The organism is Streptomyces sp. NPDC033270, from assembly GCF_055576575.1.
The window spans coordinates 26381-81566 of sequence record NZ_JBVIRA010000008.1; the positions used below are offsets into that span (position 1 = coordinate 26381).

The following is a 55186-nucleotide window of genomic DNA, read 5'->3' on the forward strand; positions in this document are numbered from 1 at the left end:
TGCGCCTTTGGTGGGGTCCGTAGGTTCCCGGCCCCCCCCGGGGGGGGGGGCCCTGTCCCCCCCCCCCCCCCCCCCCCCCCCCCACCTCTCTCACCGCGCCCGTGGCGCGCGGTTCACAGCACGGCGCTCAGGAACTCCCGGGTGCGTTCGTGCTCCGGCTCGGTGAAGATCTTCTCCGGGGAACCGGACTCGATGACCCGGCCGGCGTCGAACATCAGGACGTCGTCGGAGATGTCCCGGGCGAAGTTCATCTCGTGGGTGACGCACAGCATCGTGATGTCCGTGGTGTGCGCGATGTCCCGCAGCACGTCCAGCACCCCGGCCACCAGCTCCGGGTCGAGCGCCGAGGTCACCTCGTCCAGCAGCAGCACCTGCGGGCGCATCGCCAGCGCGCGGGCGATGGCGACCCGCTGCTGCTGGCCGCCGGAGAGCTGGGTGGGGTACTTGTCGAGGTGCTCGGTCAGCCCCACCAGGTCCAGCAGCTCGCGGGCCCGCTCCTCGGCGGCGTCCTTGCTCATGCCCAGGACGTGCACCGGCGCCTCGGTGATGTTGCGCAGCACCTTCATGTTGGGGAAGAGGTTGAACTGCTGGAACACCATGCCGATGTTCTTGCGGACCTCCCGGGTGTGCTTCTCCCCGGCCGGTACGAGCTTGCCGCCCTTCTCCTCGTGCGTCAGGTACGCGCCGCCGACCTTGATGGTGCCCTCGTCCGGCTTCAGCAGCGTCATCAGCAGCCGCAGAATCGTGGTCTTGCCGGATCCGGACGGGCCGATGAGGGTGACGTGCTTGCCCGAGGAGACGGTGAAGTCCAGCGCGTCCAGGACGGTGTTGGCCCCGAAGCGCTTGGTGACGTGGTCGAAACGGATCAGCTCGGTGCTCTCGCCCGCGGGGGCGGCCGCTTCCTTGGAGAGGTCCTTGGGGGGATTGCTGTCAGCGGACAAGACGACGCTCCAGGGCTCGCAGAAGCAGGGAGGTGGGGTAGGAGATGACGACGAAGAGGATGCCGACGACGGTGATCGGCTCCAGGTAGTCGAAGGTGGTGGCGCTGATGCTGTTCGCCTGGAAGAGCATGTCGGCGACGGTGATGCCGGCCAGCAGCGGCGTGTCCTTGAACATCGCGATGACGTAGTTGCCGAGCGCGGGCACCACCCGGCGGAACGCCTGCGGCAGGATCACCGCGATCCAGGTGCGCCGGCGCGGCAGGCTCAGCGCCGTGGCGGCCTCCCATTGGCCGGGCGGCACGCCGTCGATGCCGGCGCGGTAGACCTCCGCGGTGTACGTCGAGTAGTGCAGGCCCAGACCGATCACGCCCGTGGTCAGCGGCGCGAAGGTCAGACCCCAGCTCGGCAGCACGAAGAACAGGAAGAACAGCTGCACCAGCAGCGGGGTGTTGCGGACGAATTCGACGACGGCGCTGACCGGCCAGGTCACCCAGCGGCTCGGCGAGCGCAGGGCCAGCGCCCACACCAGCCCGAGCGCGAAGGCCACCAGCGAGCCGTAGATCGTCGCCTGGACGGTGATCCACAGCCCCTTGAGGAGGTCGGGCATGATGTCGCCGATGTAGCTCCACGACCAGTTGTTCACGGCTTGCCTCCGGTGGCCAGTGCCTCGGGTCCCTGCTTCTCGACGGGCAGCTTGCGGGAGAACCAGCCCTCGCCCTTGGGCACCGCCCGGCCGACCGAGGCCTTGGCGCGGCGCTCCAGCACCCGCATGACCCGGGTCACCAGGAACGCGACCACGAAGTACAGCACGAGGATGATTCCGTAGACCTGGGCGCTCTGGCCCGTCGACAGCCGGGCCAGCTTGGCCTGGAAGGTGAGCTCGCCGATGGACAGCAGCGACGCCAGCGCGGTGCCCTTGAGCAGCTCGATCAGCAGGTTGTTGAACGGCGGCATCATCTCGGGAACGGCCTGCGGCAGCAGCACCTTGCGCAGCCGCTGCCAGGGCGAGAAGCTCAGCGCGATGGCCGCCTCCCGCTGGGCGGCCGGCACCGCCTGGAGGGCGCCGCGCACGATCTCGGAGCCGTACGCGCCGTACGACAGGCCCAGGGCCAGCGTGCCCGCCCAGATGCCGACGAGCTGCCAGCCCAGCAGCGGCAGCGCGAAGAACAGCCAGAACATCAGTACCAGTGCCGAGGTGCCGCGGAAGAACTCCACGTACACACCGGACAGGAAGCGGACGATCCACAAGCGCGAGGTGCGCGCCAGGCCGATGCCGAAGGCGACAGCGGCGGCCAGGGCGGCGCTGTAGACCATCAGCTGGACGGTGATCCACAGCCCCTCGAAGAACAGTCCCCACAGCGCAGAGGTCACTTGTTACAGAGCTCCTTCGCGGTGAGGTCGGTCATGAACTCCTCGGTGAAGCCGTACGGCTTGGCGATCCGCAGCAGCTCGCCGCTCTTCTTCATCTTGTGCAGCTCGCGGTTGAAGGCGTCCCGCAGCTTGGTCTCGCCGATCCGGAAGCCGTAGCCGCCACCGTCGCGCTGGGGCTTGCCGTCGACCTTCGGGGTGAACGGCTCGGTCATCTCCACCTTGGGGTGCTGACCGGTCTTCAGGGCCTCGATCATGGTCAGGGCGGTACCGGCGAAGGCGTCGATCCGGCCCGCCTCCAGCGCCTCCATGCCGGCGATCTGGTCGCCGTAGGTCTGGATCGCGCCCTGCTTGACGCCGTTGCCGACCGCGTAGTCGATCTCCGCGTAGCCGATACCGGTGCCCATGCGCAGGCCCTGCTCGGCGAGGTCCGGATAGTCCTTGATCTTCTTCGGGTTCCCCTTGGGGACGAGGAAGGCGTCCTTGGACTCGTAGTCCGGGTCGGAGAAGAGCACCGCCTGGCAGCGCGCCTTGTTGATGAACATGCCCGCGACGATCACGTCGTACTGGAAGGAGTGCAGGCCCGGCACGAGCGCGCCGAACTCGACCGGCACCGGCTCGAAGTTCTTGATTCCCAGCCGCTGGAAGATCGTCTTGGCCACCGCCGGCGCCTCGCCGGTGAGCTCGCCCTTGCTGTTGATCGAGGCGTACGGCGGTTCGCTGGCGATGCCCATGCGGACGGTGCCCTTGTCGCGCAGGTCGTCGAGCAGATGGCCGCCGCCCGTCGCGCCGGTGACGTCGACCCGGGAGCAGCCGGCGGTCGCCCCGACGGCACCCGCTGCGCCGAGCGCCGCTACCCCCGCGAGCAGCGACCGGCGGCGGATGCCGCGTGTCAATTGGCCGGTGGTTTCTGTGGTGTTCCATGGTGGTGGAGCCATGGGCGCGCGGCTACCCGAACGCCTGGCGAGTATGCCGATCGTTTCCGGCCCTTGATACAAGCGGTTGGGAGTTGTGCCGTACTGTTCCATGCCGTTCCGTACGCCGGTATTGCCCCCTACGATCCGAAGCATGACCGATCGCTTCATCGAAGTCTCGCTGGACAAGCGCGGCGTGCGCTGCACGGCGAAGTTGCTCGACGACCGCGCCCCGATCACCTGCAACGCCGTATGGGACGCCCTCCCGCTCGGCGGCGACGTCTACCACGCGAAGTACGCCCGCAACGAGATCTACGCCCTGCTGGCGCCGTTCGCGCCCGAGGAGCCGCCGCTGGAGAACCCCACGATCACCCCGATCCCCGGCGACCTGTGCTATTTCACCTTCAGCGACACCCAACTGGGCACCGCGTCCTACGGCTACGAGAGTCAGGCCAAGCACCAGGGCCGCGCCACCGTCGTCGATCTCGCGCTCTTCTACGAGCGCAACAACCTGCTGATCAACGGTGACGCGGGCTGGGTGCCCGGCATCGTGTGGGGCAGCGTCGTCGACGGCATGGACCGGATGGCCGACGCCTGCCAGGACCTGTGGCGGGCCGGCGCCCTGGGGGAGACCCTCAGCTTCCGGCGGGCCTAGGCGGCGGGCCGAGGCGGCGGAATCTGTGCCACCCCCGCCTCGTAGAGGGCGTGCGCGGCGCGCAGCACCAGCGCGTCCGCGTGCCGCGCACCGACCAGCTGGACGCCGATCGGCAGCCCGTCGCCGTCCACCCCGCAGGGCAGCGACGCGGCCGGCTGCTGGGTGAGGTTGAAGGGGTAGGTGAACGGCGTCCAGCCCGTCCAGCGGGTGTGGCCGGATCCGGACGGCACTTCCGCGCCGGCCTCGAAGGCGGTGATCGGTTCGGTCGGGGTCACCAGCAGGTCGTAGGCGCTGTGGAAGCGCCCCATCGCCTGGCCGAGCGCCATCCGCGTGTCGACCGCGGCCAGATAGTCCAGCGCGCTGTAGCGGGCGCCCTGCTCACAGATCTCCCGCAGCCCCGGATCGAGCAGTGCGCGGTCCGCGTCGTCCAGGTGCTGCACCACCCGCGCCGCACCGCTGAACCACAGCGTGTGGAACGCCTCCACCGGGTCCGCGATGCCCGGATCGATCTCCTCGACGGACGCGCCGAGCCCGGCGAGCGTCTCGACGGCGCCCCGCACCGCCGCGGCGACCTCCGGCGCGACGGCCACATCCCAGCCGAGCGACGGGCTGTAGGCCACCCGCAGCCCGGAGACCGGACCGGCCAGTGCGTCCCGGAACGAGCCGGCGGCCGGCCCGAGCTGCGACCAGTCCCGCCAGTCCGCGCCGGTGATCACATCCATCATCAGCGCCGCGTCCGCCGCGTCGCGGGTCATCGGGCCGACGTGCGCCAGCGTGCCGAACGGGCTCGCCGGATAGTGCGGCACCCGCCCGTAGGTCGCCTTCAGCGCGAAGATCCCGCAGAAGGACGCCGGGATGCGCACCGAGCCGCCGCCGTCCGTGCCCAGGCTCAGCGGCCCGGCGCCCAGCGCCACCGCCGCCGCGCTGCCGCCGCTGGAGCCGCCCGCGGTGCGCCGCGGGTCGTACGGATTGCCGGTCACCCCGTGCCGCGGGCTGTCGGTGACCCCCTTCCAGCCGAACTCCGGGGTGGTGGTCTTGCCGACGAACACCGCCCCGGACTCCCGCAACCGGGCCACCGACGGCGCGTCCTCCTCCCACGGCCCCTCGGCCCGCACCGTCCGCGAACCGCGCAGCGTCGGCGCGCCCCGCGTCAGCAGGATGTCCTTGACGGTGACCGGCACCCCGTCCACCGGACCGGCCGGCTCACCGGCCCGCCAGCGCTCCGCCGACTCCTTGGCGCCCGCCAGCGCCTCGTCCGCGTCGATCCGGGTGAAGCAGTTCGTGGCGGCCTGCGCGGCCTCGGCGCGCTCCAAGGCCGCGCGGACGGCCTCGACGGGGGAGAAGTCGCCGGCGGCGTACCCGGCCGTCAGTCGGGTGGCGGTCAGCTCGGCGAGGTCGGTCGGTTCGGTGGTCATGCGTCCTCCGCGCGTCGGCCGCCCCGGGGCGGGGCGGTGGGTGGGGGGGCGCCGCGCCGCGCCGCGGCCCGGCGGTCCGCGCCGTCACTGCACCGGTACGTACCCGAGCCGCTTGTCGACGACGTTGTGCAGCGGCTCGCCGGCCGACCACTGGTCGAAGTTGTCCTGGAACTGCTCGGCCAGCGCATCGCGCCAGCCCAGCGTGTCGCCGCTCATGTGGGGCGAGATGATCAGATGCGGCACGTCCCACAGCGGGCTGTCCGCCGCCAGCGGCTCGTGCTCGAAGACGTCCAGCGCCGCCGCCGCGATCCGCCACCCGCGCAGCGCCGCGACCAGGTCGTCCTCGACGACCAGCGGGCCGCGCCCGACGTTGATGAACCGCGCCCGGGGCGGCATCCGCGCGAACGCCGCCTGGTCGAACAGGCCGCGGGTGGCGTCCGTCAGGGGCGCCGCGCAGACCACCCAATCCGCCTGGGGCAGCAAGCCGTTCAGCGCGTCACTCGGGTGTACGAGGCCGAATTGCGGGTCGTCGGTCCGCTCCCGCCGGCCGACCAGATCGACCTTGACACCCAGTGCCAGGAGGGTGGTGCCGATGGCCCGGCCGATCGGCCCGGAGCCCACCACGACCGCGCGGGTGCCGCCCAGCCGCAGCGTCTCGCGGTGCTGCCAGCGCCGCTGCCGCTGCAGCTCCCAACTTCCGTAGAAGTCCTTGGCCATGGCGATCACCAGGCCGGCGACGTACTCGGCGATGGGCTGCTCGAAGACGCCGCGGGCGTTGGTCACGATCGTGTCGTCGGCGATCAGGGCGGGGCACAGCAGCCGGTCCACGCCCGCGCTCGCGGTGTGCACCCACCGCGGCCTGGGGCCCTCGCGGGGCCAGGCCTCGCGGATGGCGTCGGAGGTGAAGTCCCAGGCCAACAGCACGTCGGCGGTGGGGAGTAGCTCCGCCAGCGAGGTCTCGTCCGCGAAGATCAGCCGGGCTCGGCCGGTCAGCCGGTCGAGCTTCGGCGGCGGATCGGACCCCAGGACGAGGACCGTGCTTCCGGTGCTTCCGGTGCTTTCGGACATAGGCCAGAAACCGTTCTGAAACGTGAGCCCCTTTCACAGAAAAGGGGCGCCGACAGATGCCTGAGATGCGAGGATTGACCACGCTAAGAAGTCGTATCTACCGTGTCAACAACGGCATCTGTCCCGACGTCCCGGCTTGCTCCGGCTGCACCTCCTTCCCTGGCCACTGGCCTGGCCATCAGCCCTTCGTTTCTAGGGGCCTTCAATGGACGTCTCCTTTCTGGGTGGTCCCCAGCCTCAGCTCGGTGTGGGCGTTGTCGCCCCTTTTGACTTCGCGCTCGACCGCGAGCTGTGGCGCTGGGTTCCCGACGACGTGTCCCTCCACCTCACCCGAACTCCGTTCGTGCCCGTCGAGGTCAGCCTCGACCTGGCCCGTCTGGTCAGCGAGCACGAAACACTGGACGCCGCAGTCCAGGCACTGTGCGCGGTATCACCGCAGGTCATCTGCTATGCCTGTACCTCCGGCAGCTTCGTCGGCGGGGTCGCGGGCGAGCGGGCCATGTGCGCTGCCATGGCCCAGGCGGGGGAGGTTCCCTCCCTCACCACCTCGGGCGCACTGATCGAGGCGCTGCGCGAGATCGGCGCGCGGCGCATCGCGGTCGTCACCCCCTACACCAAATCGGTCACCGACTCCCTGGAGGACTATCTCGGCGAGGCGGGCATCACGGTCACCGGCCGGGCCTACCTCGGACTGACCCGGCACATCTGGAAGGTGCCCTACCGCGACGTCGTCGACATGGCCCGCGCGGCCGTGATCGGCGCCGCCGACGCCCTCTTCATCAGCTGCACGAACCTGCCGACCTACGACGTCATCCCGCAGCTGGAGGCCGAGCTGCGGATGCCGGTGCTGTCCGCCAATCAGGTGACGATGTGGGCCGCGCTGCGCGCCATCGGCGCGGAGGCGGTCGGCCCGTACCAGGCGCTGCTCGATCCGGTGGCGCGCAGCGGCCCGGCCGCGATGACCGGGTCGGAGCCGGTGCTACCGGGAGTGTCGGGAGAAGGCGTACCGCGGGCGACCCCCGAGGCGGCCTTCGCCGGACCGCCCGCGCCGCCGGAGGGGGAGGTGGGAGACGGCGTCGATCCGCCGCCCTATCTGCCCGAGGATCCCGGGCCGCTGCCCCCGGTTTGACGGGCCCGGACGCTGCCGGTGCCGTCCGCGCCGCCGGCAGCGCTCCTGCCCGACAGCTCACCGCACCACCCGAGAGCGCACCCGCCCCATGAACGCCACGGCACCCGCAGCCGTACTCGCAAGGGAGACCTGTATGGCATCGGTCGGCTTCCTCTACCCCGGCCACTCCGCCGAGGACGACTACCCCCGGCTGGAGGAGATCCTGGGCGGCGCGGTCCGCCTGCCGCTCGTGCACACCGACATCGGCGAGGACGCCCACCGGGTCGACGCGCTGCTGGAGATGGGCTCCGCCGCCCGGCTGGCGGCCGGCGTCGCGGAACTCAAGGAGCGCGGCGCCCAGGCCGTCGTCTGGGCCTGTACGAGCGCCAGCTTCGTCTTCGGCTGGGAGGGCGCGCACATTCAGGTCAGGGAGCTGTCCGCCACCGCCGGCCTGCCCGCCTCCAGTACGTCCTTCGCCTTCGCGCACGCCGTCCGGGCGCTCGGCGCCCACCGGGTGGCGATCGCCGCGACGTACCCGGAGGACGTGGCCGAGCACTTCCGGTCGTTTTTGAAGTCCGCCGGTGCGGAGGTCGTCGCCACCCGCGGCAGCGGCATCATCACCGCCGCCGAGGTCGGCACCTGGGGCCGCACGGAGGTGCTCGCGCTCGCCCGCGCCGGCGACCACCCGGACGCCGAGGCCGTGCTGCTGCCCGACACCGCCCTGCACACCGCCGCGCATCTGCCCGCCCTCGAAGCGGCACTGGGCAAGCCGGTGCTCACCGCCAATCAGGTGACGGCCTGGGAGGGGCTGCGGCTGCTGGACCGGACGATCTCCTGCCCGCGACTGGGGGCGCTGTTCTCGCGGACCGCGCGCGTATAGCGGGCCGCGCCGCGCCGGCCGGGGAAGCCGGCCGGGAATAAGTGGAGATCCTCTCCGGTTGTCGACCTCGCAGACCCAGCGCCAAGCGAGGAGGACCCGCACTGTGAGCGGCGAAGACGACGAGACCCGGGCCGGCCACGAGACGGGCCGCGACGGCGACGACGGGATACGGGGCAGTGCCCAGGGCAGCGCCCCGGTCCCGCTGTCGGTGCTCGACCTGGTGACGGTGGGCGCGGGCAACACCGCATCCGGCGCGGTGCGCACCGCCGTCGACCTCGCCCGTACGGCCGAACGCCGCGGCTTTTTCCGCTACTGGGTCGCCGAGCACCACTCCATGCCCGGCGTCGCCTCCTCCTCCCCCGCGGTGCTGCTCGCCCATCTCGCCGCGCACACCCGGCGGATCCGGCTCGGCTCCGGCGGCGTCATGCTGCCCAACCACGCCCCGTTGGTCATCGCCGAGCAGTTCGGCACCCTGGAGGCGATGGCCCCCGGCCGGATCGACCTGGGCCTGGGCCGCGCTCCGGGCACCGACGGCGCCACCGCCGCCGCGCTCCGCCGGACCGAGCGCCTGCACGAGGGGGCCGATGACTTTCCGCAGCAACTGGCCGAGTTGACCCGCTTCCTGGACGGCTCCTTCCCCGACGGGCACCCGTACGCCAAGATCCACGCGGTCCCCGGCCCGGTCCAGGCCACCTCGCCCGGCGGCGTGCAGTCCCCCCACCGGCCGCCGGTGTGGCTGCTGGGCTCCTCCGGCTTCAGCGCCCGGCTCGCCGGCACCCTCGGTCTGCCGTTCGCCTTCGCGCACCACTTCTCCGCGGCCAACACCGTCCCCGCGCTCGACCTCTACCGCGCCGCCTTCCGCCCCTCGGAGGTGCTCGCCGAGCCGTACGCCCTGATCGGGGTCGGGGCGCTGGCCGCCGAGGAGGAGCGCGAGGCCCGCCGCCAGGTGATGACCGGCGCCCTGGCCATGGTCCGGCTGCGCACCGGCCGCCCCGGCCTGGTCCCCAGCCCGGAGGAGGCCGAGGCCTACCGCTTCAACGAGTTGGAGCGCGGCTTCGTCGACAGCTGGCTCGGCAACGTCGTCCACGGCACCCCCGACGCGGTCCGCCAGGGCCTGGACGACCTCGCCAAGCGCACCGGCGCCGACGAGCTGATGATCACGGCCAACGTCCACAGCGGCGAGGCGCGCCTGCGCTCGTACGAGCTGATCGCGGACGCCTACGGCATATAGCCGCCCTAGGGTGTCCGACGGGTCGTGGCCGGGTCCGCTCCCCGACCCGTCGGACAGCCCCTAGATGAAGAGCGCCGCGACCCGTTCCGGGGCCACCGGCCGGGAGTACAGCCAGCCCTGGCCGGTGTCGCAGCCGATCCGCCGGAGGCGTTCGGCCTGCTCGGCGCTCTCCACGCACTCGGCGGTGACCGTCAGGCCCAGCCGGTGCGCCAGCGCCACCAGCGCCTCGACGATCATCTCGTCCGCCGGGTTGGGGTGCTCCTGGGAGCGGAAGCCGTGGACGAAGGAGCCGTCCAGCTTCAGTACGGAGACCGGGAGGCGGCTGAGGTAGGCGAGGTTGGAGTAGCCGGTGCCGAAGTCGTCGATGGCGATGCGCACGCCCATGTCGCTCAGGGCCTGCAAGGCCTGGAGCGGCCGGCCGGCCGAGCCCATGACCGCCGACTCGGTCAGCTCCAGCTGCAGCAGCTCCGGCGGCAGCCCGGTCTCGGCGAGGATCCCGGCCACGTCCGCGACCAGGTCGGAGTCCCACACCTGACGCACGGCCACATTGACGCTGACGAACAGCGGCTGGCCGCCGGGGTGCGCCAGCTGCCAGGCGCGCGCCTGATGGCAGGCCCGCTCCAGGACCCACCGGCCCAGCTCGACGATCGCGCCGTTCTCCTCCGCCAGTGCGATGAACCGATTCGGCGACAGCGTCCCGAACTGCGGATGCCGCCAGCGCACCAGGGCCTCCACGCCCTGTGCCCGGCCGTCACCGAGGCCGACGAGCGGTTGGTACTCCAGGGTGAACTCGCCGCGGTCGACGGCCGGGCGGAGCGTGCTGGAGAGTGCCTGGCGCGTCATCCGGTGCGCGTTGCGCTCCGGGTCGAAGAGCGTCCAGCGGGCCTTGCCGTCCTCCTTGGCCCAGTACAGCGTGGTGTCCGCGGCCTGCATCAGCCCGGTCGCGGTGGTGCCGGTGGCGGCCCGCTCCACGACGCCGATGCTCGCCGAGACCGACAGCCGCTGCCCGGCCAGATCGAACGGGCGCTGCAGCGCCTCGAGCACGCACTGGGCGAGCTCGGCCAGCTGGTCGGTGCCGGTGGAGTCCTCCACCAAAAGAGCGAACTCGTCACCGCCGAGCCGCGCCACCAGATGCTCGCCGCGGCCCGTCGCGCGCTCCACCGCGCTCTGCGCGCAGCGCGTCAGCCGCTGCGCCACCGCGCTCAGCAGCCGGTCGCCGACGCGGTGCCCCAGGGTGTCGTTGACGGCCTTGAAGCCGTCCAGGTCGAGGTAGCACAGCCCGATCCGGCCGGTGCCGGTCGGCTCGAAGGACGCCGTCTCCAGCGCCGTGGAGAGCCGCTCGAAGAACAGCGCGCGGTTGGGCAGGCGGGTCACCGGGTCGTGCATCTGCAGATGCCGCAGACGGGCCAGCAGGTCGTGCCGGTCGCTGATGTCCGCCACCGACAGCAGCATCCGCTCCTCGCCGCTGAGCGGCTCGGGGGTGAGCGGCTCGACGGTCACCTCCACCCAGACCGACTGCCCCTCGGGGTGTTTGAGGCGGCGGGTGCAGCGCAGCCGTTTGCTGCGGCCGCACAGCACCTCGCGGTAGGCGGTCCACACCCGAGGGTCGGCGCCGAGGTCGGTGAGGTCCGCCGCGGTGGCGGCGACCAGTTGGTCCGGGTCGGTGCCGACCAGCTCGCCGAAGGCGGGGTTGGCCGCGAGGACCAGCCCGTCGCGGTTGAGGACGGCCATCGCCAGGCGTCCGGCGTGGAAGGCGGCGCGATAGTCGCCGAGCGAGGCGGCGGTGTCGTCGCAGCGGCCGGTGGTCGGGTGCCGGGGGTCGGCGGATTCTTTGGTCGTGCCGTTACGTTCCGTCACTGAGGGCAGTGTCGCTCCGGGCATGCGGCCCGGGCCGTCGGGGTGTCCGCTCACTGCTCGCTCCCGCATGGCGCTTGTCTCGTATGGAGGGTGCTTCTCGCGCTGGAAAGTGTGGCGATCATAGAGGCTGGCACAACAGCCGAGCCAGCGACGCAGCCGTGATCGTCGGCACCCATGACGGAACTTCAGCCATTTCTGCTCGGCTCTGTTCGTACCGATTGCCCCCTTGGTCGTTTGTGACTGTCCGTTACGAGACGGCGGAGACGCGCCGGTCACTCGTCTGGACCTCCGAAACAGGACGAATAGCTTTAAATCCCGACAGGGTAGATGAGGTCTCCGAATCCGTCCCTGGAGGTATATGTGCCGCGCGCCCTGACGTCCGACGGGGCGGACCACCGCCTGCGGCGCGTGGCGGCCGTCATCACGTCCTTGAGCGCGCTGATCGCCACCTCCGTCGTCGCCGGACCCGCCACCGCCTCCGAGGCCGCCCTGTCCTGTGCGCTGGGGCGCACCGACGCGCACCACTCCGAGGGCGTGGACAGCTGGAACGGCTCCTACACGCGCCCGGACCGCCCGCTCAGCGCCGTCATGATCTACCTCTCCTTCCCGGACTCCCGGCCCGCCGCCGCCCCGCGGGCGCTCTCGCGCGACTACTTCCCCGCCACCTCCGCCTTCTTCGCGCGCGCCTCCTACGGGAAGTTCCGGCTGCGCGCGCATGTGCACCCCGCCTGGGTGAAGATGCCGCGCTCGTCGGACGCGTACGGGATACGGCGTGACTGGGACGCCGCCCGGCGCGCGTCCTATCTGCGCGACGCGGTCGCCGCCGCGGATCCGTCGGTGGACTTCAGCCGCTACGACATGGTCTATTTCGTCGCCGATCCGGACGCTCCCGGCGTCGATTCGGACGCCACCAAGGTCGTCAACCTCGATCAGCCGATGCATGCCGACGACCGTGACCTGCACCGATTCGTCACCGTCTTCGAGCAGAGCCCGCCGGACCGCAATGTCCTGGCCCACGAGACCGGTCACGTCTTCGACCTGCCGGACCTTTACCACCGTCCGCGGGACGGCAAGGGTGACTGGGACACCTATGTGGGTGACTGGGACCTCATGGGCAGCCAGTTCGGGCTGGCGCCCGACCCCTTCGCCTGGCACAAGTGGAAGCTCGGCTGGATCGCCGACAACCAGGTCGACTGCGCCGATCTCGCCGGCCCCACCATGCATTCGCTCCGGACCCTGTCCGCCCCCAGGGAGCCCCGCAGCCAGCGCCGGCCGCGGCTGCTGGTGGTCCGTACGGGGGAGGACAGCGCGCTGGTGATCGAGGCACGCGGTGCCGTGGGCAACGACCGCGGCGTGTGCACCGAGGGCGTCCTGGTCTACCGCGTACGCAGCGAGACCCCCTCCGGGGCGGGGCCCGTCCAGGTCCTCGACGGGCACCCCGGAACCTCCGCCTGCTGGGGCACGTCCGTCTACCCGCCGCTCGCGGACGCGCCGCTGGGCGTGGGGGAGAGCCTGGACGCCGCCGAGGACGGCGTACGCATCCAGGTCGCGGGGCGGTCGAGCGACGGGGAGTGGGCGGTCAAGATCGGGCGCGGCTGAGGCCCGCGGCGGTGGGGCACGAGCGGTGGCGCGCCGGACGGGCGCACGCGACATACGACGAAGGCCCCCACCGGAGTGAGGGCCTTCGACTGTCTGTGCGCCGCCAGGGACTCGAACCCCGGACCCGCTGATTAAGAGTCAGCTGCTCTAACCAACTGAGCTAGCGGCGCCTGCTGACGGGGAAAACATTAGCATCCTGGTCGGGGAGGACAAAAATCGGTTTCCCTCAGCCCGGCATCAGCGCCGAAACGGGGTGCTGAGCTGCGGCTTCCCGCTCCGCCCCGGCGCTCGCGCGGGCGGCGCGGACACAGGCCCACAGCAGGACGTCGGGCCCGGGGAGCCAGGGATCGCGGGTGCCGGGGGCGACCAGCCAGCGGGAGGCGGCGGGGCCGGCGGGGTCCTCCGGATCGTCGGCCGGGCCGGTGCGGGGGTGCAGCGGCGGGATGGTCACGGCGTCGCCGCTGCCGTGGCACAGCAGCGGCGGGACGGCGGCGGACCACTCCTCCCAGACGAGCAGGGCGGGCAGCCGCTGGGCCGTGCCGGCCGCGGCGAAGAGCAGGATCCGGCCGCGGTGCGCCGCGACCGGGCCCGAGCCCGGGCCGTCGGACCATAAGCGGTCCACCATGCGCCGCCCGAAGAGCGCCGGAGCGTTGATCACGTCGAAGGCGGTGCCGCACGGCAGCGCGCTGGGCGCGGTCGGCTGCAGCGCCCACCGCGCGTGCATCTCGTCCGGACGGGGACTGGCGGAGGCGAGCCACTCGGCGCCCGCGAGCGTGACGTATGCGGTGGTGGGGAAGTCCAGGGTGCGGGGAGTCTCGGGCAGCCAGTCGCTCATGCCGAAACCTCGCTTCGCTCGGCCGTGCATTCGCGACGCGCGCACCTCTTCATGATTCGCTCCCTGCGCTCACTCATGGGGACAGGTCTACCGATACGACGCGTACGGCCTCGGCTGATTGGCGGAAATCAGGACGGGGAAGTGCGGGACCGGGTATCTTGCCCCCTCGCATATGCCAGCGGCTCATGGTCACGGACCATGAGCCGCACAGAGGGGTGGGAGGGTGTGCGCGCCGTCCGGCGCGACCTGGTGTGCTCAGTCCATGTCGCCCGGCAGGGTGCTGCCGCTGCGCATCAGGCTGCGGCCGAACTCGACCATCTTCCGGGCGTAGTCCTCGGTCCACTCCGCCTGCTCGGCCAGCACGGCCAGCGGCAGCCGGTCGAACCTGCTGGGGTCGGCCAGCTGGGCGGCGGCCAGCGCCTGGAACTCCGTGGCGCGGTCGGCCGCGGCGCGGAAGGCCAAGGTCAGCTCCGTGGCGCGGCTGAGCAGCTCGCGCGGGTCCTCCATCGACTCCAGATCGAAGAAGTGCTCGGGGTCGGCGACGGCCTCGGGGGGCTCGAAGAGCAGTTGCGCGGGCTTCATGCGCCGGGGTCCCGGCGCCGTACCACGTGGGTCGGGAGCCGGTCGCGGCTCGGACATGTACCTACCTCCAGATCGTGTGCCGCATTCCATTGTCCCGCCCCGCGCAAGGGGGCCGGAAACCGTGGGCCCCTTGGGCCTTGACCCATCGGACAGGCCCTACGGACGCCAGGCGACGCGATGTTCGTCCAGATGCGCCAGCACGGAGTGGTGGGCCTCCCAGCCGTCCGGGAACTTGATCGTGACGCCCAGGCTGACCGGGTCGGTCGAGGGGTGCTCGTCCAGGAGGTCGGTGACGCCGGCGCGGCAGACGACGATGCAGGCGTGGCGGTGCCGCGAGGCGAGCACGCACAGCCGGCCGGTCTCCAGATGGAAGGCGGTGGCGTCGGGGCGGCCGGAGAGCGGATGGAGGACGACCGTGACGTCGAATTCGCGGCCCTGGAGGCGGTTGGCGGTGTCCACCGTGACCTCGGCGGCGCCCAGGCCCGCGAGCGCGGCGCGGACCGCCGCGGCCTGGTCGCGGTGGGCGGTGCCGACCGCGATCCGGTCCGCCGTGAGCGGCGCCGGATCGGGCGAGAGCTCGCTGGTCGCCGCGCCGCCGCGGTCCAGCAGCCGGCGCACCACCAGGGCCACCGCACGCACGGCCTCGGGGTCCGTGCGCGGCGTATGGCGGGCGGGCAGCTCCAGCAGGCCCCAGCCGGACTCGGCGGCCTCGTCCAGGACGCGGTCCACGCCCGAGCCGTCGCCCGGCACGCCGAACGCCAGCCGGCGGTCGCCGTGGCCGGTGCCGCTGCGGAACGGCGTGTAGGGGTAGAACGCGGCGGAGACCAGCGGCGCGGCCGAGGCGGGCAGGCGCCAGGAGACGGGCAGGCGGTGCTGCGGCAGGCCGGGGTTGTGGGCCAGGAGCGTGGCGACCGCGCTGGACGAGGGGTCGTAGGCGAGCCCGGCCCACTGCTCCGCCCCGACGACGCTGAACGGGTCCAGCTGCCCGGGGTCGCCGACGAACAGCGCCCGCTCGAAGAGCCCGGCCACGCTCAGCAGCGCGTCCGACCGCATCTGGTAGGCCTCGTCCACGATGGCGTGCCGCCAGGGCTCGGCGACCTTGGTGTAGGCCCACTTCGCGGCCGTCGAGACGACGATGTCCATCCCGGCCAGATCGGCGACCTTCGCGGACGTACGGACCGCCGGCAGCTCGGCCAGCGCCGGGTCGAACGCGCCGGGCTCGCTGCTGTGCAGCCGGCCGACCGGCAGCTCGGGGTCCTTGGCGGCCAGCCGCAGGACCAGGTCGTCGACCTGGGCGTTGGTCTGCGCCACGACCATCAGCGGGCGCCCGGCGGCGGCCAGTTCGCGGGCCGCGCGGACCACCAGGGTGGACTTCCCGGCACCGGGAGGGGAGTCGACGACCACGCCGCGCCCGGGCCCGTGCAGCGTGTCGCGCAGGATCGCGTCGGTGGCCGCGGCGGCCGCGGCGCCGGGGTCGAAGGCGGACCGGGCGGTGGCGGACGGGTCCTGGGCGGCCGTCATACGGCGGTGTGCTCCGGGCCGGTCCAGCAGCGGGCGCGCATCACAGGAAGTCCTCCGCGGTCACGGGGTCGGGGGTCTCGTTCGGCGCGTCCCCGGCGGCGGGCGGCGGGCCGCCGTGCGTCCAGGGCGTGTCCTCGGGGTCCGGCAGCTCCGGGCCGCCGCGCGGGGCGTGTTCGAACAGCGTCCAGCACACCGTGTCGCCCGGCTCCGGTACGGAACCGGGCTCGGGGGTCTTGCCCCGCCCCATCCCGCCCGTCAGCCGCACCACCAGCCTGCCCGGCCCGCACTCTTCATACGCCACGAACTCGCCGGGCTGGGTCTTTCCGTCCGCCAGGGCGCGGTGGAGCCTGGTGCCCCGGGACAGCTGCGGAAGGTCGGCCGTCTCCAGCGTGACCAGCGGGCGCGGCATCGGGCGCCGGCCCTCGGACATCGCCATCTCGACGGCGGTGACCGTGCCCTCGAACGCCTCGCCGGCCAGCCGGCGCCCCGCCATCACCAGCGGGTCGTCCAGGGCCTCCTGGGCGTCCAGTTGGGCCTGCGCGGTCTCCCGCGCGGACAGCTTCTGCGCGGCGGTGACCGCGTCGTCCCGCTTGGGCTGCGGCGGCTCCCCGGCGCGCACCCGGTCGCGGTGCGCCGTGTACGACCACCGGTCGCGCTTCCAGCGGTCGGCGACATGGGCGCCTTCCGGGAGCGCGCGCAGCAGGTCGACGCCGTGCCACACGGCGTCCCAGGACGGCCGCAACTGGCTTGCCACCAGGGCCCGGAGCGCGTCCTCGGCGCCCGGCAGCCCGGCGTCGTAACGGGCCATCGCGGGGGCGAGCAGCCGGTTGTCGAACGCCGGGTCCGTGGCCGGGCCGGCCGGCGGGCACAGCAGCTGCCCGTCCGCGTCCCGCGCCGACTCCGCGCGTTCGGCCGCCTCCTGGCCCGACGCTCCGTCCGGAGGGTCGACCCAGGCGAGCAGCGCGCCCAGATGCTGGTCCTCCAGCGCGCTCTGGCCGCTCACCCAATGGCGGGTCAGCAGGCCGGTCATGGACTGCAGGAGACCGGATCCGGGGACCCTGGCCCGCTCGCCGAAGTGCGTCAGCCAGCGGCCCAGCAGCGGGACGTGCGGCGGCGCGGGATACGGCGCCTCCGGCTCCTGCTCGGCCGTCCGCCGAAAGCGCATCGAACGGCCCAGCAGCCGGACGTAGTCGATACCGGCGGCGCTCGGCACGAGCAACTGCGGTGCGTCCGCGCACAGTTCGACCTGCACCGGGACCTTCTTGCCGGTCTCCGGGTCGGTCTCCTTGCGCTCCTCCCACTCGACGGCGTCCGCGAAGCCGTCCACATAGGGCAGCATCGCCTCGGCCAGTTCGGCCAGGAACGCGAAGCGCAGATCGCGGTCGCGCGGCTGCGGGACGACCAGCAGCGCGGGCTTGTCGCGGTCTGTGCCGACCAGCGCGCCCAGGGGGGCGCCGGCCTCGCCCGCGGTCGTCAACGGGACGAGGACCAGCGGCCGTTCGGACAGATGGCGGTGGCGGACCGTGCACCGCGGCTGGGCCCGGCCGGCCGCCACCGCCTCCATCCGGGCCAGCGTCTCGATCATCGACATACCGGCTCCGGTGCCCGCGGAGCCGCCGCGGCCGCGCCGGCAAGCGCCTGGGCGCGCAGCGCGGCCGCCCGGCGCAGGGCGAGGACCGCCGGGTCGTCCAAGGCGCCGGGGTCCGTCGAGGCGGCCGCGGCCAGCACCTCCTCGACCGTGCCCAGCCCGCCCAGCTCGCCCCGTACGCCGCGCCCCAGGGCCTCCACCGCGCCCTCCTGGCGCGACCGCTTGCGGCAGTGGAAGGCCAGCTCGCAGGCGGCCAGGCACTCGGGGGCATAGGCCGCGCCGACCGCCTCCACGGCCTCGGCCAGCTCCTCGGGCGGGCGGGTCGGGGTCCGGCCGTCGTCCGCGAGCCGGAGGTCGAACGTCGTGCCCTGCGGGAGGGCCGCGGCGATCTCCTCGACCCTGGTGAGGCGGGTCAGCTGCCGCCGGGTCGTGGCCAGCTGCTTGCGGACGTCGACGGCGGCGGCCGCGGGGAGGTTGGAGAAGTCCTTCGGGCACACCAGCAGCACCCGGTCGCTCACCCGCACCGCGCGGCCCGTATGCGCGGCGGCATGCCCGGCGACCTGCTCCAGGGCGAGCACATAGACCGCCGCCTGGCGGGCCGCGGCCCCCACCTTGGCGGCGTCGGCCGAACCGTCGATCATCGGGAAGGACTTGATCTCGACGACGGTCCAGCCGCCGTCCGGATGCACCACCACCGCGTCCGGCTCCACATAGGCCGGCGAGCCGGCCACCTCCAGGACCAGCATCGGGTGGTCCAGCAGCGCCCAGCCGCCGGCCGCGGTCGCCTCGCGCAGCGCCAGCGCCGTACGCGCCGCCCGGCCCTCGGGCCCGGCCGCGGACAGATCGGGGGCGGCGATCTCCTCGGGCCCGGGCGGCGGGGTGCCGGGCGCGAGCCGCTCGTGCAGCAGCCGCAGCAGCTCCGTGCCGCCGTCGGCCTTCACCCGGGCCTCGAACGCGTTGCCCCGGATGAGCGCGAACTGGGACTGGCCGTGCGTCGCGGGCGAGCCCAGCGCCTGGGCCAGCGCGCCCTTGTCGATGCCCGCGCCGTCCAGCAGCGCGCGGCGCCGGCAGCCCGGGTTGGCGGCCAGCGCGGCGAGCGCCCGGGCGTCCAGCGAGCGGGGGCGTACGCCGGGGCCGCGCAGCTCGGTGAGCCTGGCCCGGCCCACGCCGGGTGGGGGCGCCGCCGGCCGCGGGCCCGGCGCCGGCGCCTGCCGCCCCGCTCCAGGGGCGGCCGACGCGGGTCGGCTGTCGCGGAAGGTGTTCACCCGCCGAAGTCTCGCATCCCGCACTGACACCCCACCGATCCCGTCCGCGATCCGGCCCCCTCCCCGCCCGCGGACAAAACGCCCCCGTGCGCGAGAATGGGAGTCCCGCGGTCAACGTTGCCCGCACCGAGCAACGACCAGCCGAGCGATCGGCGAGAGGTACGACCATGGCAGCGCGCATATTCCTGGCCAGGCACGGGCAGACCGAATGGTCCCTTTCCGGCAGGCACACCGGCCGTACGGACATCCCGCTGCTGGACGAGGGACGGCGCGGCGCCAAGCTCCTGGGCGAGCGGCTGCACCACGCCCCCTGGGACGGCCTGCCGGGCGTCGAGGTCCGCACCAGCCCCCTGGTGCGCGCGAAGGAGACCTGCGAGCTGGCCGGCTTCGGCGACCGGGCGCAGGAGTGGGACGCGCTGATGGAGTTCGACTACGGCGCGTACGAGGGCCTGACCCCGGCCCAGATCAAGGCCGGGCGGCCGGGCTGGCTCATCTGGCGCGACGGGGTGCCCGAGGGCGAGACGCTCGCCGAGGTGTCCGCGCGGGCGGACGAGGTCGTCGACTGGGCGCGGTCGGCCGACCGCGATGTGCTGGTCTTCGCGCACGGCCACATCCTGCGCGTCCTGGGCGCCCGCTGGCTGGGCCTGGACATCTCCTTCGCCGCCCGCATCCGGCTGGAGCCGACGTCCCTGTCGGTGCTCGGCTGGGCCTACGGGGAGCCGGCGATCGAGCGCTGGAACGACACCGGGCACCTGGGCTGACCCGCCGCCGGTCAGCCGCCCGGGGAGGCCGAGGCCGCGTGCCGCTCCAGGAACGCGGCGACCGGGGCGATCCCGCGGTGCGGCCGCAGCGTACGGGCCGTGCGGTCGAGCATCGTACGGATCCGGGCCGAGTGGACCTGCGTCAGCAGCGCCAGCACCCGGGTACCGGCCGCGGCGGCCTCCTCGGGCGCACCGCTGTCGGCGAGGTCGCCCGCCAGCTCCGCGGTGAACAGGGCGATGTTGCGGGTGAAGTGCGGATCCTGCAGGGCCACCGCGCGCTGCGCGTACTCCGCCGCGCGCTGCGCGTCGCCCAGCGCCGACCAGCACTGCGCCTCCAGGCCCGCCAGCTCCGCCTCGCCGTAGAACGTCATCCACTCCGGGTCGCCGTCCCGCTGCCCGGCCGCGAACAGCCGCTCCGCCCGGGCCACCGCCTGTTCGCAGCCGGCGCGGTCGGCCAGCGCCGCCCAGCCGCCCGCCTCCCGCAGGGCCAGCAGCGACAGCAGCCGCGGCGAGGCCAGCCGCTTGGCGGCCTGCTGTGCGGCCTGCGCGGCGCGCACCGCCTCGCGCGGCCGGCCGGCGTCCCGGGCGAGGAAGGCCGTGTTGCAGAAGGCGTGCGCCTCCAGGGCGGCATCGCCGCAGACCCGGGCGGTGGCCAGGGCCTCCGCGTAGTGCGAGCGGGCGTCGTCGAAGCGGCCCGAGTCGTGCGCCAACCAGCCGACGGTGATGGCGAGTTCGCCCGCCCCGGAGTGCAGCCGGTCGGACACCTTGCGGTGCTGGACGTCGGAGTCCAGCAACTCGTAGGCGGCGCGCAGCGGCTGGGTGGCGCGGCGGTAGATGCCTTCCGCGCCGTGCCGGTCGTCCAGCAGCCGGATGCGGCGTACGGCCTGCTCGACGGCGGTGGCCTCGGCCGCGCCGACCCGGCCGCCGACCGGGGTGCGCGGTGGCGGCACATGGGTGGACGCGGCGGTGGCAGCGGCTTCGACGGGGTGCAGGGCGGCGAAGCCCAGGGCTGCCGCCGGGCCGCCGGTGATGAACGCGCGACGCAGCACGTCGCTCTCCTCGCAGATCTGGATACAGGTATCGCGGTGGTCGGTGTCGGTTGCCAGGGGCGCGGCGCTGACCGCCGCCGTACGCGCCCCCCGTCCGCGTACCGCCTCGCGAGGCGCGAAACCCATGTCGGGCAGCGTCAGCCCGGGGAACATGTGCCGGAACACCCGCTCGTAGGCGTAGTTCGGACACCGGATCTCCCCGGACTCGACGCGGCCCACATAGCGGGCGTCGCACGAGACCTGCTCACCGATCTCACGGGCGGCCCGTCGGACCGCCGCCGCGAACTCGCCTGGTGACAGCCGGCCGCGCAGCTGCCGGAATGCGGTGTTCGGGCGAGCGGGTACGGTGCGGGACGACGCTGAACGTGCTGCTGGCGACGCCATGGCGGACCCTCTCCGTGCCATCTTGTGGCGATGCCGCCTCCTGGCGGTGCGGCGGGACGACCGTACCGGCTGGCATGGCGCCGATACACACACTTTGGCTACAAATCGGATATCTCGCGCGTGATCTGCCATGAACTGCCATCCTTTGCAGCGTTACGCCGCCGTAGCTGTTGACGCGCCCGGCCGTTGAACTCGGTGTAAAGGGTGCGGCGCGTGCAGGAGGAGGGGTTCTCCGTGTGGGAGACCGGCGTGAGCAGGGGCGGCAACGGGTCCGTGGGCCAGGCGCAGGGCCGGCGCAAGCAGGTCGTCCCCGGTGGCACGGCCGCCGTACCGGTCCAGCCCTGTGATCTCGTCACGGTGCCCGCCCGGCAGGGGCTGGAGGCCGTCGACATCCTCCGGCTGCGCGACGGCGTCGGCCCCGTACTGCACGACGGCGCCTGCGACACCCTTGGCTTCCTGGTGCCCGCGGGCACGGCCGACGGCTGGGACGTGCCGGGCAGCGCGTGCACCCAGACCCACTCACCGGCCGGCGTACCGGCCGGTGAGGGCGGCGCGGGGCAGCCGCCGGTGACCGGCACCGGCTGGCTGGTGTCACCGGAGGGCGCGGGCGCCGCCGCCACGGACCCGGTCGTGCTGCGCGCGGCGCTCGGCGAGGCGGCGCGGACGATCGAGGCCTGCGACCGCTGCCAGTGAGCGCCGGGCCGGTGGCGGGCCGGGCCGCTGGGCCGGGCCCGCGGGCCGGGTCAGCGCGCGGGCTCGCCGGCCGCCGCCTCCGGGGCCGGGCCGCTCGCGGCGGCCGGCGCGCCGTCCCGTGCCGGGCGCGGGATGGTGGGGGCGCCCCGCCGGTCGCCCAGCCGGCGCTGTACGCCGCGCAGCAGCCGCGCCGCGGTGAAGCCCGCCCCGTGCACGAGGTGCATCGACGGGCCGAACGACGGCGCGCTGAGCAGCCCCGCGAAGAACAGCCCGGGCCAGGACGATTCGAAGCCGGAGCTCAGCTCGGGCGCGCGGCTGCCGGGCACGGTCCGCAGGGTGGTGCGCACCCGGGGGTGGAGCAGCCGCAGCCGCCGGAGGTCGGGGGTGAATCCGGTCGCCGCCACCACATGGTGGGCGTCGACGGTCTCCGAGCCGCCATCCGTATGGGTGAGATGGAGCCGCACCCCCTCGCCGTGCGGGACCGCGGCCCGGACCCGGTGGCCGAGCCGAGCGGGCACCGCGGGCTCGAAGCGCCCCCGCAGCCACCAGGCGCCGGCCGGGGCCGGCCCGGTCTCGGCGATCCGGACCCGGGTCGCCGCGGGCAGCCGGCGCACCGCCCATGGAAGGCGCGCCCACGCCCAGTTGGGCCAGCCGGTGCCGAGTCCGGAGCGCGGATCGCGCAGCGCGCGCAGCAGGCCGCGGTCCAGCGGCTGCGGCGGGCTGTTCCAGTTCAGCCGGTCCGCGCGGGCCACCAGCAAGGGCCGGGCGCCCTGTTCGGCCAGCAGGGCCGCGGTCTCCAGCGCGGACTGCCCGGAGCCGATCACCGCGACGTCCCGGCCGGCGAAGCGGCGCAGATCGCGGTGGTCGCTGCTGTGCGAGGCGAGTTCCGGGGGCAGTTCGAGCAGCGGCCAGGGGCGGTGGGCGAACGGCACCATGCCGACGGCGAGCGCGACGGTCCGGGCCGCGATCAGCTCGCCGGTGTCGGTCTCGACCTCGAAGCCGTCGTCGCCGTCGGGGCGTACGGCGGTGACGGCGACCTCCTCGGCCTGCGGCACCGCCCGCTCGCCGAACCACCTGCCGTAGGCGAGGTAGGTGTCCAGGGCCAGCGGGACGCCGTGCTCGGCGGTCAGGCCGTGGACGGCGCAGTACTCGGCCAGGTTGTGGCGGCCGGACGGGGCGGAGAGGCTGGAGGACCAGGGCTCGGACTTGAGCAGCATGCCGTCGGGCATGTGCGCGTGCCACGAGGCCATCGGCCGGCCCAGGATCCGCAGCCGCAGCCCGGCCGCCGCCGCGTGCGCGGCGATCGAGAGTCCGTAGGGGCCGGCGCCCACCACCACGAGGTCGTACATGGATGCTGCCTGCGCTTTCTCATCGGTGCGGACATCGGTGCGGACGGCTCGCCGTGGCGCCGCCTACCTGTTCGAGAGCGGGGACGGGGCGGGCGACCGGGAGGGGTCCGGCAGCGGGACGACCGCGGAGGGGTGGGCCGGCGGCGCGGGGACCGGGACCGGGCGACGCCACCAGGGCGCGGCGGCGGTGGCCATCGCCTGCTCGTACACGGACATCAGCGCCTCGGCGCTGCGCGCGATGTCATAGCGCCGCACCACCGGCGGCACCGGCAGCCGGCCCGGTTCGTGGCGCCGCAACTCCCGGATCGCGGTGGCCAGTTCGTGGACGCCGGGGCTGAAGCGCCGGGCGCCGGGCGCCTGGTCCGCGGGCAGGTCCTCGACCGCCGGGCAGCTGCCGTAGAGCACATGCAGCCCGGACGCCAGCGCCTCCATGACGGCCAGCCCGAACGCCTCGTCCGGGGACGGCGAGACGAAGACGTCGAGGGCGGAGAGCAGACCGGGGATGTCGGGCCGGCAGCCGGGCACGGCGCCTGGCGGCGCTGCCCGGACGCCCGCCGCGTGACCCACGGCGCCTGGTGGCGCCGCTTGGACGCTCGCCGCGTGACCCACGGCGCCTGGTGGCGCCGCTTGGACGCTCGCCGCGTCACCCACGGCGCCTGGTGGCGCCGCTTGGACGCTCGCCGCGTCACCCACGGCGCCCAGCAGGTGAATGCGATCCCCCGACCCGAACTGCTCCGCCGTCCGCCGCAGCGTCTCCCGCTCCGGTCCCTCGCCCGCCAGCAGCAGGTGGACGCCCGGGAGTTGGGTCACCGCCCGGACCAGGACGTCGAACCGCTTGCCGGGCACCAGCCGGCCGGCGCCGCCGACCACGAAGGCGTCCAGCGGCAGCCCGAGCCGGGTGCGGACCAGGGCGCGGGCGGCCGGGTCGAAGCCGAAGCGATGCGCCTCGATGCCGCTGTGCACCACGTGGATCCGCCGCTCGGGCACGCCCCAGCGCAGCAGCCGCGCGGCGACCGTGTCCGAGACGGCGACCGTCGCCGCGCCCAGCCGCTCGGTGGCCCGGTAGAGGGCGCGGACGCCGCGGGTCAGCCGGCGGCCCTCGATGACCGCGTCGCCCAGGGAGTGCTCCGTTGCGACCACGGCCCGCACGCCGGCCAGCCGGGCGGCGATCCGGCCGTAGACACATGCCCGGTAGAGGTGGGTGTGCACCAGGTCGTAGCCGCCGGCGCGGATCAGTGCGGCCAGGCGGGGGATGACGGTCAGATCGCGGTCGCCGGTCATGCCGAGGTGGGTGACGGGGGTGCCGTCCGCCTCGATGCCGTCGGCGACCGGCCCCGGGCCGGTCAGGGTGACGACCTCGCACTGGGCGGGCAGCCGGCGCAGCAGCAGCCGCAACTGCTGCTCGGCGCCGCCCATGTCGAGGCCCGTGATGACATGCAGAACCTTCACCGGGTGCCTCCAGGGGTGGGGGTAGCGGCCGGGGTGGTGGTCTCGTCGGTGGGCCGTGCCGCGAGCCGGCGGCCCGCCGCCGCGCCCGCGCTCATCCGCCCTCCAGCCGGAGCGGCGAGGCCGCGGTGCGCAGCAGGATCCGGATGTCCTGCCACAGCGACCAGCTGTCGATGTAGAGGTTGTCGAACCGGGCCCGGTCCTCGGCCGAGGCGTCCCGGCCGAGCCCGTGGACCCGGGCGAGTCCGGTGATGCCCGCCGGCATCCGGTGCCGGGCGGCGCACTGCGGGCAGTGCCGGGTGAACTCCCGGACGCGGCAGGGCGGCTCCGGGCTCGGCCCGACCAGGCTCATCTCGCCGCGCAGGACGTTCCACAGCTGCGGCAGCGCGTCCAGCGACGTGCGCCGCAGCAGCCGTCCGACCCGGCTCGCCGGGGCGTCGTCCGCCGCGCTCGGCGGCGCCGTCGCCCCGTGCCCGTCGCCGCGGCGCAGGGTGCGCAACGTCAGCCGGGTGAAGGTGGTGCCGCCGCGGCCGGTGCACTCCTGCCGGAGGAGCACGCCGGGCCCGTCGGCGATCCGTAGCGCCAGCGCGCAGCCCAGCAGCACCGGCGCCAGGGCCGCCAGCGCGGGTGCGGCCAGCGTGAGGTCCAGCGCCCGCTTGCCCCAACTGCCGTGCCGGGGCGGGGCGGTGTCCAGCGGCCGGCAGGCGAAGCCCCACAGGTGCTCGGTCTCCGGAGGGGGCGGCCGGCCCTCGCGGGCGGCCGCGGCGCCGGCCAGCCAGATCGCCGAACCCTGGTCGACGAAGCTGCGCAGCAGCGCGGCGGTGTGCGCATCGGCGTACGGCGGCAGGGTGAACACCGCGTCCCGCACGGTGTGCTGGACGACGGCCCGGGCGATGTCCTGGGGGGAGCGGAGCCGCGGCAGCCCGGTCCGGCTCGCGGCGTCCTCGGGCGGGCCGGGCGGCACCGGCACCGGCGCCGGCGGGATCACGCCCACCGGGCGCATCCCGTACTCGGGGTGGGCGGCGAGCACCGCGGCCAGCTGCCGGGCGGCCGGGTCGGCGCCGACGATCAGCGCGGCGCGCGGCCGGCGGCGGGCGAGGTTGCGACGCGCCCGGTAGACCGCGGCCCGGCCGCCGCACACCAACGCGCCGTGCGCGGACACGGCGAGCACCAGCAGCGCGGGCGACAGTGCCCGGTCGGGGCGTACGGCGGCGAGCACCGCGGCCGTCGCGCACCAGCAGACGGCGCCCCGGCCCAGCAGCGCCGGCAGATCGCCCAGCGCGGTCGGCGCGGGGCCGGGACGGTAGAGCCCGGCCCGGGCGTGGAGCAGCAGCAGTGCCAGCAGCGCGGCGGCGGGCAGTGCCGGCGGCGTGTCGGGGCCGAGGACGAGGAGCGCGGCGCCCGCGGCGGCCAGGCAGTCGACGGCCATCAGCGGGGCGACGGTGCGCCGCCGCAGGCCGCGGCCGGGCCGGGGCGGCGGCAGGGTCGCCCGGCCCGGCCCGCGCGGCGGACCGACCGCGACGGCCGGCGGGCGGGGGAGGGCCGACGGGGGCCGGACCCGGGCGGAACGGGGTGCGTCGGTGCTCTCCGTCGTCATCGCCTGATCCGCCCCCCGCGCTTCGGGCACGGCACCCCGGGGAGCCGGCGGCACATGTGGAGCACCGCGGGCCTCTCCCGCCACGGCACGTCTTGGGCCGGCACGCACTGCTCCCCTGACTCCGAGCTGACAGAACTCTCAGCGGACTCTCTACGGACTGCGGGTCTTTCGGCGGTCTTCGCGGACAATTCCGGGGTGCGTGGCTCAGCGCCCGGCGTCGGCCTGGAAGAAGAACGCACCGAGCAGATATCCGGGATCGCGAGTGGTGAACCGGAAAGTGAGCCGATCGCCGCCGTACCGCAGTGCGGGCTTCAGGTCGAATACATCGGAATCGATTCCGAAGGTATTGCGGTAGGCGGGTTTCCGGGCGGTCTCCCGGCCGAAATCCGTGATCGTCGAATTCATCACATCATTCGCCGGATTGGCGGTGTCCCGTAGCGCGTGCGGGCGGCGCCGGCCGCTTTGGACGGTGAGCCCGTCCGTTCCCACGCCCCGCTTCGCGCCGTAGGCCACCGTCCCCAGCCGGCCGCCCGCGTTCGCCGGGACCCGCAGCCCCGCCGGCCGCACCGACAGCGTGCGGCCCTGCGCGCCCAGCGGCTCGAAGCCGTCCCACAACGCGATGCTGCGCAGCGGCAGCTCGGCGTTCTCGTACGCGACCACCAGCGTCCAGCCGCCCCAGGCGCCGGCCGTGGACCGGCCCGTCGCGACGTTGATCCGGCCCACCGTGTAGCCGCCCGGACCGCTTCTGCGCACCAGATCGGTGACCTCCGCGGACGCCTGGAAGCCGTCGGCGGCGGCGAGGGCGGTGCGGCGGCCGGTCACGGAGTCGGCGCGCACCTCCTGGTAGCGGCGGCCGGGCCCGGCGATCAGCACCCGGCCGTTGTCCTCGGCCGCCTTGCGCCCGCCGGCCCGCAGGTTGCCGCCCCAGTACAGCCGGGCGTAGCTGACCCGAGAGCCGGCCGGGAGCCGCAGGTCCGCCACGCTGGAGTTGGCGGTGCCGCGGTCGGAGTCGACGTCGACGTACGCCAGCCGGTGGTGGCCGCCGGCGCCGCCCTGCCGTTCGGCCGCACAGGCCGCAGTCGCGCGGCGGTCCGTCCCGCCGCAGGTGACCGCGGAGTTGGCGGCGCGGGCGATACCGCCGTGCTGGGTCGCATGGAACCGTTCGGCGAAGGGAATGCGGGCGGACTCCCCGGGAGTCGGCGCGGCCGCCGAAGCCGGGGCGGCCGACAATGCCAGGGAAGCCAGCGCGCACACGCCGCGCCCGGTGCGGTCCATCGACTTCCGCATGTCGTCCTCTCCGACTTCTATCAGTCAAACAGGAGAGCACTCTGACAGAAATCATGTGGGAAACCGCGACAGGCACGCCGGATACCCCGCGGGGATCCCGATCGGCACAATGGCGGATTTCACGGGCGGGGCGGCCTGCTGCCAGAAGGGTTAATGATTACTGCCAGAAGGACCAATGATTTCCCGTAAGGGGGAATACCCGCATCCCTGCCTCATTCGGCTCGTTGTGACCGGGTGCCCCATTCGCGAACTGAAAGGAGAATGGGATGAAGCGGTTCGTCCAGTCCGTCGCGACGGCTGCGGCCGGCTGCGCCCTGGTGGTCAGTGGCGCAGGCATCGCGTCTGCCGGTGGCGGTGTCCCCCAGCAGGGTGGTCACGAGCGTGCCGGTGACGTTCAGTACATCCAGCAGAGCTACGGCGGCCACAAGCGCAAGCACCACCACGGCCACCACCGTGCTGGGAACGTCGCCGTGGCCAAGGGCTACGCCAAGGGTTCCCCGGGCTTCCTGAGCGGCAACGTGATCCAGGTACCGATCAACATCCCGATCAACGCCTGCGGCAACAGCCTCAACATCCTTGCGCTGCTGAACCCGGCGTTCGGGAACCGCTGCGTCAACGGCAGCATCGGAGGCAAGTAGTGCATTCGGCGGACCGCCCGGCCTCGCGGTCGCGGGCGGTCCGCCGCTCTGCCGTCCCCCTCCCGTCGCACCGCCCTGACCAGGGGGGACGGCATGCGGGACGACAGTCATACTGGAGGGCATGGCAAGGAGCAGGCGCAGCGGAGCGGAGCCCGTCACGGAACCGGTGGACGGCGGGCTCGCGGAGCTGCGGCCCGACCGGGACCGGCCGCGCGGCTGGACGCTGCTGCTCGACGGCGCGCCGCAGTCGCATGTGGACCTCGACGACCCGGCCTTCCTCGACTTCCCCTACCAGCGCCGGCTCGGGCACATCGCCGATCTCGCCGGGCCGCCCGGCGCCCCGCTGCGCGTCGTCCACCTCGGTGGGGGCGCGCTGACCCTGGCCCGCTACATAGCCGCGACCCGGCCCCGCTCCACCCAGCAGGTGGTGGAGATCGACGCGCCACTGGTCCAGTTCGTCCGCCGGCAGCTGCCGTGGGACAGCGGCTGGCGGATCCGGGTGCGCGGTGGCGACGCCCGCGCGGGCCTGGCGAAGATCGCCGACGGGTGGGCCGACCTGATCATCGCCGATGTCTTCGGCCAGGCACGCACGCCCGCGCATCTGACCAGCACCGAGTTCGTGGCGGAGGTCCGCCGGGTGCTGCGGCCCGGCGGGTACTACGCGGCCAACCTCGCGGACGGGCCCGGGAGCGCACGGGGGGCCGGGGCGGCGCGCGGTGAGGCGCCGCTGAGCTTTCTGCGCGGCCAGATAGCCACCGTCGGTACCGCGTTCGCCGAACTCTGCCTGACCGCCGACCCGGCCGTACTGCGCGGCAGGCGCTTCGGCAACGCCGTCCTGCTGGCCTGCGACACCGCACTCCCGCTCGCCGAACTGACCCGTCGCGCGGCAACCGACCCCCAGTCCGGGCGGGTCGAACACGGCCGCGCGCTGGCGGACTTCACCGGCGGCGCGGCCCCGGTCACCGACGCCACGGCCGTCGCGTCCCCGGCCCCGCCGGCGAAGGCCTTCGACTGACCCGGCGCACCGGCGCCGGCCGGCTCAGGTCGCCTGGTTGCTGATCTGCACCGCCGGCGGATGCCCGTTCCAGGTGCAGAACACCGACGTGTGCGCCCCGGTGCCCGTGAAGTCGACGCGGATCCACTGCTCCTGCTTCCAGACCTGCATCTCCCAGCCCGAGTTCGGGGTCGCCGAGACCAACTCGGCGGAGGAGCCGGACACGCTGAAGACGACCCGGCCGCCCGCCGTGGAGTAGCTCTTGATCTCGCCGCGGGACGGGTACCCGGAACCGCCCGGCGGTAGGGCGGACCGGCCCGGCCGGGTCGCGCCGGTGGGCGAGGGCGTGGCCGGTTTCGACGACCTGCCGTCGGACGGTGAGGGGCCGCGTCCCGCCGAGGCGGACGGTTTGGGGCGGTGGGTCGAGGAGACCCGCGGCGTCGCGCCGCCATCCGCACCCGAGGAGGCCACCCGGTCGGAAAGGGGCAGCGCGCGGGGGGCGTCGTACGCCGTGCCGGACAGCACGGTGTGCACGCCGAACCACGACAGGGTGACCGCGGCGCCGGTCGCCAGCGTCCAGGCCGCCGCGTGAACCAGTCCTCGTTGCATTTGGCTCATACTGCACCACCGGCCCGTCCGGTTGCAGCCGGTCTGCGGGGGCGGAAGGCACCGTTCCGGCGTCAACCTCGGGCAAAGGGACTGGCCCGAATGGCGTACGGTGCCGCCCATGGCACGTGTGCTCGTGGTCGAGGACGACCAGTTCGTCCGCTCGGCCCTCATCCGGCATCTGACCGAGGCCGCCCACACGGTGCGCAGCGTCGGGACCGCACTGGAGGCGCTGCGCGAGGTGGCGCAGGTCGGCTTCGACGTGGTCATCCTCGACCTCGGACTGCCCGACCTGGACGGGGGCGAGGCACTGAAGATGCTGCGCGGCATCACCGACGTCCCGGTGATCATCGCCACCGCCCGGGACGACGAGGCCGAGATCGTCCGGCTGCTGAACGACGGCGCCGACGACTACCTCACCAAGCCCTTCTCCGTCGAGCACCTCTCGGCCCGGATGTCCGCCGTGCTGCGCCGCTCGCGGGCCGGCGCGGCCGGCGCGGAACCGCCCTCACGAGTGATCCGGGTCGGCGGCCTGGCCATCGACCCGCTGCGCCGGCAGGCCGAACTCGACGGCGTCGCGCTCGACCTGACCCGCCGGGAGTTCGACCTGCTGGCCTTCCTCGCCGAACGCCCCGGTGTCGTCGTCCCGCGCAAGGAGCTGCTCGCCGAGGTCTGGCAGCAGTCCTACGGCGACGACCAGACCATCGACGTCCATCTGTCCTGGCTCCGCCGCAAACTGGGCGAAACCGCGGCACGGCCCCGGTATCTGCACACCCTGCGGGGGGTCGGCGTGAAGCTGGAGCCGCCCCAGTGAGCGTCGCGCGCGAGGCCGCCGGGCCGCAGACGACGCAGAGAGCCGCGCCTCTGCGCCTCGCGGGCGGAGAAGCGAGGGATGAGACACCGTGAGATGGGCCCTGGTCAAGGTGGCACTGGCGGTCACCACGATGGTCGTGGTCGCCTTCGCCGTCCCCCTCGGGCTGGTCGTCAAGGAGCTGGCCCGCGACCGCGCCTACTCCAACGCCGAACGGCAGGCCGCGACCATCGGCCCGGTCCTCGCCATCACCACCGACCGCGCCCAGCTGGAGCGGGCGGTCGCCAGCGCCGAGACCGGGCCGGGGGGCCGGATCGGCGTTCACGTCCCGGCCGGCAAGAACGGCGCACCCGCCGAGATCGGCTCCCGGCGGGCCGCCCCCGCCGATGTCGCGGCCGCCGTCCGGCTCGGCCGGGCCTCCATCTCGCCGGTCCCCGGCGGCTCCGCGCTCCTGCAGCCGACCGCCGTCGCCTCCGGCATCGCGGTCGTGGAGGTCTTCGTCCCCGACGCCGCGCTCACCAACGGCGTCACCACCTCCTGGGCGGTGCTGGCCGGCGTCGGCCTCGCGCTGGTCATCGGCTCGGTGGCGGTCGCCGACCGGCTCGGCACCCGCATGGTGCGGCCCGCCGAGCGGCTCGCGGGCGCCGCCCTCGACCTCGGCAAGGGCAGACTCGGCGTACGCGTCCCGGAGGACGGCCCCAAGGAGCTGCGGTCCGCGGCCAGCGCCTTCAACTCCATGGCCGACCAGGTCGTCCAACTGCTCGCCAACGAACGCGAACTGGCCGCCGACCTCTCGCACCGGCTGCGCACCCCGCTGACCGTCCTGCGGCTCAACACCGCCTCGCTCGGCGACACCTCGGCCGCCGAGCAGACCCGGGCCGCCGTCGAGCAGCTGGAGCGCGAGGTCGACCAGATCATCCGCACCGCGCGCGAGCAGAAGGCGCAGACCGGGCAGGCGGCGGCCGCGGCCGGCTGCGACGCCGCAGAGGTGATCCGCGAGCGGATGGCCTTCTGGTCGGCGCTCGCCGAGGACGAGGGCCGTACCGTGCGCGTCGCCGGCGCGGAGAACCCCGTACGCATCCCGGTCGCCCGCCCCGAACTCGCCGCCGCCCTGGACGCGATGCTCGGCAACGTCTTCCGGCACACCCCCGAGGGCACCGCCTTCGCGGTCGATGTGCACCACGCCGAGGGGGCCGTGATCGTGCTGGTCTCGGACGCCGGTCCCGGCATCGCCGACCCCGCCGCGGCGCTGCGCCGCGGCTGGTCGGGCGGTGGCGGGCGGGGGCACCTCCCAGCGGCAGCCGGGCCAGGCTCGACCGGCCTCGGCCTGGACATCGTGCGCCGGCTGGCCGAGTCCACCGGTGGCGATGTGCGTCTGGGGCGCTCGGTCCTCGGCGGCACCGAGGTACGGGTCTGGCTGGCGCTGGACGGCGGCCGGGACCGGCACGGCGTACGCCGCGGCCACCGGCTGCGCCGCACGCTCGGCGGCCGGGGACGGCGGGGGGCCGCCCGGGCCGGCTCCTGAGCGACCGGGCACGCGGCATAGACCAGTGGTCTTAACCACCCCCTTCCGCTCCCTTAAGGCAGCCATAATTCCGCCAACCGACGTGCGGATACCGGCATTTGTCCGTTTCGCTGCCGCTAGCGTGCGGGACGCACCACGGTGCACCCCAGCCCCCCACGTGACGACAGGCAGGCACCAGATGACCCCCTCGGCACACCGCCGGCGCAAGAGCCGCACCACCCAGCTGATCGTGACCGGCGCGGCCGTGGCCGTCGTGGCCGGCGGCGCCTTCGCCGTCGCCGGCTCCGCCATGGCCGACAAGGCGCCCCGGACCCCCGGCGCCGCCAAGGCCGCGGCCGGCTTCGCCCCGTACGTCGACACCTCCCTCAGCCCCGCCTACGACCTGACCGGCACCGCCGAGAAGACCGGGGTGAAGAACTTCCACCTCGCCTTCGTCACCTCCGGCGGCGGCTGCACTCCCAAGTGGGGCGGCTCGGGCGAGCTCGGCGACAACCCGGTGGCCCGGCAGATACCCCGGCTGCGCAAGGCGGGCGGCGACGTACGGGTCTCCTTCGGCGGCGCCAACGGCTCCGAACTCGGCCTGGCCTGCGGCTCGGCGGACGAGCTGGCCGCCGCGTACGGCAAGGTCATCGACCAGTTCAAGCTCACCAAGGTCGACTTCGACATCGAGGGCGGCGCGCTGCCGAACACCGCCGCCAACACCCGCCGCGCCCAGGCCATCGCCCAGCTCCAGAAGAAGCACCCCGGCCTGGACGTCTCCTTCACCCTCCCGGTCATGCCCGAGGGCCTGACCCAGGACGGGGTGAACCTGGTCGCCGACGCCAAGAAGAACGGCGTCAAGGTCTCCGCCGTCAACATCATGGCGATGGACTACGGCCCCTCCTACGACGGCGACATGGGCACCTACGCCACCCAGGCCGCCACCGCCACCCGGGGCCAGATCAAAAAGGCCCTCGGCCTGAGCGACGCGGCCGCCTGGAAGGCCGTCGCCGTGACGCCCATGATCGGCGTCAACGACGTCCAGAAGGAGGTCTTCAAGGTCGAGGACGCCACCCAGCTGGTGAAGTTCGCCAAGGACAAGCACCTGGGCGGGCTGTCGATGTGGTCCTCGACCCGCGACAAGGCCTGTGAGGGCGGCTCTTCCCCCTCCGCGCAGCCGACCTGCAGCTCCATCGAGCAGGGCCCGTTGGACTTCACCAAGGCCTTCGGCGCCTACACCGGCTGAGACAAGGTCCCACCCCCACCGGAGGTCCGGCCCGTCGTCCCGGACCACCGTCCCCCAGGGCGTGTCCGCACGCGCCCTAGGCGGGGCGCGGCGGCCCACCCCCCACCCGCTGCGCCCCGCCCCGCACCGCCACCCGGAAGGCGATCGGGGTGCTGCCGGTCTGCCGCTGGAAGAACTTGCTGAAGTTGGTGGCGTCGGCGAAGCCCAGCCGGTCCGCGATCCGGGCCGCCGACTGGTCGCCGTGCGCCAGCAGCCGCTTGGCCTCCAGCGCCACCCTGCGGTCGATGAACTCCTTCGCCCCGGTCCCCGCGGCGGCCTCGGTGGCCCGCGAGAGGGTGCGCGGCGCGTACCCCAGCGCGCGGGCGTAGTCGGCCACCCGGCGGCTGCGGGTGAAGCCCCGCTCCACCGCGTCCCGGAAGCGCAGGTACGTCTCGCTCGCCTCGCAGCCGGCGGCCTCGCCGTCGGCGGGCCCGCCCGCGTGGGAGACCCGCAGCACCAGTACGGCCAGCAGGTGCCGCAGCACCTCCAGGTGGATCTCCAGCGGCAGCCCGCCCAGCGCCCCGAACTCCTGGTGCAGTTGGCGCATCGCCTCCTCCACCCGCCGCGCCGCCGCGCCCTGCGGATGCCGTACGGGCGGCCCGTACCAGTCCTCGATCCGGGCCGCGGCCGCGGTCGCCGGATCCAGGAAGCCGGCCTCGAAGAGCACCAGCCGCCCCTCCGCACCGGTCAGATCACCGAAGTGCTGGACCTGCCCGGGGCGCGACCACAGCAGATCGCCCGGGCCGAGCGGATGCTCCCGGAAGTCGACGCTGTGCACCAGCCGGCCGCTGTCCAGGGTCAGCAGATGGTGGAAGCCGGGGCGGTGCGGGGTGGCCAGTTGGCAGGCGTCCGCGCGCTCGCGCAGCTCGGCGAGCGTCATCACCTCCAGGCCCGTGGGCCGCCCGGCCGGCGCGGCGAACGCGACCTCCCGGATCTCCGGAACGGGCTCCGGCTCCTGCTGTCGCTTTTTGACCATCCCTGGTCCCTTCGCCACCCCGAAATGTCCCGCTACCGGCTCTAGCGTAGAAGACGTCAGCGAGTCCGCTGACCGAAAACGTCAGTCCGCAGTACGGTCACACCGACCACCGGACACCGCACAGCTGGGAGTCACCATGTCCACGATCGCCCTCTTCGGAGCCAACGGCACCATCGGAAGCCGCATCCTCCACGAGGCCCTCCAGCGCGGCCACCAGGTCACCGCGGTCGTCCGCGACCCCGCGAAGATCACCACGACCCATCCGAACCTGACCGTGACCACCGGCGACATCCTCGACCCGGCCTCCGTCGCCGCGGTGGCCAAGGGCCAGGACGTGCTGGTCAGCGCGGTCGGCGGCGGCGACGGGCCGGGCCATGTCGCCACCATCAGGCCCGCCGCCGAGTCCCTCGTCGCCGGTCTGCGCACCCTCGGCGACGCCGCGCCCCGGCTGATCGCGGTCGGCGGCGCCGGCTCGCTGCGCACCCCGGACGGCAAGCAGGTCTGGGACGCGGAGGGCCTGCCCGAGTTCCTGCTGCAGATCATGCACGCCCACGGCGACGCGCTGGACTTCTACCGGACCGTCTCCGACGTGCGCTGGACCAACCTGAGCCCGGCCGCCACCATCGCGCCCGGCGAGCGCACCGGCGGTTACCGCACCGCCACCGACGAGCTGGTCGCCGCCGCAGACGGCAGCAGCCGGATCTCCACCGAGGACTACGCCGTCGCCGTCCTCGACGAGATCGAGCGCCCGCAGCACATCGGCGAGCGTTTCACCGTCGGCTACTGATCCGCGCCGCCCGGCCCCGCGCCGCCCCGCCGGGCGCAGCGCATAACGTTCAAGGCCCCCGACCTGAGGTCGGGGGCCTTGACGTGGGGTGAGTAACGGGACTTGAACCCGCGACATCCTGGACCACAACCAGGTGCTCTACCAGCTGAGCTATACCCACCATGACCGGTGCTGTGTGGTTCTTTTTCCCCACCGGCTGAGAAAAAGTGTACAGGGTCCGGAGGGGTGCTCGCGCCCAGGTTTTCCACCTGCCGGGCGCGGGCGTGTCTTTCGGGTCACGGCAGGTCAGGCCGTGACCCGAAAGACAGCCCCGGCCGCCTTACGGCGACGGTGCGGACTGCGGCGCCGGCTGCGGTTCGGCCGGCAGGACGTGCTTGGCGGCGATGGCCTTCGCGGTGTCCGAGTCGGGGCCGGGCTGCGGCACGAACACCGCCTCCCGGTAGTAGCGCAGCTCCGCGATGGATTCGCGGATGTCCGCCAGTGCCCGGTGGTTGCCGTTCTTGTCCGGACTGTTGAAGTAGGCCCGCGGGAACCAGCGCCGGGCCAGCTCCTTCACGGACGACACATCGACGATCCGGTAGTGGAGGTAGCTCTCCAGCGTCGGCATGTCGCGCAGCAGGAAGCCACGGTCGGTGCCGACGGAGTTGCCGCACAGCGGCGCCTTCCCCGGCTCCGGCACATGCTCCTTGATATAAGCGAGCACCTGCGCCTCGGCCGCCTCCAGCGTCGTTCCGCCGTCCAGCTCCGCCAGCAGCCCGGAGGCGGTGTGCATCTGGCGCACCACCTCCGGCATGGTGCCGAGCGCCTCGGCCGGAGGGCGGATCACCACATCCACCCCGTCGCCCAGCACATTCAGCTCCGAGTCGGTGACCAGCGCGGCCACCTCGATGAGCGCGTCATTCGCCAGCGAGAGTCCGGTCATCTCGCAGTCGATCCACACCATGCGATCGTTCATACATCTCACCCTACGGGGCGCTCACGCTGTCCGGGCAGCACGGGGCGTCCCACTCCGCGGCCGACCGGGGTCTCCGCCAGCCGGGAGGCATACGCGTCCGACTGGGGTTTGCCCGCTTCGCCCGCTTCCGCCGTCGCCAGGCCGTGGCCGGCCAGCGCGGCGGCGGAGAACCGCTCCGCGCCGCCCGCCCCCAGCGCCGCCCGCTCGCGCTCGGGCCGCTCGGCCCGCTCCGGTCTGAGCGCGGGCTCGGGTGCCCCGTTCTGCGGCCGGCGCGCACGGTAGGCCGCGCGGTAGGCCGCGGGCGAGGCGCCCAGCTGCCGCCGGAAGTGGCCGCGCAGGGCGACCGGCGAGCGGAACCCGCAGCGCCCGGCGACCTCGTCCACCGAATAGTCGGAGGTCTCCAGCAGCCGCTGGGCCTGCAGCACCCGCTGGGTGATCAGCCACTGCAGGGGAGCGCTGCCCGTCAGGGAGCGGAAGCGCCGGTCGAAGGTGCGCCGGCTCATGTACGCGCGCGCGGCGAGGGTCTCCACGTCGAACTGCTCGTGGAGGTGCTCCAGCGCCCAGGCGACGACCTCCGCGAGCGGGTCGGCGCCGATCTCTTCTGGTAATGACCTGTCCAGGTAGCGCTGGTGCCCCATGTCGGAGGCGGTCCGGCGGGGCGGCACGACGAGCCGGCGGGCCAGCGCGTTCGCGGCGTCCGCGCCGTGGTCGGTGCGCACGATGTGCAGGCACAGGTCGATGCCCGCCGCGGTCCCCGCGGACGTGAGCACGTCGCCGTCGTCGACGAAGAGCTCGCGGGGGTCGACATGGACGGACGGATAACGCTTGGCGAGCGTCGGCGCGTACATCCAATGGGTCGTGGCCGGTCGGCCGTCGAGCAGTCCGGCCGCGGCGAGGACGAACGCCCCCGTGCACAGCCCGACGATTCTGGCCCCCTCTTCATGCGCCCGGCGCAGCGCGTCGAGCGCGGCGGGCGGCGGGGCCTGTGTGATGGAACGCCAGGCCGGTACGACGACGGTCCCGGCACGGGAGATCGCCTCCAGCCCGTAGGGGGCGGATAGTTCGAGCCCCCCGGTCGTGCGCAAAGGCGCATCTTCGCCCGCGCACACAAGCAGCCGGTACCTCGGAACGCCGGCGTCCTGTCGGTCGATGCCGAAGACCGAGAGCGGAATGGAGCTCTCGAAAATAGGTCCGCCGCTGAAGAGGAGCACCGCGACTATTTCGCGGCGTCGTCGGGCGGCGAGCTTGCGTGCGGCATCTGGTACGGCAGCGGAGTCCTGGCTCATGGCACTTAAGCCCCCCTCGGTCGTCTCGCCCTCTCGGTCCTGCACAGTTCCCCCGCCGTAACTACCAAGATCGAATCTACTGTGTTCCGTGAGGATGGAGTGCCAAGTTCACCACCCACTGGTATGTCGATATGGCAACTTGGCGCGAAGCATTCGATCACGAAGCGTTCCACTCGTCGGGCCTGCATGGGAAGTACGCGTCTCGGCTCTGCCCGTTCGCAGTAGGACACAACCATGCCCAGCGGTCCTTTCCTCCCTGCTCACGCCAGGGTTGAGGGGGGTCCGGGGCAAGGTGGGGGACCCGGCCGGAAGTTGGCTGAAAACGGTCGCGCGCGGACTTGCGAGCGCCTCAATCGACCGGCGTACGCCCTTCGGAATGGCGCCCGCCCTTGCGCGCCGCTACCCCAGAACGCCCCCTTTTGTCCCGGTGGCGTCCGGTATCGCGGGTGCGTTTGTGGGCCGCGGTCCGCTCGGACCGCCGCAGCAGTGCGCGGCAGGCGCAGGTCAGCGCCGCGAGGCCGGCGGCGGTGCCGGCCGCGCCGGCCCAGGAGGCACCGCTGGCGAGCAGGACGAGGGGCACCAGGGCGCATCCGAACGCGCCCCAGCGCACGACATCGCTCACTGGGTCGGGTGATCTGTCCGGCCGCGACGGCATCTCGTACTCCCCTCGGACGGGCTGCTACTACAACGCCGCCGACGATCATGGGTCACCGCGAGGGGTACGTACGGGGGCAGGCCGGGGCATTGCCTTCCGCGCCACGCTCCGGCATGCTCCGGGGAACGTTCGAGGGCCCCGCCCCGCCTCGCACGGGCGCCCGGCGCCCGCAGCGGGCTCTGGGCAGCGGGGGAGTGGAGCCGTACTCTTGGGGTATCGACTTGGAAAGGTGATTCCCAGTCGTATTGTTCCTCATTGAACTATGGCTCCCGCGCCTCGATAGAGCCAGCTCAGTCAACTGCCGGATCAAGTCAATCGCCGTTCCCCGTTCGCCCCTCCGCAAGAGGACGCCTTCGCCGAGACACCCATGGCCGGTCACGAATTCCCCGAACCCGCGGACCGCAAGCAGGTCGCCGAACCGACGGCGGACCTGGAAGCGGCGGAAGAGCCACGACACTCCTGCGACCCCGTGTTCCGGCACGGCGTCGTGGTCGGCTTCGACGGTTCCATGTCGAGCGAGCGAGCGTTGGCGTATGCAATCGGTATCGCACGGCGCCACAGCGCCGGGCTGATCATCGTCCATGTGGCCAACCGGCTGCCCACGACGGTCTGGGCGGGCTGCGAGCCCCCGGTCTTCGTGGACGTGCCGGACCACCGCACCGAAGTGCTCGGCCTGGAGCTCGCCTGCGCCGACCACCTCAGCGAGGTGCCCTGGATCCTCGTGGAGCGCGGCGGAGACATCTGCCATGAGCTGGAGGAGGTCGGCCGGGAGTACGAGGCCGACGCGATCGTGGTCGGCTCCACGCACGGCATCGTCGGCCGGATCTTCGGCTCGGTCGCCGGCCGGCTGGCCCGCCGGGCGCAGCGCCCGGTGATCGTGATCCCCTGACCCGCGCCGGAAAGCCTGCCGGGCGGTCATCTCTCCTTGCGCCACTCATGATTGAGGGTGCGTCATGGACGTCGTGCGCAGCCACTTCCCCATCTCCGCCGCCGTGCGGAGGTGGATTGCGCGCTTGTGAGGGGTAGAAAACGCTCACGTGGGCGCGCCGCGTCACGGGCCCGGGCGGCCGCGCGCACGGCAACTGCGTGCTGCCGGCCGGGAGGTGACGGTTCCCGGGGCGGCGGCATCCCGCCGGCGTTTGGGCGATGCCGGCGCAGGGGAGGCGGTGCTCCGCGCGTATGGTGGCACGCGCGGGCCACCGCCCCCTCTTTGCGTCCTGAGGGCCGCGACTACTCCACGGTCACCGACTTGGCGAGGTTGCGGGGCTTGTCGATGTCCCGGCCGAGGGCCAACGCCGTGTGGTAGGCGAGCAGTTGGAGCGGGATTCCCATCAGGATCGGGTCCAGCTCGGGCTCGTTCTTCGGGACGACGATGGTGTGGTCGGCCTTCTCCTGCTCCTGGTGCGCGACGGCCAGGATGCGGCCGCTGCGGGCCTTGATCTCCTCCAGCGCGGCGCGGTTCTTCTCCAGCAGGTCGTCGTCCGGGACGATGGCGACGGTCGGCATGGCGGGCTCGATGAGCGCCAGCGGGCCGTGCTTGAGCTCGGAGGCCGGGTAGGCCTCGGCGTGGATGTAGGAGACCTCCTTGAGCTTCAGCGAGGCCTCGCGCGCCACCGGGTAGCCGCGCACCCGGCCGATGAACATCATCGACTTGGCGTCGGCGTAGTGGGCCGCCAGCTTCTTGACCTCGTCCTCGCCCTTGAGGATCTCGTCGATCTGCCCGGGCAGCTTGCGCAGGCCCTCGATGATCCGCTTGCCGTCGGCGACGGACAGGTCGCGGATGCGGCCCAGGTGCAGGGCGAGCAGCGCGAAGGAGACCACCATGTTGGTGAAGCACTTGGTGGAGACCACGCAGACCTCGGGGCCGGCGTGCACGTAGATGCCGCCGTCGGTCTCCCGGGCGATCGCCGAGCCGACCACGTTCACCAGGCCCAGCACCCGCGCGCCCTTGCGCTTGAGCTCCTGGACGGCCGCGAGGACGTCGTAGGTCTCACCGGACTGGGAGACCGCCACGTAGAGCGTGTCGGGGTCCACGACCGGGTTGCGGTAGCGGAACTCGGAGGCCGGCTCGGCGTCCGAGGGGATCCGGGCCAGCTCCTCGATCATCTGCGCGCCGATCTGGCCGGCGTGGTAGGAGGTGCCGCAGCCCAGGATCTTCACCCGGCGCACCCCGCGCGCCTCGCGGGCGTCGAGGTTCAGGCCGCCGAGGTGCACGGTGGAGAAGCGGTCGTCGATCCGCCCGCGCAGCGCGCGGTCCACCGCGTCGGCCTGCTCGGAGATCTCCTTGTGCATGTACGTGTCGTGGCCGCCCAGGTCGTAGGACTCGGCCGCGTACTCGACGGTCTCCGGCGTCGCCGTCGTACGGGAGCCCTCGGTGGTGTACGTGCGGTAGTCGTCGGCCTTGAGGGTGGCCATCTCGCCGTCGTCGAGGGTGACGACCTGGCGGGTGTGCGAGACCAGCGCGGCGACGTCGGAGGAGACGAACATCTCGTGCTCGCCGATGCCCAGGACGACCGGGGAGCCGTTGCGGGCGACGACGATGCGGTCGGTGAAGTCGGCGTGCAGCACGGCGATGCCGTAGGTGCCCTCGATGTGCCGCAGCGCCTCGCGGACCCGCTCCTCCAGGGTCTCGGCCCCGGAGCGGCCGATCAGGTGGGCCAGCACCTCGGTGTCGGTCTCGGAGGCGAACTCCACGCCGTCGGCGGTCAGGCGGGCGCGCAGCTCGGCGGCGTTGTCGATGATGCCGTTGTGGACGACGGCGACCTTGCCGGTGACGTCCTGGTGCGGGTGGGCGTTGTCGTCGGTGGGCGCGCCGTGGGTGGCCCAGCGGGTGTGCGCGATGCCGGTGGTGCCCGCGAACCGCTTGGGCAGGCGGGACTCCAGCTCGCGGACCCGGCCCTTGGCCTTGGCGGTCTTCAGGCCCGCCGCCTTTCCGGTGCCGCTCGCGTGGATGGCGATACCGGCCGAGTCGTAGCCGCGGTACTCCAGGCGCTGGAGGCCTTCGAGGAGCAGCGGAGCAACATCACGTTTGCCGATATATCCAACGATCCCGCACATACAGTGACCCTCCGAGAAAGACAGTTGTCGTCGTTGAAGACGGTGTGCCGATGAAAGACGTTGCGTCGGTCGCCGTGCCCGGCGCGCCGTTCGGGTGTCAGCCGTAGACCATGCGGCGCAGCTGGCGGGGCGAGAGGTCGGGCGGAGTCACGGCGCGGTGCGGCATCTCCTGGCGGATCCGTTCGAAGATCGCCTCGTTGCGCAGCCCCTGGGACTGCAGCTCGCGATGGCGTCTGCGGACGAACTCCTCCGTCGTCTCGTCGAAGTAGGCCAGCACGTCGAGCACCACCCGGGCGGCCTCACCGCGCTGCAGCGGTGTGCTGCGCACCAGGTGGTCCACCAGGTCATCGTGCGGCGCGTCAGCGCTGCGGTTACGGCGTTCGAGCACCCGTAGATACTGCGGGGCGGCGCGAGGATTCGCAAGAAATCTGCCCGGAATCGGGCAGGTACCCGGTTTGGGTGCGGGAAAGTGGTCTACACCTTGACCCCTGATCCAGGCTCGCGGTACGCATGGTCACCGCTCGGTCGCTCCACGCCTGCACGGTGTCACGCACGCTGCCATGAACGACGTTCGCCGAAGGGACCGTCGATGAGACGACGCAGACTGCTGTTCTCGTTGCTGCTGGTCGCGGCCGCGGGGCTGGGAACCGCCGCCGCGGGGCCTCCGGGCGCCGCCGGCGGCGGCGCCGGCCCGGCCGCCACCCCGCTGGACCAGGTGGTCCCCGCGCCCGCCTCCGTGCGCGGCGGCACGAGCGCCTTCACCCTCGGCGAGGACACCCGGATCCGGGTGCCCGGCGGCTCCGGCGAGGCCAGGCGGATCGCCGGCTATCTGGCGGGGCTGCTGCGGCCCGCCACCGGCTACGACCTGCCGGTGACCACCAAGGGCGGCCCGGACGGCATCGTCCTGCGGCTCGGCGGCCGCGGCACGGGGCAGCTGGGCGCGGAGGGCTACCGGCTGACCTCCGGCAGCCGCGCGGTCACCATCAGCGCCGCCCGCCCGGCCGGCCTCTTCCACGGCGTACAGACCCTGCGCCAGCTGCTGCCCGCCGACGTCGAGCGGCACGGCGCCCGGAGCGGCGGGCCCTGGCGGATCGCCGGCGGCACCATCGCCGACTCCCCACGCTACGACTACCGCGGCGCGATGCTCGACGTCTCACGGCACTTCTTCACCGTCGAGCAGGTCAAGCGCTATATCGACCAGCTCGCCGCATACAAGATCAACAAGCTGCATCTGCATCTGTCCGACGACCAGGGCTGGCGGATCGCGATCGATTCCTGGCCGCGGCTGGCGACCTACGGCGGCTCCACCCAGGTCGGCGGCGGCCCCGGCGGCCACTACACCAAGGACGACTACCGCGAGATCGTCCGCTACGCCGCCGACCGCTACCTCACCGTCGTCCCCGAGATCGACATGCCGGGCCACACCAACGCCGCGCTGGCCTCCTACGCCGAGCTCAACTGCAACGGCCAGGCGCCGCCGCTCTACACCGGCACCCACGTCGGCTTCAGCTCGCTGTGCGTGCCCAAGCCGGTGACCTACGACTTCGTCGACGACGTGATCCGCGAGATCGCGGCGCTCACCCCCGGCCCCTACCTCCACATCGGCGGTGACGAGGCGCACTCCACCAGCCACGAGGACTACGTCGCCTTCATGGACAAGGTGCAGCCGGTGGTCGCCAAGTACGGCAAGACCGTGATCGGCTGGCACCAGCTGACCGGGGCGCACCCGGTGAAGGGCGCCGTCGCCCAGTACTGGGGCTACGACAAGACGGGCGCGCAGGAGCAGGCCCAGGTCGTGAACGCGGCCCGCAACGGCACCCCGCTGATCCTCTCGCCCGCCGACCGGGCCTACCTGGACATGAAGTACGACAAGAACACGCCGCTGGGGCTGTCCTGGGCCGGCTACGTCGACGCCAAGCGCTCCTACGACTGGGACCCGGGCGGCTACCTCAAGGGCGCCCCCGAGGGGTCGGTCCTGGGCGTCGAGGCGCCCATGTGGACCGAGACCCTCTCGACCTCGGCGCACCTGGAGTACATGGCCTTCCCGCGGCTGCCGGGCATCGCGGAGCTGGGCTGGTCCCCGGCGAGCACCCATGACTGGGAGACGTACAAGTACCGGCTGGCGGCGCAAGCCCCCCGGTGGGAGGCGCTGGGCATCGACTACTACCGGTCGCCGGAGGTGCCGTGGCCTCATCGGGGGTGAGCCGATGAGGCCCACCGGGCCGCGGCCGGTTTCGTCGCCGGCTGCGGCCCGGTGGGACCCGGTGGGACCCCGGGTCCGGCCTCCAACGCCGGACGGGCCGGATTATGTGAGGCCCAACTCCCGCGCGATCAGCATCCGCTGGACCTCGCTGGTGCCCTCGCCGATCTCCAGGATCTTGGCGTCCCGCCACATCCGGGCGACCGGGTACTCGTTCATGAAGCCGTAGCCGCCGTGGATCTGGGTGGCCTCGCGGGCGTTGTCCACCGCGATCTCGGAGGAGTAGAGCTTGGCGAGCGCGGCCTCCTTCTTGAAGGGCTCGCCGTGCACCAGCCGGGAGGCGGCGTCGCGCCAGGCCAGCCGGGAGGTGTGCGCGCGCATCTCCATGTCGGCGAGCTTGAACTGGATCGCCTGGTTGGCGCCGATCGGCTGCCCGAAGGCCCGCCGCTCCTTGGCGTAGCCGACCGACTCGTCCACACAGCCCTGCGCGAGGCCGGTGGCCAGCGCCGCGATGGCGATCCGGCCCTCGTCGAGGATGCGCAGGAACTGGGCGTAGCCGCGGCCCTCCTCGCCCAGCAGGTTGCCGGCCGGGACCCGGACGTCGGAGAACGACAGCTCACGGGTGTCCGAGGCGCTCCAGCCGACCTTGGAGTACGGGGCGCCGACCGTGAAGCCCGGTGTGCCGGACGGCACGATGATCGAGGAGATCAGCGGGCTGCCGCCAGAGGAATCGGACGCGGCCTTGCGGCCGGTCACCGCGGTGACCGTCACCAGGCCCGTGATGTCCGTACCGGAGTTGGTGATGAAGCACTTGCTGCCGTTGATCACCCAGTCCCCGCCCTCACGCACCGCGGTCGTGCGGGTGGCGCCCGCGTCCGAGCCGCCGTCCGGCTCGGTCAGGCCGAAGGCGCCGAGCATCTCCCCGCTGCACAGCTTGGGCAGCCACTCGCGCTTCTGCTCCTCCGTGCCGAAGCGGTAGACGGGCATGGCGCCCAGGGAGACGCCGGCCTCCAGGGTGATGGCCACCGACGAGTCGACCCGGGCCAGCTCCTCCAGGGCGATCCCGAGCGCGAGGTAGTCGCCGCCCATGCCGCCGTACTCCTCGGGGAACGGCAGGCCGAACAGGCCCATCCGGCCCATCTCCTGCACGATCTCGTACGGGAACGCATGCTGCTCGTAGTACTCGCCGATCTTCGGGGCGACGACGTCATGCGCGAACGCCTCGACCGTGCGCCGGAGTTCTTCCAGCTCATCGGGCAGACGGTGGTCCAGTGACATGGGGGTCACTCCTTGTGGGAGAGGGCTCGAAGGGTGCGCGAGGGGCTCGGCCGGCCCAGGGCCTCGGCCATCCACACGCTCGTGGCGACCAGTCGGTCCAGGTCGACGCCGGTCTCGATACCGAGGCCGTGCAGCATCCACACGAGGTCTTCGGTGGCGAGGTTGCCGGTGGCGCTCTTGGCGTACGGGCAGCCGCCCAGGCCGCCCGCGGAGGCGTCGACGGTGGTGACGCCGTGCTGGAGGGCGGCGAGGGTGTTGGCCAGGGCCTGCCCGTAGGTGTCGTGGAAGTGCACGCCCAGCCGGGAGGTGGGCACGCCGGCCTCGTTGAGCGAGGCGAGCAGGTGCTGGACGTGGCCGGGGGTGGCCACGCCGATGGTGTCGCCCAGGCTCAGCTCGTCGCAGCCCAGCTCCAGCAGCTCCCGGCAGACCCGTACGGTCTGCGCGAGCGGCACCGGCCCCTCCCAGGGGTCGCCGAAGCACATCGACAGATAGCCGCGGACATGGACCTTGGCGTCCTTGGCGCGCGCGACGACCGGGGCGAACATCGCCAGCGCCTCGTCGACCGTGCGGTTGAGGTTGGCCTTGGCGAACGACTCGGTGGCGCTGGCGAACACCGCGATCCGGCGGGCGCCCAGTGCCAGCGCGCGGTCCAGACCGCGTTCGTTGGGCACCAGCACCGGCAGCCGGTGCGGGTCGAGGTCGCCCAGCAGCGGGAACAGCCGCTCCGCATCGGCGAGTTGGGGCACCCACTTGGGGTGCACGAAGCTGGTGGCCTCGACCGTCGGCAGGCCCGCGTCGGCGAGCCGGTGGACGAACTCGGCCTTGATCTCCGTGGGGACGACGGTCTGCTCGTTCTGCAGCCCGTCGCGTGCGCCCACCTCATGGATCCGTACGCGGGTGGGCAGGCCCTCCGTCCGGATCTCCATCGGCAGTCCGGCCGCGGTCATGACGTGCCCTCCCGCTCGCCCTCGGGTGTCTCATGGGGCGCGATCACGGCCAGGATCTGGTCCATGGCGACGGTGGTGCCCACGCCGACGTCCAGCTCGGTGACGGTCCCGGCGTGCGGTGCGGAGATGACGTGCTCCATCTTCATCGCCTCCACCACCAGCAGGCCCTGCCCCGCGGAGACCTCGTCGCCGACGGCGACCTTGACGACGGTGACGGTGCCCGGCATCGGGGCCGCCAGGGTGTCCGCGCCCGGCCCGCCGGCGGCCCCGCGCAGCGCCGCCGCCACCGGGTCGTGGTCGGTCACCTGCCAGGAGTCGCCGTCCCTGCCGAGCCAGTCGCCGCTGCGGCGGAAGGTGTGCAGGACCCCGTCGACGGTGATCCGTACGCGGTCCGGCTCGACCTGACCGGCCGGGGCGTCGGGCCGTACGTCGTGGTGCACCGGGTCGCGGCCCGGCACCCGCAGCCAGTGGCGGACCGGCGCCGGCTCGCCGCCGAGCCGGAAGCCGCTGGGCGCGGAGAACGGGTCGCGCCAGCCGCCCTCGGCCGCCGCCGGCTCCAGGGCGGCCTGCCGCACCGCCGCGGCCGCCGCGTACACCTCGTCCGGCACCTCGCCGTCGACCAGGCCGGCCGCCTCGCGCTCCACCAGCCCGGTGTCCAGGTCGCCACGGACCACATCCGGGTGGGCCAGCAGCCGCCGCAGGAAACCGGCGTTGGTGGTCACGCCCAGGGTGACGGTCTGCGCCAGCGCGGCCCGCAGCCGGCGCAGCGCGCTCGCCCGGTCCGGGCCGTGGGCGATGACCTTGGCGAGCATCGGGTCGTAGCGGCTGCCGACCTCCCCGCCCTCGGTCAGACCGGAGTCCGTGCGGACCCCGCCGCCGTGCACCTCGTGCAGGGCCAGCACCGTGCCGCCGGTCGGCAGGAAGTCGCGGGAGGGGTCCTCGGCGCACAGCCGCGCCTCGATGGCGTGCCCGGTGAGGGTGATGTCCTCCTGGGCGTACGGCAGGTGCTCGCCGGCCGCGACCCGCAGCTGCCACTCCACCAGGTCCAGGCCCGTGACCAGCTCGGTGACCGGGTGCTCGACCTGGAGGCGGGTGTTCATCTCCATGAAGAAGAACGAGGTCACGGGGGGTCCGGGGGGTGTCCCCCTGGAAGACGCGGTCTTGCCGGGGACGATGAACTCGACGGTGCCGGCGCCGCGGTAGCCGCAGGAGCGGGCCGCCTGGACGGCCGCCTCGCCCATCGCGGCGCGGGTGGCTTCGTCCAGCAGGACCGAGGGGGCCTCCTCGATCACCTTCTGGTGGCGGCGCTGCAGGGAGCACTCGCGCTCGCCGAGGTGGATGACGTTGCCGTGGCCGTCCGCCAGCACCTGGATCTCGATGTGCCGGGGGCGGTCGATCCAGCGCTCGACGAGCAGGGTGTCGTCGCCGAAGGAGGAGCGGGCCTCGCGGCGGGCGGCGGCGATCTCGTCGGCCAGCAGCGCCTCGTCGCGGACCAGCCGCATGCCCTTGCCGCCGCCGCCCGCGGACGGCTTGAGCAGCACGGGCAGGCCGATCTCCCGTGCGGCGGCGGCCAGTTGGCCGTCGTCCAGCCCGCTGCCCGAGGAGCCGGGGACGACCGGGACGCCGGCCGTGTGCACCGTCTCCTTGGCGCGGATCTTGTCGCCCATCAGCTCGATGGACTCGGCGGACGGGCCGATGAAGACCAGCCCCGCCGCCGCGCAGGCGCGGGCGAAGCCGGCGTTCTCGGCGAGGAAGCCGTAGCCGGGGTGGACCGCCTGTGCGCCGGTGCGCGCCGCCGCGTCCAGCAGCCGCTCCACCGACAGATAGCTCTCCGCGGCCGGGGCCGGGCCGATCCGTACGGCCGTGTCGGCCTCGCGGACGTGCCGGGCGTCGGCGTCCGCGTCGCTGTAGACGGCGATGGAGCGGATGCCGAGGGCGCGCAGCGTGCGGATCACGCGGACCGCGATCTCGCCGCGGTTGGCGATCAGGACGCTGTCGAACATCGTCGTTGCCATGGGTGTGGGCATTCCCCTCATGAAGATCACATCCGGAAGACGCCGTAGCCGGGCGCCGCGGGGTCCCTTTGGGGGAGCGGGGCGTTGGCGCAGGCGGTCAGCGCCAGCCCCAGCACCTGCCGGGTCTCCAGCGGGTCGATCACACCGTCGTCCCACAGCCGCGCGGTGGCGTAGTAGGCGTTGCCCTGGGTGTCGTACTGCTCGCGGACCGGCGCCTTGAAGGCGGCCTCCTCCTCGGCGCTCCACTCCTCGCCGCGCGCCTGCAACTGGTCGCGCTTGACGGTCGCGAGGACGGAGGCGGCCTGTTCGCCGCCCATCACCGAGATCTTGGCGTTGGGCCACATCCACAAGAAGCGCGGTGAATAGGCCCGCCCGCACATCGAGTAGTTGCCCGCCCCGTAGGAGCCGCCGATGACGACGGTCAGCTTCGGGACGCGGGTGCAGGCCACCGCCGTGACCATCTTCGCGCCGTGCTTGGCGATGCCGCCCGCCTCGTAGGAGCGGCCGACCATGAAGCCGGAGATGTTCTGCAGGAACAGCAGGGGGATGCCGCGCTGGTCGCACAGCTCGATGAAGTGCGCGCCCTTCTGGGCGGATTCGGAGAACAGGATGCCGTTGTTGGCGACGATGCCGACCGGATGGCCGTGGATGTGGGCGAAGCCGGTGACCAGCGTCGTGCCGTACTCGGCCTTGAACTCCGCGAAGCGCGAGCCGTCCACGATCCGCCCGATCACCTCGCGGACGTCATAGGGGGTGCGGGAGTCCACCGGCACCGCGCCGTACAGCCCGGCCGGGTCGAGCTCGGGCTCGTCGGCCTTGCGTACCGTCCAGGGCAGCGGGGGCCGTTCGCCGAGCGTGGAGACGATGGTCCGCACGATCCGCAGCGCGTGCGCGTCGTCCTCGGCGAGGTGGTCGGTGACACCGGAGACCTTGGAGTGCACCTCGCCGCCGCCCAGCTCCTCGGCCGTGACGACCTCGCCGGTCGCGGCCTTCACCAGCGGCGGCCCGCCCAGGAAGATCGTGCCCTGGTTGCGGACGATCACCGCCTCGTCGCTCATCGCGGGGACGTAGGCGCCGCCCGCCGTGCAGGAACCCAGGACGGCGGCGATCTGGGGGATGCCGGCGCCCGACATCCGGGCCTGGTTGTAGAAGATCCGCCCGAAGTGCTCACGGTCGGGGAAGACCTCGTCCTGCATGGGCAGGAACGCGCCGCCGGAGTCGACGAGATACAGGCAGGGCAGGCGGTTCTCCAGCGCGATCTCCTGGGCCCGCAGATGCTTCTTGACCGTCATCGGGTAGTACGTGCCGCCCTTGACCGTGGCGTCGTTGGCGATGATCAACGCCTCGCGGCCGCTGACCCGGCCGATGCCCGCGATCACCCCGGCGGCGGGCGCCGCGCCGGCGTACATGCCCTCCGCCGCCAGCGGCGCCACCTCCAGGAACGGCGAGCCGGGGTCCAGGAGGGCGTCCACCCGGTCCCTGGGCAGCAGCTTGCCGCGTGCGGTGTGCCGCGCCCTGGCCTTCTCGCCGCCGCCCAGCCGGGCCGCCGCGAGCTTCTCGCGCAGCTCGGCGGCCAGCTCGCGGTGCGCGGCCTCGTTGGCCCGCCAGGAGTCGGACGCCGGAACGGCCGCGCTCCCCAGCACCGGTGCCTGTTCCATCAGTACGAGCCCCCTTGCTCGATCACCTGCCCCGGCGCCGCGATCGGCGGCCGCCGGGCCATCCGGGTTAATGGCCGTTAACCTCATTTCCCTCAGGTTAACGAGCACTAACCCGGCTGTCTACAATCGACGTCATGAGTAATGCGCAGGCCCCCGCCCCGAACAGCCGCCGCGAGCAGATCCTCAAGGAGGCCGCCCGGCTCTTCGCCGAGCGCGGCTTCCACGGCGTCGGCGTCGACGAGATAGGGGCGGCCGTGGGCATCTCCGGCCCCGGCCTCTACCGGCACTTCGCCGGCAAGGACGCGATGCTCGCCGAGCTGCTGGTCGGCATCAGCGAGCGGCTGCTCGCGGGGGGCCGGATGCGGGTCGCGGAGGGCGGCGAGTGCCCCGAGGCGGTGCTGCACGCGCTGATCGACGGCCATATCGACTTCGCGCTGGACGACCGGCCGCTGATCACCGTGCACGACCGCGAGCTGGACCGGCTGCGCGAGGCGGACCGCAAGCGGGTGCGCCAGCTCCAGCGGCAGTACGTCGAGCTGTGGGTGGAGGTCGTCCGCCAGGTCCACCCCGGGCCCTCCGAGTCCCAGGCCCGCGCCGCGGTGCACGCCGTCTTCGGCCTGCTGAACTCCACCCCCCACCTGGGCCGCCCCGGCGCCCTGCCGGGCCGTACGGAGATGGCGGAGCTGCTGCACCGGCTGGCGCTGGGGGCCTTCGGGGCGGTGGCCGACGAGTCGGCGAGCGGGGAGTCGGTGGCGCTGGGGGTGCCGGGCGCCTAGGGCGCGCCCCGGCCCGCACGGGTTTTCGTTGACCTCTGGACAGCTTTGGTGACCGGCCGGTAGCTTTCGCTGAGCAAGCGCTTAGATACAGGCTTTGGCCGGTGAGCTGGAGGAGGCGACGCAGATGCGCCGTACGGTGTTCAACGAGGACCACGAGGCGTTCCGGGAGACCCTGCGCGCCTTCATCGAGGCCGAGGTCGTCCCCGTCTACGACGAGTGGTTCGCCGCGGGCCAGGCGCCGCGCGACTTCTACTACAAGCTCGCCGAGCTCGGCGTCTTCGGCATCCGCGTCGGCGAGGAGTACGGCGGCGCGGGCATCGACTCGTACAAGTTCGAGGCCGTGATGTACGAGGAGACCGCGCGGGCCGGTGTCTCCTTCGGCGGCTCCGGCGTGCATGTGCTGCTCGGCCTGCCGTACATCAAGATGCTCGCCTCCGACGAGCAGAAGAAGCGGTTCCTGCCGAAGTTCGTCTCCGGTGAGGAGATGTGGGCGCTGGCGATGACCGAGCCGGGCACCGGATCCGACCTCGCGGGCATGAAGACCACCGCCAAGCTTTCCGAGGACGGCACGCACTACGTCCTCAACGGCGCCAAGACCTTCATCACCGGCGGCGTCCACGCCGACCGCGTCATCGTCTGCGCCCGCACCGCCGCCCCGCGCGAGGACGACCGCCGCTTCGGCATCTCCCTCTTCGCCGTCGACACCAAGTCCGAGGGCTACTCCGTCGGCCGCAAGCTGGACAAGCTGGGCCTGAAGGTCTCCGACACCGCCGAGCTGGCGTTCGTCGATGTCAAGGTGCCGGTCGAGGACCTGCTGGGCGAGGAGAACAAGGGCTTCTCCTACCTCGGCCTCAACCTGGCCTCCGAGCGCTGGGGCATAGCCTTCGGCGCCTACGCGCAGGCCGCGGCGGCCGTCCGGTTCGCCACGCAGTACGTGCAGGAGCGCACCGTCTTCGGCAAGCCGGTCGCCGCCTTCCAGAACACCAAGTTCGAGCTGGCCGCCTGCCAGGCCGAGGTGGACGCCGCGCAGGCCGTCGCCGACCGCACCCTGGAGGCCCTCGACGCGGGCGAGCTGTCCCCGGCCGAGGCCGCCAGCGCCAAGCTGTTCTGCACCGAGGTCGCGCACCGCGTCATCGACCGCTGCCTGCAGCTGCACGGCGGCTACGGGTTCATGAACGAGTACCCGATCGCCCGCCTCTACGCCGACAACCGGGTGAACCGCATCTACGGCGGCACCAGCGAGATCATGAAGTCGATCATCGCCAAGTCGATGGGCCTGTAGAGGTCCCCCGCACGTGAACGACGCACTGCAGTCCCTGCTCGGTCTGCTCGCCCTGGAGCGGATCGAGCAGGACATCTTCCGCGGGCAGTCCCAGGCCTCGGTCGTACCCCGGGTCTTCGGCGGCCAGGTCGCCGCCCAGGCCCTGGTCGCGGCCGGGCGCACGGTCGTCCCCGCCGACCTTCCCCGAGCTCGCGGCTCCGCTCGAGCAGGGGAGACCCCGACGCCGCACTCCCTGCACGCGTACTTCCTGCGCCCGGGCGATCCCGGCGCGCCCATCGTCTACACCGTCGACCGCATCCGTGACGGCCGGTCCTTCACCACCCGCCGGGTCGTCGCCGTCCAGCACGGCCAGCCGATCTTCCACCTCTCCGCCTCCTTCCAGGTGCCCGAGGAGGGGATGGAGCACCAGGAGCCGATGCCGGCGGCACCGGACCCGCTGGAGCTGCCCACCGCCGCGGAGATGCTGCCCCGCTACGCCGACCGGTTCGCCGGCCCGGGCGTCGTCGACCGGCTGCTGGAGGCCCGGGCCGCGATCGATCTGCGGTACGTGGGCGAGCCGCCGTTCGGCACCGTCGGCGAGGTGCGCGAGCCCCGTTCCCAGGTCTGGTTCCGCACCCACGGCAAGCTGGCGGACGACGGGGAGATCCCCCGCCCCCTGCTGGACATCTGCCTGGTCACCTACGTCTCCGACATGACCCTGCTGGACTCCGTCCTGCTCGCCCACGGCCGGGGCGGCTGGGCGGTCGGCGACGTGGTCGGCGCGAGCCTGGACCACGCGATGTGGTTCCACCGGCCGCTGAGCGCCGACGAGTGGCTGCTGTACGACCAGGAGTCCCCCACCGCCCAGGGCGGCCGGGGACTGGGCAAGGGCCGGATCTTCACGGCCGACGGCCGGTTGGCGGTCTCGGTGATCCAGGAGGGCGTGATCCGGGTTCCGCGCTAGGGCCTGACCCCTCGGACAGGCCCTGGGGGGTGTCCGCCGTGGCACGTGGTGAGCGGCCGGTGGGCACGGCGCCGAGACGGCAGCGCGGTGCCCTGCCCCGGCCGCCGTCGTCCCTCGCGCGTCGCCCGTCGTCCCTCGCGCGTCGGCCCGTCACCCCTTGCAGGTCGTATGGCCCTTGCAGCCCAGCTTGGCGCCGGTCAGCCGGGCGCCGTCCAGATAGGCGCCGGAGAGATCGGTGCGGGTGAGGTCGGCGTGGGTGAGGTCGGCCTCGACGAGGACGGAGCCGGTGAGGTCGGCGCCGGTGAGGTCGGCGCCGGAGAGTTCGGCGTGGCGCAGGTCGGCGCCGCGCAGGCGGGCACCGGTGAGATCGGCGCGGCGCAGGTCGGCGTGGGGGAGGTACGCGCCGGCGAGGGCCGGCCTGACGCCGGGATGCGTCCTGCGCCAGTTGTTCCACTCCGCCACGCCGCGCTTGAGCATGGCGATCTGGGCGGCGTCGGCCGGTGGCTCGTCGGCGGCCCGGGGAGCGGGGGCACGGTGCGCGGTGGCCGCGGGGCTCGGGGTGGGGGTGCCCAGCACACAGGCGGCCGCGGCCAGGGCGACGGCCGCGGCCCGCAGGCCGGTGGGGGGAAGCGCGCGCATGGCTCAACCTTTCTGCCGGTGAAACACGGACAGTAAGATGGGATCACACTCCGCTGCCGATTTCTCGTCGGGCCGGTCGGCCCGGACGACGACCGGGGGACCCCCGGACAACGACCGGCGGGGTCCCACGAGCCCGGCCCCCTCGGCCCGGTGTCCCCGCGCCCCGGCCGCCTCAGCCCAGCAGCCCCGCCGCGCCCAGCAGGTAGGCGGTCAGCGGGTCGTAGTAGCGCGGGCTGCGGACGTGGTCGTCCAGGGGGATGGTCACCTGCAGCGTGCCCTCCGCCTCGGCGAGGAACAGCGCCGGATCGTTGCAGTCCGCGAAGCCCACTGCCTCAAGGCCGCGCTGGCCCGCGCAGCCCGCCCAGCCGTGGTCGGCCATCACCAGGTCCGGCTGCGGCCGGCCCTCGCGCTCCAGCCCGTCGAGGATCGCGGCCATCGGCTCGGGGGAGTGGGTGTGCCACAGCGTCGCGCCGCGCTCCAGCATGGCCACGTCGCCGAACTGGAAGACCAGTCCGTCGTCCGCCTGCAGCCCGTCGGGAATGACGACGATCTCGCAGCCGGCCGCCCGCAGCGCCTCGGCCGTCGCACGGTGCACATCGAGCAGCCCGCCCGGGTGGCCGGTCGCGAACAGCACGCTCTGCCGGTCGGCCGCCGCCTTGCGCAGCACCGCCGCCGTACGGTCCAGCGCGTCCACCGTCAGCTCCGGGTCGATGGTGTCCTGGCCCTGCCGGTGGTGCGGATCGTCGCTCACCCCGCAGCGCTCCGCCATCACGGCCAGTACGTCCTGCTCGTCCGACCACCGGTCGCCGAACTCCAGGCCGAACCAGTAGTGGCGCTCGCCGTTGGCGAGCCTGCGGTAGTGGGAGAGGTTGTTCTCGCGGGGAGTGGCGACATCGCCGGCGATGCGGGTGCGGACGAGATGGTCGACGAGTTCGGCGCGGGAGGGGACGGCGGCTGTGGAGGCTATCGGCATAGCGCCATTGTGCCCGGACGGGTGATCCGGGGCGGGGCACTTCCACACCCCGGACGGTGCGGGCGGCCGCCGGGCGGGCGCACCGGGGCCCGGACGCCCGGACGCCCGGGCGGGCGAGGGGCGGGGAGCAGCGGAGCCGCTCCCTGTCCAAAACGTCGAACGCGATCGGTCTCACTCCCGCAAATGTCCATGGGCCGGATCGGTGCCCGTCCGTAATCTCACCCTCATGACCACCGCAGCCAGCGCATCCCACGAGCCCGTCGGCCCCGTCGACTCCTCCCGCATCCCCCGCTACGCCGGGCCCGCGACCTTCGCCCGCCTGCCGCGCCTGGACGAGGTCGGCGGCCGCGCCGACGTGGCCGTCGTCGGTGTCCCCTTCGACACCGGTGTCTCCTACCGGCCCGGCGCCCGCTTCGGTGGCAACGCCATCCGCGAGGCCTCCCGCCTGCTGCGCCCGTACAACCCGGCCCAGGACGCCTCCCCCTTCGCGCTCGCCCAGGTCGCCGACGCCGGCGACATCGCCGCGAACCCGTTCAACATCAACGAGGCCGTCGAGACCATCGAGGCCGCGGCCGACGACCTGCTCGGCACCGGCGCCCGCATGATGACCCTCGGCGGCGACCACACCATCGCCCTGCCGATCCTGCGGTCGGTCGCCAAGAAGCACGGCCCGGTGGCCCTGCTCCACTTCGACGCCCACCTGGACACCTGGGACACCTACTTCGGTGCCGAGTACACCCACGGCACGCCGTTCCGCCGCGCCGTCGAGGAGGGCATCCTCGACACCTCCGCGCTCTCGCACGTCGGCACGCGCGGCCCGCTGTACGGCAAGAAGGACCTCGACGACGACGAGAAGATGGGCTTCGGCATCGTCACCTCCGCGGACGTCATGCGGCGCGGGGTGGACGAGGTCGCCGACCAGCTGCGCCAGCGCATCGGCGACCGCCCGCTGTACATCTCCATCGACATCGACGTGCTGGACCCGGCGCACGCGCCCGGCACCGGCACCCCCGAGGCGGGCGGCCTGACCTCCCGCGAGCTGCTGGAGATCGTGCGCGGACTGTCCTCCTGCAACCTGGTCTCGGCGGACGTGGTGGAGGTCGCTCCGGCGTACGACCACGCCGAGATCACCTGTGTGGCCGCCTCCCACACCGCGTACGAGCTGACGACGATCATGTCGCGGCAGATCGCCGCCGGCCGCCAGGGCTGACGGCCCACCGTGCCGCCGCGTGCGGACACGCCTTAGTACGGTACGACGACGGCACGACGACGGCTCGCCACGGAACGACCGTGGCGGGCCGTCTGGTTGCGTCACCACGCGTGTCGCAACGGGTGTCACAGCGTGTCGAAGTTGTCCGGGTCGAGGACGTGCTGCCAGGGTGCGGACTTCCCCGCCGCGGGGGCTGTCGTCGCGCCCCGCGGAGCGTCTGAGGCCTCGTCCGGTGTCTCGGTCGGGGTCTCGGGCGGGGTCCCGGTCAGGGCGTTCCACCGGTGCCGGGCGCCGCTGCTTCCCGCGCTCTCCACCAGG

At 73.2% G+C, this 55186-nt stretch carries 50 protein-coding genes and 2 tRNA genes; 19 read left to right on the forward strand and 33 right to left on the reverse strand.

From position 1 onward, the window contains the following. Window positions 1–113: 113 nt before the first annotated feature. The 4 genes from ehuA to ehuB are packed head-to-tail and all read right to left on the reverse strand — an operon-like array spanning window position 114 to window position 3247. Window positions 114–941 carry an ectoine/hydroxyectoine ABC transporter ATP-binding protein EhuA gene (gene ehuA, locus ACZ5XZ_RS14075; RefSeq protein WP_468977548.1) on the reverse strand — a complete coding sequence of 276 codons (828 nt, stop codon included), beginning with the start codon at window positions 939–941 and terminating at the stop codon, window positions 114–116. Continuing rightward, complete coding sequence (gene ehuD / locus ACZ5XZ_RS14080; RefSeq protein WP_468977860.1) at window positions 931–1548, reverse strand: ectoine/hydroxyectoine ABC transporter permease subunit EhuD; 618 nt, start codon at window positions 1546–1548, stop codon at window positions 931–933. The genes ehuA and ehuD overlap by 11 nt, the downstream gene beginning before the upstream one ends. A gap of 32 nt (window positions 1549–1580) precedes the next feature. Next, window positions 1581–2312: an ectoine/hydroxyectoine ABC transporter permease subunit EhuC gene (ehuC, locus tag ACZ5XZ_RS14085; protein ID WP_384430876.1), complete on the reverse strand. Its 732-nt coding sequence runs from the start codon at window positions 2310–2312 to the stop codon at window positions 1581–1583. Then, window positions 2309–3247: an ectoine/hydroxyectoine ABC transporter substrate-binding protein EhuB gene (ehuB, locus tag ACZ5XZ_RS14090; RefSeq protein WP_468977550.1), complete on the reverse strand. Its 939-nt coding sequence runs from the start codon at window positions 3245–3247 to the stop codon at window positions 2309–2311. The genes ehuC and ehuB overlap by 4 nt, the downstream gene beginning before the upstream one ends. Before the next feature lie 130 nt (window positions 3248–3377). Between ehuB and ACZ5XZ_RS14095 the strand changes: the two genes are divergently transcribed. Further along, window positions 3378–3878 (forward strand): DUF3830 family protein, encoded by a 501-nt coding sequence (locus ACZ5XZ_RS14095; protein ID WP_468977552.1) that lies wholly within the window; start codon window positions 3378–3380, stop codon window positions 3876–3878. On the opposite strand, the gene ACZ5XZ_RS14100 is transcribed toward ACZ5XZ_RS14095, so the two are convergent. After that, entirely contained in the window at window positions 3875–5293 is a 1419-nt protein-coding gene (locus ACZ5XZ_RS14100; RefSeq protein WP_468977554.1) for an amidase, read from the reverse strand. The two genes, ACZ5XZ_RS14095 and ACZ5XZ_RS14100, sit on opposite strands and share 4 nt — an antisense overlap. Window positions 5294–5377: 84 nt before the next feature. Beyond that, a complete protein-coding gene (locus ACZ5XZ_RS14105; RefSeq protein WP_468977556.1) occupies window positions 5378–6361 on the reverse strand; it encodes a D-2-hydroxyacid dehydrogenase in 984 nt (327 codons plus the stop codon). Window positions 6362–6566: 205 nt separating this feature from the next. On the opposite strand from ACZ5XZ_RS14105, the gene ACZ5XZ_RS14110 reads away from it, so the two are divergent. From ACZ5XZ_RS14110 to ACZ5XZ_RS14120, 3 genes are all read left to right on the forward strand, one after another. Then, window positions 6567–7490: a maleate cis-trans isomerase family protein gene (locus ACZ5XZ_RS14110; protein ID WP_468977557.1), complete on the forward strand. Its 924-nt coding sequence runs from the start codon at window positions 6567–6569 to the stop codon at window positions 7488–7490. Window positions 7491–7623: 133 nt separating this feature from the next. Next, the gene (locus ACZ5XZ_RS14115) at window positions 7624–8349 is read left to right on the forward strand and encodes a maleate cis-trans isomerase family protein (protein WP_468977560.1); all 726 of its coding nucleotides are present in this window, start codon (window positions 7624–7626) and stop codon (window positions 8347–8349) included. A gap of 103 nt (window positions 8350–8452) precedes the next feature. After that, window positions 8453–9580, forward strand: a complete 1128-nt coding sequence (locus tag ACZ5XZ_RS14120; RefSeq protein ID WP_468977561.1) for an LLM class flavin-dependent oxidoreductase — start codon at window positions 8453–8455, stop codon at window positions 9578–9580. Between the two features lie 60 nt (window positions 9581–9640). Here the strand turns inward: ACZ5XZ_RS14120 and ACZ5XZ_RS14125 are convergent, their stop codons facing one another. Beyond that, complete coding sequence (locus ACZ5XZ_RS14125; protein ID WP_468977562.1) at window positions 9641–11437, reverse strand: putative bifunctional diguanylate cyclase/phosphodiesterase; 1797 nt, start codon at window positions 11435–11437, stop codon at window positions 9641–9643. Between the two features lie 327 nt (window positions 11438–11764). Between ACZ5XZ_RS14125 and ACZ5XZ_RS14130 the strand changes: the two genes are divergently transcribed. Then, window positions 11765–13036, forward strand: a complete 1272-nt coding sequence (locus ACZ5XZ_RS14130) for a M6 family metalloprotease domain-containing protein (protein ID WP_468977564.1) — start codon at window positions 11765–11767, stop codon at window positions 13034–13036. A gap of 96 nt (window positions 13037–13132) precedes the next feature. On the opposite strand, the gene ACZ5XZ_RS14135 is transcribed toward ACZ5XZ_RS14130, so the two are convergent. The 6 genes from ACZ5XZ_RS14135 to ACZ5XZ_RS14160 form a co-directional block, all read right to left on the reverse strand. Further along, window positions 13133–13206, reverse strand: a tRNA-Lys gene (locus tag ACZ5XZ_RS14135). 56 nt (window positions 13207–13262) lie between these two features. Continuing rightward, on the reverse strand, window positions 13263–13871 hold the full coding sequence (locus tag ACZ5XZ_RS14140) for a hypothetical protein (RefSeq protein WP_468977566.1): 609 nt from the start codon (window positions 13869–13871) through the stop codon (window positions 13263–13265). 255 nt (window positions 13872–14126) lie between these two features. Continuing rightward, window positions 14127–14453 (reverse strand): hypothetical protein, encoded by a 327-nt coding sequence (locus ACZ5XZ_RS14145; RefSeq protein ID WP_468977568.1) that lies wholly within the window; start codon window positions 14451–14453, stop codon window positions 14127–14129. A 156-nt stretch (window positions 14454–14609) separates the two neighbouring features. Next, a complete protein-coding gene (locus ACZ5XZ_RS14150; protein WP_468977570.1) occupies window positions 14610–15974 on the reverse strand; it encodes an AAA domain-containing protein in 1365 nt (454 codons plus the stop codon). 40 nt (window positions 15975–16014) lie between these two features. Continuing rightward, window positions 16015–17565 carry a hypothetical protein gene (locus ACZ5XZ_RS14155; protein ID WP_468977571.1) on the reverse strand — a complete coding sequence of 517 codons (1551 nt, stop codon included), beginning with the start codon at window positions 17563–17565 and terminating at the stop codon, window positions 16015–16017. Next, window positions 17556–18827, reverse strand: coding sequence for a hypothetical protein (locus tag ACZ5XZ_RS14160; RefSeq protein ID WP_468977573.1), 1272 nt, complete (start codon window positions 18825–18827; stop codon window positions 17556–17558). The genes ACZ5XZ_RS14155 and ACZ5XZ_RS14160 overlap by 10 nt, the downstream gene beginning before the upstream one ends. Window positions 18828–18994: 167 nt before the next feature. Here ACZ5XZ_RS14160 and ACZ5XZ_RS14165 point away from each other — a divergent pair, with 167 nt between their 5' ends. Next, window positions 18995–19588 carry a histidine phosphatase family protein gene (locus tag ACZ5XZ_RS14165; RefSeq protein ID WP_468977575.1) on the forward strand — a complete coding sequence of 198 codons (594 nt, stop codon included), beginning with the start codon at window positions 18995–18997 and terminating at the stop codon, window positions 19586–19588. Window positions 19589–19599: 11 nt separating this feature from the next. Here the strand turns inward: ACZ5XZ_RS14165 and ACZ5XZ_RS14170 are convergent, their stop codons facing one another. Then, window positions 19600–21021 (reverse strand): tetratricopeptide repeat protein, encoded by a 1422-nt coding sequence (locus tag ACZ5XZ_RS14170; RefSeq protein WP_468977577.1) that lies wholly within the window; start codon window positions 21019–21021, stop codon window positions 19600–19602. 213 nt (window positions 21022–21234) lie between these two features. On the opposite strand from ACZ5XZ_RS14170, the gene ACZ5XZ_RS14175 reads away from it, so the two are divergent. Then, entirely contained in the window at window positions 21235–21714 is a 480-nt protein-coding gene (locus ACZ5XZ_RS14175; RefSeq protein WP_468977579.1) for a hypothetical protein, read from the forward strand. 50 nt (window positions 21715–21764) lie between these two features. On the opposite strand, the gene ACZ5XZ_RS14180 is transcribed toward ACZ5XZ_RS14175, so the two are convergent. The 4 genes from ACZ5XZ_RS14180 to ACZ5XZ_RS14195 all read right to left on the reverse strand — a co-directional run bounded on the left by ACZ5XZ_RS14180 (window position 21765) and on the right by ACZ5XZ_RS14195 (window position 27393). Next, on the reverse strand, window positions 21765–23063 hold the full coding sequence (locus ACZ5XZ_RS14180) for an NAD(P)-binding domain-containing protein (RefSeq protein ID WP_468977580.1): 1299 nt from the start codon (window positions 23061–23063) through the stop codon (window positions 21765–21767). Between the two features lie 63 nt (window positions 23064–23126). Continuing rightward, window positions 23127–24512 (reverse strand): glycosyltransferase, encoded by a 1386-nt coding sequence (locus ACZ5XZ_RS14185; RefSeq protein ID WP_468977582.1) that lies wholly within the window; start codon window positions 24510–24512, stop codon window positions 23127–23129. Window positions 24513–24603: 91 nt separating this feature from the next. Further along, window positions 24604–26106: a sugar transferase gene (locus ACZ5XZ_RS14190; protein ID WP_468977584.1), complete on the reverse strand. Its 1503-nt coding sequence runs from the start codon at window positions 26104–26106 to the stop codon at window positions 24604–24606. Between the two features lie 204 nt (window positions 26107–26310). After that, window positions 26311–27393, reverse strand: coding sequence for a hypothetical protein (locus ACZ5XZ_RS14195; RefSeq protein WP_468977585.1), 1083 nt, complete (start codon window positions 27391–27393; stop codon window positions 26311–26313). A 266-nt stretch (window positions 27394–27659) separates the two neighbouring features. Here ACZ5XZ_RS14195 and ACZ5XZ_RS14200 point away from each other — a divergent pair, with 266 nt between their 5' ends. Continuing rightward, window positions 27660–28031, forward strand: a complete 372-nt coding sequence (locus ACZ5XZ_RS14200; protein ID WP_468977588.1) for a chaplin — start codon at window positions 27660–27662, stop codon at window positions 28029–28031. Window positions 28032–28152: 121 nt separating this feature from the next. Beyond that, the gene (locus tag ACZ5XZ_RS14205) at window positions 28153–29046 is read left to right on the forward strand and encodes a spermidine synthase (protein ID WP_468977589.1); all 894 of its coding nucleotides are present in this window, start codon (window positions 28153–28155) and stop codon (window positions 29044–29046) included. A gap of 24 nt (window positions 29047–29070) precedes the next feature. On the opposite strand, the gene ACZ5XZ_RS14210 is transcribed toward ACZ5XZ_RS14205, so the two are convergent. Next, complete coding sequence (locus ACZ5XZ_RS14210; RefSeq protein ID WP_468977590.1) at window positions 29071–29634, reverse strand: hypothetical protein; 564 nt, start codon at window positions 29632–29634, stop codon at window positions 29071–29073. A 118-nt stretch (window positions 29635–29752) separates the two neighbouring features. On the opposite strand from ACZ5XZ_RS14210, the gene ACZ5XZ_RS14215 reads away from it, so the two are divergent. The 3 genes from ACZ5XZ_RS14215 to ACZ5XZ_RS14225 all read left to right on the forward strand — a co-directional run bounded on the left by ACZ5XZ_RS14215 (window position 29753) and on the right by ACZ5XZ_RS14225 (window position 33192). Further along, window positions 29753–30445: a response regulator transcription factor gene (locus ACZ5XZ_RS14215; RefSeq protein ID WP_468977591.1), complete on the forward strand. Its 693-nt coding sequence runs from the start codon at window positions 29753–29755 to the stop codon at window positions 30443–30445. Window positions 30446–30533: 88 nt separating this feature from the next. Beyond that, entirely contained in the window at window positions 30534–31967 is a 1434-nt protein-coding gene (locus tag ACZ5XZ_RS14220) for a sensor histidine kinase (protein WP_468977594.1), read from the forward strand. A gap of 178 nt (window positions 31968–32145) precedes the next feature. Then, entirely contained in the window at window positions 32146–33192 is a 1047-nt protein-coding gene (locus ACZ5XZ_RS14225) for a chitinase (RefSeq protein ID WP_468977596.1), read from the forward strand. Between the two features lie 76 nt (window positions 33193–33268). Here ACZ5XZ_RS14225 and ACZ5XZ_RS14230 read toward each other — a convergent pair whose 3' ends face one another. Beyond that, window positions 33269–34207 (reverse strand): helix-turn-helix transcriptional regulator, encoded by a 939-nt coding sequence (locus ACZ5XZ_RS14230; protein ID WP_468977598.1) that lies wholly within the window; start codon window positions 34205–34207, stop codon window positions 33269–33271. 136 nt (window positions 34208–34343) lie between these two features. Here ACZ5XZ_RS14230 and ACZ5XZ_RS14235 point away from each other — a divergent pair, with 136 nt between their 5' ends. Then, complete coding sequence (locus ACZ5XZ_RS14235; protein ID WP_468977600.1) at window positions 34344–34994, forward strand: NAD(P)-dependent oxidoreductase; 651 nt, start codon at window positions 34344–34346, stop codon at window positions 34992–34994. Between the two features lie 84 nt (window positions 34995–35078). Here ACZ5XZ_RS14235 and ACZ5XZ_RS14240 read toward each other — a convergent pair. The 4 genes from ACZ5XZ_RS14240 to ACZ5XZ_RS14255 form a co-directional block, all read right to left on the reverse strand. Continuing rightward, window positions 35079–35154: transfer RNA gene (locus ACZ5XZ_RS14240), tRNA-His, on the reverse strand. A 159-nt stretch (window positions 35155–35313) separates the two neighbouring features. After that, window positions 35314–35949, reverse strand: a complete 636-nt coding sequence (gene orn, locus ACZ5XZ_RS14245) for an oligoribonuclease (protein WP_468977603.1) — start codon at window positions 35947–35949, stop codon at window positions 35314–35316. A 5-nt stretch (window positions 35950–35954) separates the two neighbouring features. Next, window positions 35955–37235, reverse strand: a complete 1281-nt coding sequence (locus ACZ5XZ_RS14250; RefSeq protein ID WP_468977605.1) for a GlxA family transcriptional regulator — start codon at window positions 37233–37235, stop codon at window positions 35955–35957. 349 nt (window positions 37236–37584) lie between these two features. Beyond that, a complete protein-coding gene (locus ACZ5XZ_RS14255) occupies window positions 37585–37857 on the reverse strand; it encodes a hypothetical protein (RefSeq protein ID WP_468977606.1) in 273 nt (90 codons plus the stop codon). 400 nt (window positions 37858–38257) lie between these two features. On the opposite strand from ACZ5XZ_RS14255, the gene ACZ5XZ_RS14260 reads away from it, so the two are divergent. Continuing rightward, window positions 38258–38779, forward strand: coding sequence for a universal stress protein (locus tag ACZ5XZ_RS14260; protein WP_384430966.1), 522 nt, complete (start codon window positions 38258–38260; stop codon window positions 38777–38779). A gap of 341 nt (window positions 38780–39120) precedes the next feature. Here the strand turns inward: ACZ5XZ_RS14260 and glmS are convergent, their stop codons facing one another. After that, window positions 39121–40947 (reverse strand): glutamine--fructose-6-phosphate transaminase (isomerizing), encoded by a 1827-nt coding sequence (glmS, locus tag ACZ5XZ_RS14265; RefSeq protein WP_468977609.1) that lies wholly within the window; start codon window positions 40945–40947, stop codon window positions 39121–39123. Window positions 40948–41044: 97 nt separating this feature from the next. Further along, complete coding sequence (locus ACZ5XZ_RS14270) at window positions 41045–41335, reverse strand: hypothetical protein (protein WP_468977610.1); 291 nt, start codon at window positions 41333–41335, stop codon at window positions 41045–41047. Window positions 41336–41536: 201 nt separating this feature from the next. Between ACZ5XZ_RS14270 and ACZ5XZ_RS14275 the strand changes: the two genes are divergently transcribed. Beyond that, window positions 41537–43150 (forward strand): beta-N-acetylhexosaminidase, encoded by a 1614-nt coding sequence (locus ACZ5XZ_RS14275; RefSeq protein WP_468977611.1) that lies wholly within the window; start codon window positions 41537–41539, stop codon window positions 43148–43150. A 102-nt stretch (window positions 43151–43252) separates the two neighbouring features. Here ACZ5XZ_RS14275 and ACZ5XZ_RS14280 read toward each other — a convergent pair whose 3' ends face one another. The 4 genes from ACZ5XZ_RS14280 to ACZ5XZ_RS14295 are packed head-to-tail and all read right to left on the reverse strand — an operon-like array spanning window position 43253 to window position 49045. Next, complete coding sequence (locus ACZ5XZ_RS14280) at window positions 43253–44425, reverse strand: acyl-CoA dehydrogenase family protein (RefSeq protein WP_468977613.1); 1173 nt, start codon at window positions 44423–44425, stop codon at window positions 43253–43255. A gap of 5 nt (window positions 44426–44430) precedes the next feature. Continuing rightward, a complete protein-coding gene (locus ACZ5XZ_RS14285; RefSeq protein WP_468977614.1) occupies window positions 44431–45372 on the reverse strand; it encodes a hydroxymethylglutaryl-CoA lyase in 942 nt (313 codons plus the stop codon). Beyond that, entirely contained in the window at window positions 45369–47387 is a 2019-nt protein-coding gene (locus ACZ5XZ_RS14290) for an acetyl/propionyl/methylcrotonyl-CoA carboxylase subunit alpha (protein ID WP_468977615.1), read from the reverse strand. Before ACZ5XZ_RS14290 ends, ACZ5XZ_RS14285 begins: the two co-directional genes overlap by 4 nt. A gap of 26 nt (window positions 47388–47413) precedes the next feature. After that, window positions 47414–49045 (reverse strand): carboxyl transferase domain-containing protein, encoded by a 1632-nt coding sequence (locus ACZ5XZ_RS14295; protein ID WP_468977618.1) that lies wholly within the window; start codon window positions 49043–49045, stop codon window positions 47414–47416. A 134-nt stretch (window positions 49046–49179) separates the two neighbouring features. Here ACZ5XZ_RS14295 and ACZ5XZ_RS14300 point away from each other — a divergent pair, with 134 nt between their 5' ends. The 3 genes from ACZ5XZ_RS14300 (at window position 49180) to ACZ5XZ_RS14310 (ending at window position 52046) form a co-directional block, all read left to right on the forward strand. Continuing rightward, on the forward strand, window positions 49180–49821 hold the full coding sequence (locus ACZ5XZ_RS14300) for an SACE_7040 family transcriptional regulator (protein WP_468977619.1): 642 nt from the start codon (window positions 49180–49182) through the stop codon (window positions 49819–49821). Between the two features lie 124 nt (window positions 49822–49945). Next, window positions 49946–51103 (forward strand): acyl-CoA dehydrogenase family protein, encoded by a 1158-nt coding sequence (locus ACZ5XZ_RS14305; protein WP_468977861.1) that lies wholly within the window; start codon window positions 49946–49948, stop codon window positions 51101–51103. Window positions 51104–51116: 13 nt separating this feature from the next. Beyond that, entirely contained in the window at window positions 51117–52046 is a 930-nt protein-coding gene (locus ACZ5XZ_RS14310) for an acyl-CoA thioesterase (protein WP_468977620.1), read from the forward strand. 150 nt (window positions 52047–52196) lie between these two features. Here ACZ5XZ_RS14310 and ACZ5XZ_RS14315 read toward each other — a convergent pair whose 3' ends face one another. Both ACZ5XZ_RS14315 and ACZ5XZ_RS14320 read right to left on the reverse strand, forming a co-directional pair. Then, a complete protein-coding gene (locus tag ACZ5XZ_RS14315) occupies window positions 52197–52685 on the reverse strand; it encodes a pentapeptide repeat-containing protein (protein WP_468977622.1) in 489 nt (162 codons plus the stop codon). A gap of 172 nt (window positions 52686–52857) precedes the next feature. Then, window positions 52858–53658, reverse strand: a complete 801-nt coding sequence (locus tag ACZ5XZ_RS14320) for a phosphatase (RefSeq protein ID WP_468977625.1) — start codon at window positions 53656–53658, stop codon at window positions 52858–52860. Window positions 53659–53884: 226 nt separating this feature from the next. Here ACZ5XZ_RS14320 and speB point away from each other — a divergent pair, with 226 nt between their 5' ends. Continuing rightward, entirely contained in the window at window positions 53885–54868 is a 984-nt protein-coding gene (speB, locus tag ACZ5XZ_RS14325) for an agmatinase (protein ID WP_468977626.1), read from the forward strand. Between the two features lie 125 nt (window positions 54869–54993). Here speB and ACZ5XZ_RS14330 read toward each other — a convergent pair whose 3' ends face one another. Beyond that, entirely contained in the window at window positions 54994–55182 is a 189-nt protein-coding gene (locus ACZ5XZ_RS14330; RefSeq protein ID WP_468977628.1) for a hypothetical protein, read from the reverse strand. Window positions 55183–55186 lie beyond the last annotated feature (4 nt).

Coding starts and splice junctions, on each gene's coding strand:
- ACZ5XZ_RS14210 (WP_468977590.1), bottom strand. CDS start 29,634: ATGCAACGAGGACTGGTTCACGCGGCGGCCTGGACGCTGGCGACCGGC.
- ACZ5XZ_RS14165 (WP_468977575.1), top strand. CDS start 18,995: ATGGCAGCGCGCATATTCCTGGCCAGGCACGGGCAGACCGAATGGTCC.
- ACZ5XZ_RS14145 (WP_468977568.1), bottom strand. CDS start 14,453: ATGAAGCCCGCGCAACTGCTCTTCGAGCCCCCCGAGGCCGTCGCCGAC.
- speB (WP_468977626.1), top strand. CDS start 53,885: ATGACCACCGCAGCCAGCGCATCCCACGAGCCCGTCGGCCCCGTCGAC.
- ACZ5XZ_RS14300 (WP_468977619.1), top strand. CDS start 49,180: ATGAGTAATGCGCAGGCCCCCGCCCCGAACAGCCGCCGCGAGCAGATC.
- ACZ5XZ_RS14315 (WP_468977622.1), bottom strand. CDS start 52,685: ATGCGCGCGCTTCCCCCCACCGGCCTGCGGGCCGCGGCCGTCGCCCTG.
- ACZ5XZ_RS14305 (WP_468977861.1), top strand. CDS start 49,946: ATGCGCCGTACGGTGTTCAACGAGGACCACGAGGCGTTCCGGGAGACC.
- ACZ5XZ_RS14260 (WP_384430966.1), top strand. CDS start 38,258: ATGGCCGGTCACGAATTCCCCGAACCCGCGGACCGCAAGCAGGTCGCC.
- ACZ5XZ_RS14295 (WP_468977618.1), bottom strand. CDS start 49,045: ATGGAACAGGCACCGGTGCTGGGGAGCGCGGCCGTTCCGGCGTCCGAC.
- glmS (WP_468977609.1), bottom strand. CDS start 40,947: ATGTGCGGGATCGTTGGATATATCGGCAAACGTGATGTTGCTCCGCTG.
- ACZ5XZ_RS14290 (WP_468977615.1), bottom strand. CDS start 47,387: ATGGCAACGACGATGTTCGACAGCGTCCTGATCGCCAACCGCGGCGAG.
- ACZ5XZ_RS14190 (WP_468977584.1), bottom strand. CDS start 26,106: ATGACGACGGAGAGCACCGACGCACCCCGTTCCGCCCGGGTCCGGCCC.
- ACZ5XZ_RS14225 (WP_468977596.1), top strand. CDS start 32,146: ATGACCCCCTCGGCACACCGCCGGCGCAAGAGCCGCACCACCCAGCTG.
- ehuB (WP_468977550.1), bottom strand. CDS start 3,247: ATGGCTCCACCACCATGGAACACCACAGAAACCACCGGCCAATTGACA.
- ACZ5XZ_RS14230 (WP_468977598.1), bottom strand. CDS start 34,207: ATGGTCAAAAAGCGACAGCAGGAGCCGGAGCCCGTTCCGGAGATCCGG.
- ACZ5XZ_RS14200 (WP_468977588.1), top strand. CDS start 27,660: ATGAAGCGGTTCGTCCAGTCCGTCGCGACGGCTGCGGCCGGCTGCGCC.
- ACZ5XZ_RS14110 (WP_468977557.1), top strand. CDS start 6,567: ATGGACGTCTCCTTTCTGGGTGGTCCCCAGCCTCAGCTCGGTGTGGGC.
- ehuD (WP_468977860.1), bottom strand. CDS start 1,548: ATGCCCGACCTCCTCAAGGGGCTGTGGATCACCGTCCAGGCGACGATC.
- ACZ5XZ_RS14180 (WP_468977580.1), bottom strand. CDS start 23,063: ATGTACGACCTCGTGGTGGTGGGCGCCGGCCCCTACGGACTCTCGATC.
- ACZ5XZ_RS14205 (WP_468977589.1), top strand. CDS start 28,153: ATGGCAAGGAGCAGGCGCAGCGGAGCGGAGCCCGTCACGGAACCGGTG.
- ACZ5XZ_RS14155 (WP_468977571.1), bottom strand. CDS start 17,565: ATGTCGATGATCGAGACGCTGGCCCGGATGGAGGCGGTGGCGGCCGGC.
- ACZ5XZ_RS14100 (WP_468977554.1), bottom strand. CDS start 5,293: ATGACCACCGAACCGACCGACCTCGCCGAGCTGACCGCCACCCGACTG.
- ACZ5XZ_RS14280 (WP_468977613.1), bottom strand. CDS start 44,425: ATGTCACTGGACCACCGTCTGCCCGATGAGCTGGAAGAACTCCGGCGC.
- ACZ5XZ_RS14115 (WP_468977560.1), top strand. CDS start 7,624: ATGGCATCGGTCGGCTTCCTCTACCCCGGCCACTCCGCCGAGGACGAC.
- ACZ5XZ_RS14130 (WP_468977564.1), top strand. CDS start 11,765: ATGAGGTCTCCGAATCCGTCCCTGGAGGTATATGTGCCGCGCGCCCTG.
- ACZ5XZ_RS14150 (WP_468977570.1), bottom strand. CDS start 15,974: ATGACGGCCGCCCAGGACCCGTCCGCCACCGCCCGGTCCGCCTTCGAC.
- orn (WP_468977603.1), bottom strand. CDS start 35,949: ATGAACGATCGCATGGTGTGGATCGACTGCGAGATGACCGGACTCTCG.
- ACZ5XZ_RS14275 (WP_468977611.1), top strand. CDS start 41,537: ATGAGACGACGCAGACTGCTGTTCTCGTTGCTGCTGGTCGCGGCCGCG.
- ACZ5XZ_RS14320 (WP_468977625.1), bottom strand. CDS start 53,658: ATGCCGATAGCCTCCACAGCCGCCGTCCCCTCCCGCGCCGAACTCGTC.
- ACZ5XZ_RS14285 (WP_468977614.1), bottom strand. CDS start 45,372: ATGACCGCGGCCGGACTGCCGATGGAGATCCGGACGGAGGGCCTGCCC.
- ACZ5XZ_RS14140 (WP_468977566.1), bottom strand. CDS start 13,871: ATGAGCGACTGGCTGCCCGAGACTCCCCGCACCCTGGACTTCCCCACC.
- ACZ5XZ_RS14105 (WP_468977556.1), bottom strand. CDS start 6,361: ATGTCCGAAAGCACCGGAAGCACCGGAAGCACGGTCCTCGTCCTGGGG.
- ACZ5XZ_RS14215 (WP_468977591.1), top strand. CDS start 29,753: ATGGCACGTGTGCTCGTGGTCGAGGACGACCAGTTCGTCCGCTCGGCC.
- ACZ5XZ_RS14235 (WP_468977600.1), top strand. CDS start 34,344: ATGTCCACGATCGCCCTCTTCGGAGCCAACGGCACCATCGGAAGCCGC.
- ACZ5XZ_RS14170 (WP_468977577.1), bottom strand. CDS start 21,021: ATGGCGTCGCCAGCAGCACGTTCAGCGTCGTCCCGCACCGTACCCGCT.
- ACZ5XZ_RS14195 (WP_468977585.1), bottom strand. CDS start 27,393: ATGCGGAAGTCGATGGACCGCACCGGGCGCGGCGTGTGCGCGCTGGCT.
- ACZ5XZ_RS14095 (WP_468977552.1), top strand. CDS start 3,378: ATGACCGATCGCTTCATCGAAGTCTCGCTGGACAAGCGCGGCGTGCGC.
- ACZ5XZ_RS14250 (WP_468977605.1), bottom strand. CDS start 37,235: ATGAGCCAGGACTCCGCTGCCGTACCAGATGCCGCACGCAAGCTCGCC.